The 54,258-nt window shown below is 70.0% G+C and carries 58 protein-coding genes, 1 pseudogene and 2 riboswitches (2 of these 61 running past the window's edge); of the genes and pseudogenes, 23 read left to right on the top strand and 36 right to left on the bottom strand.

The annotated features are described in order from the left end of the window. From OG194_RS46630 to OG194_RS46610, 5 genes are all read right to left on the bottom strand, one after another. On the bottom strand, positions 1-729 hold the 5' portion of the coding sequence (locus OG194_RS46630; protein WP_327406800.1) for a P1 family peptidase. Its footprint begins 333 nt before the window's first position; only the first 729 of its 1,062 coding nucleotides appear in the window; the start codon lies at positions 727-729; its stop codon lies beyond the left edge, outside the window. Between the two features lie 62 nt (positions 730-791). Further along, on the bottom strand, positions 792-1,790 hold the full coding sequence (gene gap / locus OG194_RS46625; protein WP_327406799.1) for a type I glyceraldehyde-3-phosphate dehydrogenase: 999 nt from the start codon (positions 1,788-1,790) through the stop codon (positions 792-794). Positions 1,791-1,900: 110 nt separating this feature from the next. Next, positions 1,901-2,857 carry a GlxA family transcriptional regulator gene (locus OG194_RS46620; protein WP_327406798.1) on the bottom strand — a complete coding sequence of 319 codons (957 nt, stop codon included), beginning with the start codon at positions 2,855-2,857 and terminating at the stop codon, positions 1,901-1,903. 61 nt (positions 2,858-2,918) lie between these two features. Continuing rightward, positions 2,919-3,296, bottom strand: coding sequence for a hypothetical protein (locus tag OG194_RS46615; protein WP_033281017.1), 378 nt, complete (start codon positions 3,294-3,296; stop codon positions 2,919-2,921). Beyond that, complete coding sequence (locus OG194_RS46610; protein ID WP_327406797.1) at positions 3,296-3,532, bottom strand: hypothetical protein; 237 nt, start codon at positions 3,530-3,532, stop codon at positions 3,296-3,298. Before OG194_RS46610 ends, OG194_RS46615 begins: the two co-directional genes overlap by 1 nt. 138 nt (positions 3,533-3,670) lie before the next feature. On the opposite strand from OG194_RS46610, the gene OG194_RS46605 reads away from it, so the two are divergent. After that, positions 3,671-4,450 (top strand): SDR family NAD(P)-dependent oxidoreductase, encoded by a 780-nt coding sequence (locus OG194_RS46605; protein ID WP_327406796.1) that lies wholly within the window; start codon positions 3,671-3,673, stop codon positions 4,448-4,450. Positions 4,451-4,592: 142 nt separating this feature from the next. Here OG194_RS46605 and OG194_RS46600 read toward each other — a convergent pair whose 3' ends face one another. From OG194_RS46600 to OG194_RS46590, 3 genes are read right to left on the bottom strand one after another with little or no spacing between them, the layout of a single operon-like run. Beyond that, complete coding sequence (locus OG194_RS46600) at positions 4,593-5,411, bottom strand: ABC transporter ATP-binding protein (protein WP_327406795.1); 819 nt, start codon at positions 5,409-5,411, stop codon at positions 4,593-4,595. Beyond that, positions 5,408-6,421: a FecCD family ABC transporter permease gene (locus tag OG194_RS46595; protein ID WP_327406794.1), complete on the bottom strand. Its 1,014-nt coding sequence runs from the start codon at positions 6,419-6,421 to the stop codon at positions 5,408-5,410. Before OG194_RS46595 ends, OG194_RS46600 begins: the two co-directional genes overlap by 4 nt. After that, complete coding sequence (locus tag OG194_RS46590) at positions 6,418-7,479, bottom strand: ABC transporter substrate-binding protein (protein ID WP_327406793.1); 1,062 nt, start codon at positions 7,477-7,479, stop codon at positions 6,418-6,420. Before OG194_RS46590 ends, OG194_RS46595 begins: the two co-directional genes overlap by 4 nt. Before the next feature lie 54 nt (positions 7,480-7,533). Then, a riboswitch (cobalamin riboswitch) is annotated at positions 7,534-7,750 on the bottom strand. A 168-nt stretch (positions 7,751-7,918) separates the two neighbouring features. Here OG194_RS46590 and OG194_RS46585 point away from each other — a divergent pair. Together OG194_RS46585 and OG194_RS46580 are read left to right on the top strand one after the other, a co-directional pair. Next, positions 7,919-8,767, top strand: a complete 849-nt coding sequence (locus OG194_RS46585) for a universal stress protein (RefSeq protein ID WP_327406792.1) — start codon at positions 7,919-7,921, stop codon at positions 8,765-8,767. A 77-nt stretch (positions 8,768-8,844) separates the two neighbouring features. Continuing rightward, entirely contained in the window at positions 8,845-9,648 is an 804-nt protein-coding gene (locus tag OG194_RS46580) for an SAM-dependent methyltransferase (RefSeq protein WP_327406791.1), read from the top strand. A gap of 72 nt (positions 9,649-9,720) precedes the next feature. Here OG194_RS46580 and OG194_RS46575 read toward each other — a convergent pair whose 3' ends face one another. The 4 genes from OG194_RS46575 to OG194_RS46560 all read right to left on the bottom strand — a co-directional run bounded on the left by OG194_RS46575 (position 9,721) and on the right by OG194_RS46560 (position 11,815). After that, the gene (locus OG194_RS46575) at positions 9,721-10,587 is read right to left on the bottom strand and encodes a CbtA family protein (RefSeq protein ID WP_327406790.1); all 867 of its coding nucleotides are present in this window, start codon (positions 10,585-10,587) and stop codon (positions 9,721-9,723) included. Between the two features lie 36 nt (positions 10,588-10,623). After that, positions 10,624-10,839, bottom strand: a complete 216-nt coding sequence (locus OG194_RS46570) for a CbtB domain-containing protein (protein ID WP_442811769.1) — start codon at positions 10,837-10,839, stop codon at positions 10,624-10,626. 57 nt (positions 10,840-10,896) lie between these two features. After that, positions 10,897-10,970: riboswitch (cobalamin riboswitch) on the bottom strand. A gap of 124 nt (positions 10,971-11,094) precedes the next feature. After that, positions 11,095-11,439, bottom strand: a complete 345-nt coding sequence (locus OG194_RS46565; protein ID WP_327406789.1) for a hypothetical protein — start codon at positions 11,437-11,439, stop codon at positions 11,095-11,097. A gap of 49 nt (positions 11,440-11,488) precedes the next feature. Further along, positions 11,489-11,815, bottom strand: coding sequence for a plasmid stabilization protein (locus OG194_RS46560; RefSeq protein ID WP_327407420.1), 327 nt, complete (start codon positions 11,813-11,815; stop codon positions 11,489-11,491). 337 nt (positions 11,816-12,152) lie between these two features. On the opposite strand from OG194_RS46560, the gene OG194_RS46555 reads away from it, so the two are divergent. After that, positions 12,153-13,313, top strand: a complete 1,161-nt coding sequence (locus tag OG194_RS46555) for a hypothetical protein (RefSeq protein WP_327406788.1) — start codon at positions 12,153-12,155, stop codon at positions 13,311-13,313. Positions 13,314-13,325: 12 nt separating this feature from the next. Here the strand turns inward: OG194_RS46555 and OG194_RS46550 are convergent, their stop codons facing one another. After that, positions 13,326-14,153, bottom strand: coding sequence for a hypothetical protein (locus OG194_RS46550; protein WP_327406787.1), 828 nt, complete (start codon positions 14,151-14,153; stop codon positions 13,326-13,328). Positions 14,154-14,287: 134 nt separating this feature from the next. Next, positions 14,288-15,112, bottom strand: coding sequence for a DUF427 domain-containing protein (locus OG194_RS46545; protein WP_327406786.1), 825 nt, complete (start codon positions 15,110-15,112; stop codon positions 14,288-14,290). A gap of 438 nt (positions 15,113-15,550) precedes the next feature. On the opposite strand from OG194_RS46545, the gene OG194_RS47805 reads away from it, so the two are divergent. The 3 genes from OG194_RS47805 (at position 15,551) to OG194_RS46530 (ending at position 17,611) form a co-directional block, all read left to right on the top strand. Next, the gene (locus OG194_RS47805; RefSeq protein WP_442811768.1) at positions 15,551-15,763 is read left to right on the top strand and encodes a hypothetical protein; all 213 of its coding nucleotides are present in this window, start codon (positions 15,551-15,553) and stop codon (positions 15,761-15,763) included. A 375-nt stretch (positions 15,764-16,138) separates the two neighbouring features. Then, positions 16,139-16,618 carry a sigma factor-like helix-turn-helix DNA-binding protein gene (locus tag OG194_RS46535; RefSeq protein ID WP_327406785.1) on the top strand — a complete coding sequence of 160 codons (480 nt, stop codon included), beginning with the start codon at positions 16,139-16,141 and terminating at the stop codon, positions 16,616-16,618. Positions 16,619-16,771: 153 nt separating this feature from the next. Continuing rightward, complete coding sequence (locus OG194_RS46530) at positions 16,772-17,611, top strand: SAM-dependent methyltransferase (protein WP_442811767.1); 840 nt, start codon at positions 16,772-16,774, stop codon at positions 17,609-17,611. 41 nt (positions 17,612-17,652) lie between these two features. On the opposite strand, the gene OG194_RS46525 is transcribed toward OG194_RS46530, so the two are convergent. Both OG194_RS46525 and OG194_RS46520 read right to left on the bottom strand, forming a co-directional pair. Continuing rightward, complete coding sequence (locus tag OG194_RS46525) at positions 17,653-18,624, bottom strand: Scr1 family TA system antitoxin-like transcriptional regulator (protein WP_327406783.1); 972 nt, start codon at positions 18,622-18,624, stop codon at positions 17,653-17,655. An 84-nt stretch (positions 18,625-18,708) separates the two neighbouring features. Then, entirely contained in the window at positions 18,709-19,056 is a 348-nt protein-coding gene (locus OG194_RS46520; RefSeq protein ID WP_442811766.1) for a DUF397 domain-containing protein, read from the bottom strand. Positions 19,057-19,293: 237 nt separating this feature from the next. Here OG194_RS46520 and OG194_RS46515 point away from each other — a divergent pair, with 237 nt between their 5' ends. Together OG194_RS46515 and OG194_RS46510 are read left to right on the top strand one after the other, a co-directional pair. Continuing rightward, entirely contained in the window at positions 19,294-20,121 is an 828-nt protein-coding gene (locus OG194_RS46515; protein WP_327406782.1) for a DUF1684 domain-containing protein, read from the top strand. A 208-nt stretch (positions 20,122-20,329) separates the two neighbouring features. Beyond that, positions 20,330-21,310 carry an ArsR/SmtB family transcription factor gene (locus OG194_RS46510; RefSeq protein ID WP_327406781.1) on the top strand — a complete coding sequence of 327 codons (981 nt, stop codon included), beginning with the start codon at positions 20,330-20,332 and terminating at the stop codon, positions 21,308-21,310. Between the two features lie 184 nt (positions 21,311-21,494). Here OG194_RS46510 and OG194_RS46505 read toward each other — a convergent pair whose 3' ends face one another. Both OG194_RS46505 and OG194_RS46500 read right to left on the bottom strand, forming a co-directional pair. After that, positions 21,495-22,895 (bottom strand): NtaA/DmoA family FMN-dependent monooxygenase, encoded by a 1,401-nt coding sequence (locus tag OG194_RS46505; RefSeq protein ID WP_327406780.1) that lies wholly within the window; start codon positions 22,893-22,895, stop codon positions 21,495-21,497. Further along, positions 22,892-23,992 (bottom strand): LLM class flavin-dependent oxidoreductase, encoded by a 1,101-nt coding sequence (locus OG194_RS46500; protein ID WP_327406779.1) that lies wholly within the window; start codon positions 23,990-23,992, stop codon positions 22,892-22,894. Before OG194_RS46500 ends, OG194_RS46505 begins: the two co-directional genes overlap by 4 nt. A 456-nt stretch (positions 23,993-24,448) precedes the next feature. On the opposite strand from OG194_RS46500, the gene OG194_RS46495 reads away from it, so the two are divergent. Then, positions 24,449-25,228 (top strand): alpha/beta hydrolase, encoded by a 780-nt coding sequence (locus OG194_RS46495; protein ID WP_327406778.1) that lies wholly within the window; start codon positions 24,449-24,451, stop codon positions 25,226-25,228. Positions 25,229-25,232: 4 nt separating this feature from the next. On the opposite strand, the gene OG194_RS46490 is transcribed toward OG194_RS46495, so the two are convergent. Both OG194_RS46490 and OG194_RS46485 read right to left on the bottom strand, forming a co-directional pair. Then, on the bottom strand, positions 25,233-26,468 hold the full coding sequence (locus OG194_RS46490) for a 4-hydroxybenzoate 3-monooxygenase (protein ID WP_327406777.1): 1,236 nt from the start codon (positions 26,466-26,468) through the stop codon (positions 25,233-25,235). Between the two features lie 57 nt (positions 26,469-26,525). Further along, positions 26,526-26,948 (bottom strand): hypothetical protein, encoded by a 423-nt coding sequence (locus OG194_RS46485; protein ID WP_327406776.1) that lies wholly within the window; start codon positions 26,946-26,948, stop codon positions 26,526-26,528. Between the two features lie 283 nt (positions 26,949-27,231). Between OG194_RS46485 and OG194_RS46480 the strand changes: the two genes are divergently transcribed. Further along, entirely contained in the window at positions 27,232-29,427 is a 2,196-nt protein-coding gene (locus OG194_RS46480; protein WP_327406775.1) for an MMPL family transporter, read from the top strand. An 80-nt stretch (positions 29,428-29,507) separates the two neighbouring features. On the opposite strand, the gene OG194_RS46475 is transcribed toward OG194_RS46480, so the two are convergent. After that, positions 29,508-30,143 (bottom strand): TetR/AcrR family transcriptional regulator, encoded by a 636-nt coding sequence (locus OG194_RS46475; protein ID WP_327406774.1) that lies wholly within the window; start codon positions 30,141-30,143, stop codon positions 29,508-29,510. A 123-nt stretch (positions 30,144-30,266) separates the two neighbouring features. Here OG194_RS46475 and OG194_RS46470 point away from each other — a divergent pair, with 123 nt between their 5' ends. The 3 genes from OG194_RS46470 (at position 30,267) to OG194_RS46460 (ending at position 32,963) form a co-directional block, all read left to right on the top strand. Next, entirely contained in the window at positions 30,267-32,063 is a 1,797-nt protein-coding gene (locus OG194_RS46470; RefSeq protein ID WP_327406773.1) for a CocE/NonD family hydrolase, read from the top strand. 223 nt (positions 32,064-32,286) lie between these two features. Further along, positions 32,287-32,544 (top strand): DUF5133 domain-containing protein, encoded by a 258-nt coding sequence (locus OG194_RS46465; protein ID WP_327406772.1) that lies wholly within the window; start codon positions 32,287-32,289, stop codon positions 32,542-32,544. Next, positions 32,541-32,963 (top strand): SsgA family sporulation/cell division regulator, encoded by a 423-nt coding sequence (locus tag OG194_RS46460; protein ID WP_327406771.1) that lies wholly within the window; start codon positions 32,541-32,543, stop codon positions 32,961-32,963. Before OG194_RS46465 ends, OG194_RS46460 begins: the two co-directional genes overlap by 4 nt. Here OG194_RS46460 and OG194_RS46455 read toward each other — a convergent pair. Beyond that, positions 32,947-33,765, bottom strand: a complete 819-nt coding sequence (locus tag OG194_RS46455; protein ID WP_327406770.1) for a maleylpyruvate isomerase family mycothiol-dependent enzyme — start codon at positions 33,763-33,765, stop codon at positions 32,947-32,949. The two genes, OG194_RS46460 and OG194_RS46455, sit on opposite strands and share 17 nt — an antisense overlap. A 105-nt stretch (positions 33,766-33,870) precedes the next feature. Further along, the gene (locus tag OG194_RS46450) at positions 33,871-34,233 is read right to left on the bottom strand and encodes an STAS domain-containing protein (RefSeq protein WP_327406769.1); all 363 of its coding nucleotides are present in this window, start codon (positions 34,231-34,233) and stop codon (positions 33,871-33,873) included. 183 nt (positions 34,234-34,416) lie between these two features. Here OG194_RS46450 and OG194_RS46445 point away from each other — a divergent pair, with 183 nt between their 5' ends. Beyond that, positions 34,417-34,896 carry an ATP-binding protein gene (locus OG194_RS46445; RefSeq protein WP_327406768.1) on the top strand — a complete coding sequence of 160 codons (480 nt, stop codon included), beginning with the start codon at positions 34,417-34,419 and terminating at the stop codon, positions 34,894-34,896. Positions 34,897-34,926: 30 nt separating this feature from the next. On the opposite strand, the gene OG194_RS46440 is transcribed toward OG194_RS46445, so the two are convergent. Together OG194_RS46440 and OG194_RS46435 are read right to left on the bottom strand one after the other, a co-directional pair. Further along, positions 34,927-35,670 (bottom strand): class I SAM-dependent methyltransferase, encoded by a 744-nt coding sequence (locus OG194_RS46440; protein WP_327406767.1) that lies wholly within the window; start codon positions 35,668-35,670, stop codon positions 34,927-34,929. 214 nt (positions 35,671-35,884) lie between these two features. After that, entirely contained in the window at positions 35,885-36,781 is an 897-nt protein-coding gene (locus tag OG194_RS46435) for an alpha/beta fold hydrolase (protein WP_327406766.1), read from the bottom strand. A 244-nt stretch (positions 36,782-37,025) separates the two neighbouring features. Here OG194_RS46435 and OG194_RS46430 point away from each other — a divergent pair, with 244 nt between their 5' ends. The 4 genes from OG194_RS46430 to OG194_RS46415 all read left to right on the top strand — a co-directional run bounded on the left by OG194_RS46430 (position 37,026) and on the right by OG194_RS46415 (position 40,759). Next, positions 37,026-37,853, top strand: a complete 828-nt coding sequence (locus OG194_RS46430; protein ID WP_327406765.1) for an alpha/beta fold hydrolase — start codon at positions 37,026-37,028, stop codon at positions 37,851-37,853. Positions 37,854-37,970: 117 nt separating this feature from the next. Continuing rightward, positions 37,971-38,150, top strand: coding sequence for a hypothetical protein (locus tag OG194_RS46425; RefSeq protein WP_327406764.1), 180 nt, complete (start codon positions 37,971-37,973; stop codon positions 38,148-38,150). Positions 38,151-38,286: 136 nt separating this feature from the next. After that, a complete protein-coding gene (locus OG194_RS46420; protein ID WP_327406763.1) occupies positions 38,287-40,089 on the top strand; it encodes a thiamine pyrophosphate-requiring protein in 1,803 nt (600 codons plus the stop codon). A 97-nt stretch (positions 40,090-40,186) separates the two neighbouring features. Continuing rightward, positions 40,187-40,759 (top strand): Dps family protein, encoded by a 573-nt coding sequence (locus OG194_RS46415; RefSeq protein WP_327406762.1) that lies wholly within the window; start codon positions 40,187-40,189, stop codon positions 40,757-40,759. 137 nt (positions 40,760-40,896) lie between these two features. Here the strand turns inward: OG194_RS46415 and OG194_RS46410 are convergent, their stop codons facing one another. Beyond that, a complete protein-coding gene (locus OG194_RS46410; RefSeq protein WP_033280983.1) occupies positions 40,897-41,382 on the bottom strand; it encodes a MarR family transcriptional regulator in 486 nt (161 codons plus the stop codon). 160 nt (positions 41,383-41,542) lie between these two features. Between OG194_RS46410 and OG194_RS46405 the strand changes: the two genes are divergently transcribed. Both OG194_RS46405 and OG194_RS46400 read left to right on the top strand, forming a co-directional pair. After that, positions 41,543-42,694, top strand: coding sequence for a PP2C family protein-serine/threonine phosphatase (locus OG194_RS46405; protein WP_327406761.1), 1,152 nt, complete (start codon positions 41,543-41,545; stop codon positions 42,692-42,694). Positions 42,695-42,759: 65 nt separating this feature from the next. Further along, positions 42,760-43,953: a PP2C family protein-serine/threonine phosphatase gene (locus OG194_RS46400; protein WP_327406760.1), complete on the top strand. Its 1,194-nt coding sequence runs from the start codon at positions 42,760-42,762 to the stop codon at positions 43,951-43,953. Here the strand turns inward: OG194_RS46400 and OG194_RS46395 are convergent, their stop codons facing one another. The 6 genes from OG194_RS46395 to OG194_RS46370 all read right to left on the bottom strand — a co-directional run bounded on the left by OG194_RS46395 (position 43,954) and on the right by OG194_RS46370 (position 49,884). Next, the gene (locus tag OG194_RS46395; RefSeq protein WP_327406759.1) at positions 43,954-44,442 is read right to left on the bottom strand and encodes a MarR family winged helix-turn-helix transcriptional regulator; all 489 of its coding nucleotides are present in this window, start codon (positions 44,440-44,442) and stop codon (positions 43,954-43,956) included. A gap of 113 nt (positions 44,443-44,555) precedes the next feature. After that, positions 44,556-45,182 (bottom strand): PAS and ANTAR domain-containing protein, encoded by a 627-nt coding sequence (locus OG194_RS46390; RefSeq protein ID WP_327406758.1) that lies wholly within the window; start codon positions 45,180-45,182, stop codon positions 44,556-44,558. A 55-nt stretch (positions 45,183-45,237) separates the two neighbouring features. Continuing rightward, on the bottom strand, positions 45,238-45,687 hold the full coding sequence (locus OG194_RS46385) for a response regulator (protein ID WP_327406757.1): 450 nt from the start codon (positions 45,685-45,687) through the stop codon (positions 45,238-45,240). Beyond that, entirely contained in the window at positions 45,684-47,354 is a 1,671-nt protein-coding gene (locus OG194_RS46380) for a sensor histidine kinase (RefSeq protein ID WP_327406756.1), read from the bottom strand. Before OG194_RS46380 ends, OG194_RS46385 begins: the two co-directional genes overlap by 4 nt. An 89-nt stretch (positions 47,355-47,443) precedes the next feature. Beyond that, complete coding sequence (locus OG194_RS46375) at positions 47,444-48,670, bottom strand: PP2C family protein-serine/threonine phosphatase (protein ID WP_327406755.1); 1,227 nt, start codon at positions 48,668-48,670, stop codon at positions 47,444-47,446. 416 nt (positions 48,671-49,086) lie between these two features. After that, entirely contained in the window at positions 49,087-49,884 is a 798-nt protein-coding gene (locus OG194_RS46370; protein ID WP_327406754.1) for a SigB/SigF/SigG family RNA polymerase sigma factor, read from the bottom strand. Positions 49,885-50,141: 257 nt separating this feature from the next. Here OG194_RS46370 and OG194_RS47800 point away from each other — a divergent pair. Beyond that, positions 50,142-50,288, top strand: a pseudogene (locus tag OG194_RS47800) (DUF2795 domain-containing protein); the annotation flags it as partial. A gap of 258 nt (positions 50,289-50,546) precedes the next feature. Here OG194_RS47800 and OG194_RS46365 read toward each other — a convergent pair. Next, positions 50,547-50,906 (bottom strand): helix-turn-helix transcriptional regulator, encoded by a 360-nt coding sequence (locus OG194_RS46365; RefSeq protein WP_327406753.1) that lies wholly within the window; start codon positions 50,904-50,906, stop codon positions 50,547-50,549. A gap of 192 nt (positions 50,907-51,098) precedes the next feature. Here OG194_RS46365 and OG194_RS46360 point away from each other — a divergent pair, with 192 nt between their 5' ends. Continuing rightward, complete coding sequence (locus tag OG194_RS46360) at positions 51,099-51,830, top strand: ANTAR domain-containing protein (RefSeq protein ID WP_327406752.1); 732 nt, start codon at positions 51,099-51,101, stop codon at positions 51,828-51,830. A 53-nt stretch (positions 51,831-51,883) separates the two neighbouring features. Here OG194_RS46360 and OG194_RS46355 read toward each other — a convergent pair whose 3' ends face one another. The 3 genes from OG194_RS46355 to OG194_RS46345 form a co-directional block, all read right to left on the bottom strand. Beyond that, positions 51,884-52,912, bottom strand: coding sequence for a Ppx/GppA phosphatase family protein (locus tag OG194_RS46355; protein ID WP_327406751.1), 1,029 nt, complete (start codon positions 52,910-52,912; stop codon positions 51,884-51,886). A gap of 70 nt (positions 52,913-52,982) precedes the next feature. Continuing rightward, entirely contained in the window at positions 52,983-53,981 is a 999-nt protein-coding gene (gene ligD / locus OG194_RS46350) for a non-homologous end-joining DNA ligase (RefSeq protein WP_327406750.1), read from the bottom strand. Next, positions 53,981-54,258, bottom strand: the 3' portion of a protein-coding gene (locus OG194_RS46345; protein ID WP_327406749.1) for a DUF6479 family protein. Its footprint extends 178 nt past the window's final position; 278 of the gene's 456 nt are visible here — the last part of the coding sequence; its start codon lies beyond the right edge, outside the window; its stop codon occupies positions 53,981-53,983. Before OG194_RS46345 ends, ligD begins: the two co-directional genes overlap by 1 nt.

The following is a 54,258-nucleotide window of genomic DNA, read 5'->3' as shown; positions in this document are numbered from 1 at the left end:
CGAGCCGGTCTCCGGACCGGGACTGGACTCGTCCGCAGGAAGGCCCACATCAGCGGGAGTGACCGTGCGACCCAACACCCGTAGCGTTCCACCGAAGTTGGCCTGCACCAGCACCCCGAGCGTCGCCTCTTGCCCCACGACCGGCACCCGCCGCGACGAGGTGCCGATGCCCGCCTTGAAGCCGAGCGCGGTCATCCCGGTGCCCGCGCCGACCGACCCCTCGGCGACGGGTCCGGCGGACGCCGACTCAAGTGCGGCGAGGACGTGTTCCTCCCGCACCGGACGCGACCGGATGTCGGACAGGAGCCCGTCGTTGCACTCCCCCACCACCGGGTTCAGGCTCGGGACGTCGGCGCCCTCGGGCCGTTCCAGGATCCAGCCCACCAGGGCGTCCGCGACCCGGAAGGCGGACAGGGTCGAGGTGAGCAGCACGGGGGTTTCCAGCGCGCCGAGTTCGACGATCTGCGTGGTGCCGAGGAGCTTGCCGTAGCCGTTGCCCGCGAACACCCCGGCGGGCAACGGGCTTCCGGGGCCCACCCCCTCGGGCACGATCGCGGTGACGCCGCTGTGCACGCGCGGCGGGTGGATCAGTGTGGTGTGTCCGACGCGGATGCCGGGCACGTCCGTGATCGCGTTGTGCGTTCCGGTGGGCAAGTCACCGACGCCGAGCCCGAGTTGACGGGCTCGGCGGGGTACTGCGGGCACTTGAGGGCTTGGCGGCACGGGCATGGCGAGACACTACGACACCGCCGGTCCCCGGGCCCTCACGATCAGCTCGGCTGCGCGGACGGTCAGCCCGCGGCGAGGAGTTCGAGCGTGTCGATCACACGGTTCGAGAAGCCCCACTCGTTGTCGTACCAGGCGACGACCTTCACATGGCGGCCGTCGACGCGGGTGAGCGCGGAGTCGAAGATCGACGAGGCCGGGTTGCCGGTGATGTCGGAGGAGACGAGCGCGTCGTCGGAGTACTCAAGGACGCCGGCAAGGGGCCCCTCGGCCGCGGTGCGGTAGGCGGCGAGCACGTCCTCGCGGGTCACGTCACGGGAGACGGTGGTGTTGAGTTCGACGATCGAGCCCACCGGCACGGGCACGCGGATCGAGTCGCCCGACAACTTGCCTTCCAGGTTCGGCAGTACATGCCCGATCGCCTTCGCGGCGCCTGTCGTGGTCGGCACGATGTTGACGGCGGCGGCGCGGGCGCGGCGGGCATCGCGGTGCGGGCCGTCCTGGAGGTTCTGCTCCTGTGTGTAGGCGTGCACCGTGGTCATGAAGCCGTGCTCGATACCGGCGAGTTGGTCGAGCACCGCGGCGAGGGGTGCCAGCGCGTTGGTCGTGCAGGAGGCGTTCGAGACGATCGTGTGCGTGGCCGGGTCGTAGGCGTCGTTGTTGACCCCGAACGCGAGCGTGACGTCGGCGCCGTCCGAGGGCGCGCTGACGAGCACCTTGCGCGCGCCCGCGTCGAGGTGGGCGCGGGCGGCCTTGGCGGAGGTGAAACGGCCCGTGGCCTCCAGCACGAGGTCCACTTCGAGCTCGGCCCAGGGCAGGTCCGCCGGTTCGCGCTCGGCGAGCACCTTGATGCGTCGGCCGTCGACGACAAGGGTGTCCCCGTCGACGGTCACGGGGCGGCCGAGCCGGCCGGACGTCGTGTCGAAGGCGAGCAGCCGCGCCAAAGTGGCGGGCTCCGTAAGGTCGTTGACGGCGACGACCTCCAGCTCGCTGTCGCGTTCGAGCAGGGCGCGCAGCACATTGCGTCCGATGCGGCCGAATCCGTTGATGGCAATGCGAGTCATGAGTTATGTCCCTTCGGTTCTCCACCAGGCTCGCGCGCGACAGCCGACGCGGACAGTGGCGCGATCGCCATGGTTCAAAAGGATCCCGCCACACCCCGGGCAGGGCCGGGCTACTCCCCCTGCGCGAAGGTCCGCCGGTACTCGCTCGGCGTCGTACCGAGGAGACGGTGGAAGTGCAGCCGGAGGTTCGCGCCGGTGCCGAGACCGACGTCGGCCGCGATCTGCTCGACGCTGCGCTCGGACCGTTCGAGCAGCTCACGGGCCATGTCGATGCGGGCCCGCATGACCCACTGCATCGGCGTGTAACCGGTCTCGTCGACGAAGCGCCGCGAGAACGTGCGCGGTGACACAGCGGCCTGCCGGGCCAGCGTCTCCAGGGTGAGGGGCTCGCCGAGCCGGTGCAGCACCCACTCGCGGGTCGCGGCGAACCGTTCACCGAGCGGCTCGGGCACACTGCGCGGCACGTACTGCGCCTGACCGCCGCTGCGGTAGGGAGCCGCGACCAGGCGCCGGGCCGCGTGGTTGGACGCGGCCACCCCGAGATCGCCGCGCAGGATGTGCAGGCACAGGTCGATCCCCGAGGCGGCGCCCGCCGAGGTGAGCACGCTGCCCTCGTCGACGAACAGGACGTTCTCGTCGACCCGGACGAGCGGGTACTTCGTCGCGAGCGCCCGCGTGTAGTGCCAGTGCGTCGTGGCGCGCTTGCCGTCGAGCAGCCCCGTGGCGGCGAGCGCGAAGGCCCCGGTCGAGATCGCGGCGAGCCGCGCGCCCCGGTCGTGCGCGGAGATCAACGCGTCCAGGACACCCCGCGGCGGATCCTCCCGGTCCGGGAACCGGTACCCGGGGAGGAACACGATGTCGGCCCAGGTCAACGCGTCGAGACCATCGGCCACGTGGTACGACAGTCCGTCGCCGCCCGTCACCAGCCCGGGCGCCGCACCGCACAACCGCACCTCGTACGGCATGCTCGCCCGCGTAGTGAACACCTGCGCGGGGATTCCGACGTCGAGCGGCTTGGCGCCTTCGAGGACGAGGACGGCGACGCGACGCAGACGGGCAGAGGACACGCACACAGCCTACGCAGGGCTACGGCTCCACGTTCACGGAGCCGCACCGGGTCGCCGCAGGTCAGACCTTCCAGGAGCGCAGCTGGTCGGCCACGGCGAGAACCCCGACCCGAGTGTCGCGGATCTTGCGGACGAGGTCGGAGAGGGCTCCGTAGGGCGGGTCGATCCCCTCCCCGGACTGGCCCATGTACTGGGCGGCGACGAACGCGGCGTACAGGCTGTTGCGGTGCGGCAGCGGCTCCAGGCGCACGATGGTGTGCATGAGCGCGGCGGCCCGCCAGGCGGCGTCCGGGTCGGCCGCGGCGAGGGTCGGCAGTTTCGTCTTGTGCCGGGATACGGCGGCCACGAGCGCGGAGTAGTCGGAGACCGACATGTCCTCGCGGCCGAGGGCGGCCTCCTGGACGTCGAGCAGCCAGGAGACGTCGATGTACAGGTGCATCAGGCGGCCGCGGCCCCGTCACGCTCGGAAGGCGGCACCTCGTCGGGGAAGGCGTCGTCGAACTCTCCGCGCAACCGCTCGGCCCACAGAGAAGCACCGGCGACGAACCGGCCGCGCTGCATCTCGCGGACTCCGAGGTCGTGCAGATACTGCTTGAGGCTCTTCCCCTCGGCCGCGGCGGCCGCGCGCACTCCTTCAAGTTCCTCTTCGGTGAAGGACACATTCAGTGATGGCATGCTGCGATGGTACCTAGTTGGTGCCGCCGGTGCGAGGGGCATGCCATCAGAGCCGATACGGCAGGGATTCGGGGCAGCCCGCCCACGTCCGACAGGGCCCCGTCCTGCCCGCCCGGACACGGCGCCTAAGCTGCGGGAATGCTCTCCAACGACTACCTCTCCGAACTGTTCTCACTCGACGGCCGAGTCGCCGTCGTGACCGGCGGCAGCTCCGGCATCGGCCGGGCCGCCGCCGGGGCACTCGCCCGGGCGGGGGCGAGCGTGGTCGTAGTGGCACGCAAGGAGCGGGAACTGACCGTCACGGTCGACGAGTTGACGGCGGCGGGCTGCCGGGCGGCGTGGGTGAGCGCCGATCTGAGTACCCGGGGCGGCATCCGGGCGGCGGCAGAAGCGGCGGCAGCGGTGTTCGGCGAGCCGGACATCCTCGTGAACAGCGCCGGCATCAACTTGCGCCCGCCGATGGGCGAGTTGAGCGAGGAGGTTTGGGACACCACGATGGCCCTGAACCTGGAGGCCCCCCACCTCCTGGGCCAACGCTTCGGCCCCGGCATGGCCGAGCGGGGCTTCGGCCGCATCATCCACATCACCTCCCAGCAGGCCCACCGCGCGTTCGCCCAGAGCGGCGCCTACGGCGTCTCCAAGGGCGCCCTGGAGTCCCTCGCCCGCTCCCAGGCCGAGGCCTGGTCCCCGCACGGCGTCACCTGCAACACGCTGGTCCCCGGTTTCGTGATGACCCCGCTCAACGAACGCCTCTCGTCCAACCCGGAGATGGTGACGGCCCTGGCCGCCCGCACCCTGATCGGCCGCAACGGCCTGGCCGAGGACTTCGCGGGCGCGACGGTGTTCCTGGCGAGCCGCGCCTCGGCTTACGTCACCGGGCAGTCGGTCTTCGTGGACGGTGGATTCTCCGTGCACTGAGGTCGGTTGAGAGGGTGGGACCCATGACTGAAGCCCCTGACATCGCAACCGCCTGGAGTTGGCTCCTGGAACGCGGACCCGGCACGCGAGGGGCCATGCAGGACTCCACCTCCGAGCTGATCCACTTCGTCCGCGCGCGACCTCACGCAGGTGGCTCCGTCCCCCCGCCACGACATCCGCTCCCGCGCCGCAGGAAACGGATCACCGGATGCCCAGGGTCGTGGCCGACCTCGGCGCTGACGCCGTAGACGTCCTTGATGAGGGCCGGGGTCAGGACCTCGGTCGGGGTGCCCTCGGCCACCGTGCGGCCGGTGTTGAGGACGAGCAGGCGGTCGCAGTACATCGCGGCGAGGTTGAGGTCGTGGAGGGCGATCACGGTGGTGACCGGGAGGTCTGCGATCCGGTCGAGGAGGTCCAACTGGTGCTGGATGTCCAGGTGGTTGGTCGGTTCGTCCAACAGGAGTTCGCGGGGTTCCTGGGCCAAAGCGCGGGCGATCTGGGCGCGTTGGCGTTCGCCGCCGGAGAGGGTGTGCCAGGACTGGGCGGCGCGGTCGGTGAGGCCGGTGCGTTCGAGGGCCTCGGTGACGGCGTGGGCGTCGGCGGCCGACGCCGGTGACCAGGCGCGGCGGTGCGGGATACGCCCGAGGCCGACGACCTCGCGGACGGTCAACTCGGTCTGGGTGTGGGTGTGTTGCTCGACGGTGGCGATACGGCGGGCGGTTGCGCGGCGCCCGACTTCGGCGAGCGGGCGACCGTCCAGCGTGACGACTCCGGTGGAGGTCGGGAGGACACCGGCCAGCAGACGCAACAGGGTTGATTTCCCTGACCCGTTGGGGCCCAGGAGGCCGACGGTCTCGCCGGGGTGCAGGGCGAGCGTGACGCCGTCGACGATCAGTTGGCCGTCGGTGCGGCGGGTTACCCGGTCCGCGTGCAGGCCGGTGTCCGGAGCGGGGGTGCTCATGTCTTCCTCCGGCCTCGGTGCAGCACGACTACGAACGCCGGTACTCCGATCAGTGACGTCACCACCCCCACCGGCACCTCCTGGGGGTCGACGACGGTACGGGCGAGGGTGTCCACCCACACCAGAAAGACGGCTCCGGTCAGCGCGGTGATCGGCAGCAGTCGTACATGCCCGGCACCCGTCAACGCGCGGGTGACGTGCGGCAGGACGAGGCCGACGAAGCCGATCGCCCCCGCGCAGCTGACCAGGACGGCGGTGAGCAGCGCCGTGGCGCACAGCAGGATGAGCCGGGCGCGGGCGACGTTCACGCCGAGGCCCGCGGCCGCCTCCTCGCCGAAGGCGAACGCGTCCAACGTGGTGGCATGGCCCAGGCAGACGACCAGGACCAGCGCCAACGCGCCCGCGCAGAGCAGTACTTGGCCCCAGTCCGCGCCGGAGAGCGAGCCGAGCAGCCAGAACAGGACACCCTTGGTGGTCTCGGCGTCCGCCGACGTCAGCACAGTGAACGACGTGAGCGCGGAGAAGAGTTGCATGGCGGCCACGCCGGACAGCACCACCCGGTCCATGCCCGCGCCGAGGCTGTGGCTGAGCAGCATCACCAGGCCGAAGGAGAGCAGCGCACCGACGAACGCACCCGCCGACAGCGACACCGCCCCGCCGCCCACCCCGAGCACGACCACAGCGACCGCCCCCGTGGACGCCCCGGAGGAGACGCCGAGCACGAACGGGTCCGCCAGCGGATTGCGCAGCAGGGACTGCATGACCGCGCCGCACAGCGAAAGCCCGGCGCCGCAGACGGCGGCGAGCAGCGTGCGGGGCATGCGCAGGTCCCAGACGATGCCGTCCCGCAGCGGGGCGAGCGTGCTCTCGCCGCCTCCGAGGTGGGCCGCGACCGACGCCCACACGTCGGCCGTGGAGATGTCGGCGGGTCCGATGGTCACCGCGAAGGCCACGGAGACCAGCAGCGCGATCAGCCCGCCGCCCGTCAACAGCAGGGTGCGGACGGTCACTTGGCGAGTCCGAAGTCGCGCAGGCCGGCGGCGACCTGCTCGATCCCTTCGACGGTGCGGATGGAGGGGTTCATCGCCTGGCCGCTGAGCAGGATGTACCGCTTCTTCTTGACGGCGGTGAGGTTGCGGGTGGCGGCGTTGGTCTCCAGGAAGTGGATCTTCGCCTTGGCGGTCTCGGCGGTCTGCGACTTGCGGGTCAGATCGCCGAGGACGATGACGTCGGGATCACGGTCGGCGACGGTCTCCCAGTTGATCTGAGGCCACTCGTCATGGGTGTCGGAGAAGGCGTTCTTCGCACCGACGGTGCGGGTGATGGCGCCGGGGGCGCCGCAGCAGCCGGCGAGGTAGGGCGACTGGGAGTTGGCGAACCAGTACATGAGGGAGGTGTCGGAGGCGTCGAGGCCGGTGGTGGCCTTGGTCACCCGCGCCTTGAGCTGGGCGACGAGCTGGTCTCCGCGCGCCTTCACGCCCATCGCGCGGGACAGGTCGCGTATCTCGCCGTAGACGCTGTCGAGCGTGAGCGGTGTGCTGCGCGAACCGTCGCCGCCGCTCTCGTTGTCCTTGCCCGCGCAGTCGGACGGCGAGACGTACGTCGGCACGCCCAGCTTCTCGAACTGTTCGCGGGTCGCGACTCCGCCCTTGCCGAGCGTCGAGACGAAGGAGGCGGTGACGAAGTCGGGTTCGGCGTCGAGGACCTTCTCGAAGGAGGGCGCGTTGTCGGCGAGGCGCGGCACGGTCGCGTTGGCCTTCGTCAGGCCCTTGAGCACCGGGTCGGTCCAGGTGGCGGTGCCGGCGATGCGGTCGGCGAGCCCGAGCGAGAGCAGGATCTCGGTGGTGCCCTGGTTGAGGGAGACGACCCGCTTCGGGGCTGACTTCAACGTGACCGTCTTCCCGCAGTCGGTGAGGGTGAGCGGGAAGCCCGCGGCGGACTTCTCCGTCTCGCCGTCGGCGCTGTCGCCGTCGGAACCGCCGCACGCGGTCAGCAGCAGGGCGGGCGCGATGAGGAGTGCCGCGGTACGGCGACGCAGCGGGACGGGGGCGGTACGGATCACGGGCATGCCTTGCCTGTCGGGGCTCGAACGCGGAGCCTGGCCTACGAACTCCCCCTCGCCGAGGGCGAGAAGGCGCCAGCAGGTCTTCGGACTCGGGTTCGTCCGGACGGGGCGCCTTCCCGGCGCGTCGCACACCGGCTCCTTCGGCCGGTCCGCGTCGCCCCAGTGGCGTCGATTGCCCCGCCCGTCCCCCTCACCGCTGCGCGTCAGTTCCGGATTCCCACCGGATTCCCTGGCCTCGGTTGTGGCACGACTGGCCCGCACAACCTATCAAGATCGGCGGTCGGTTCCCGCTGCGGGGTACGGCGCGGAGGTGCCCCTGAACCACTGCCGCTCTGCACCGGTACCGCTGGACTTTCGCCCGGTTCCGTCCGCCCCCTGTGCGGCACGCCCCGCACGGCGGATCGTGGAGGCCCCAACCCGCTCGCACGGAGGTCCAACGGCCATGGCCCAACTGATCGTTGTCGGCGTCGACGGTTCCGCGGACAGTCGCACAGCCGCCGACTGGGCAGCCACGGAAGCCGAGTTACGCGGACTCCCCCTGCGGGTCGTCCACGTCTCGACACTCCCCGACGAGCAACTCCTCACCACCTGGCCCTACGTCCGCGAGCCCTCTCCCGACGCCCTCGTCACGTCACTCACGAAGGACCACCCCGGACTCCGGGCCGAGGCGGTCGCCCTCACCGGAGAGGTCGTATCGGCGTTGCTCCCCCTGACCGCCGAGGCCGACTGCACGGTCCTCGGGCTGCGCGGTACGGGCGGTTTCGCGGGCCTGGCCCTCGGTTCCGTGGCTCACGAGGTCGCCGAGCGCTCCGAGCGGCCGGTGGTCCTGGTGCCGAGCGGGTCCGTCCACAGCCGCCGCGGGCGGTCACCGTACGGCGTGACGCTGGGCGTCGACGGCGGCGAACTGCCGGGCACCGTCGTCGACTTCGCCTTCGACGCCGCCTGCCGGCGCGACACCGGCCTGCACGTCGTACACGCCTGGCGGCTGCCCTCACCCGCCGAACACTGGATGCCGTACGCACCACCGGAGAAGGACCGAGGCCGCTGGGAGGACCAGGAGGCCCAACGCCTCTCGGACGCGTTGCGGCCCTGGCGGGAGAAGTATCCGCACGTGGGTGTCTACGAGGATCTCCGCCTCCAGAGCCCTGCGGCCGCCCTGGTCCAGGCGTCGGTCCCGGCCTCGGCGGAACTGCTGGTGATCGGCCGCGCGGGCACGACACTCGGGCCCACCCTGCACGCTGTACTGGAACACACCGCGTGCCCGGTGACCGTAGTCCCGCACCACGCATGAGAAACAGCTCCGCCCGTTACACTCGCGGGCCCGAACTCACCTCGCGACAAAGGCCGTTGGGCAACAGGAGAACCGAAGTGACGGATGCAGGATTCAGCGCGGACGACGTGGACACCGGCAAGCCCCAGTCGGCCCGCATGTACGACTACTTCCTGGGCGGCAAGGACAACTACCCCGTCGACTGGGAAGCCGCCGAGAAGGTCATCTCCTTGTTCCCCGCCGTCAGGCAGATGGCGCGGGTGAACCGCGATTTCATGCACCGGGCCTCGCGGCTGCTGGCGGAGCGGGGAGTCAGCCAGTTCCTGGACATCGGCACCGGGATACCCACCCGCCCGAACCTTCACCAGGTGGTCCAGGAGATCAACCCCCGTGCCCGCGTGGTCTACGCGGACAACGACCCGATCGTCCTCAGGCATGCCGAGGCGCTTCTGCACAGCACGCCGGAGGGCAGCACCACCTACGTCCAGGCCGACGTGCGCGAGCCGGGGAAGATCCTCGCGGCGGCGAAGGAGCAACTGGACTTCGAGCAGCCGATCGCCCTGTCCTTGATGGCCCTCCTGCACCTGGTGGCGGACGAGGACGATCCCCATCGCATCGTGGGTGAACTGCTCAACTCCCTTACGTCCGGGAGCTACCTGGCCCTGTCCCACGCGACGGGAGACTTCGACCCGGAGACCTGGGAGCGCGTCGTCGAGGTCTACCGCAAGGGCGGCACACCCGCCCAGGTACGATCACGCGCCGAATTCACCAGTTTCTTCAAGGGACTTGAGCTTGTCGCCCCCGGCATAGAACTCGCCGCGAACTGGCACCCCGAACCCGGAGAACAGCACAGCGAGACCGACGAGATCCCCCTGTACGTCGGAGTCGCCCGCAAACCGTGAGGAACGGACCGAGCGCGGTGATCGCACCGATCACCGCGCTCGCCGTAGAAGGAGAAGTGGTGGAAGAAGCCGTTACGCCGGGACGGGGTCCGGCTCCTGGGAGGGCGTGTTGGCGTCCGGGCGCGCCGGGTTGAGGAGGCGTTCGGCGAGGGGGGCGAAGATCAGGCCGAGGGCCGTCCAGAGGATGAGCTGCGCGGCGACCGAGTAGAAGCGGAAGTTGAAGAGCACGTCGGCGGGGAAGCCCGGGTAGACGATGGTGCCCTTGTCGTCCTTCAGCGGCAGTGGTGTCTCGGTGGCCTGGTTGCCGAAGTTGGCCTTGTTGTACGAGAGATGGCCCAGCTGCGGCAGGAGCAGCATGACGATCCCGATCGCGACGACGAACGCGGCGCCGGCGAGGAGGGTCGCGTTCCAGTTGCCGAAGCGTGCCTGGAGGTGCTTGCCGAGGTAGACGGCTCCCGCGAGGAAGGCGACGGAGCACACGACCATGATCAGGTACAGGGCGCTGCGCTGCTGGATGGTCTCTTCGTGACCGATCGCGGGCGGGTTGGCCGGGTACTTCAGGAACGGCACCAGGTACATGCCGAGGAATCCGCCGCCGGCGACGAGGAGCGCCAGGTTGCGTGCCCGCAGCCCGCCGGTGCGGCCGAGGCAGACGGTGTAGGCGACGGCGAACAGGGCGCCCATCGCCATGCCGAAGAAGATCATGCCGACGCCGATACCGACGTTGGCCTGGATGGTGCGGCTGAACAGGTCGGGGTCGGCGGCCTCGACGGGCAGGCCGGCCGCCTTGTCCAGGGCGTTCTGGGCGGCGTCACGGCCGCTCTCGTAGTCGATGGCCTTGGCGATCTGTGGCTCGGCGAAGATGCGCGCGAACACGAAGGCGAGCAGGCCCGCGACTGCGCCGGCGAGTATGCCGCGCAGTATGAGCTTCTTTTCCATGTCGAGTTGTCCGTACGTCCAGGTGCCGGCGGAGGGTCAGTGGCAGGGGAAGCCGAGGAAGTGGCGGGCGTCGTGGACGAACTCGTGGACGTGCATGTCGTTGCCGAACACCGACACGGCGCCCTGGTCGACACCGACGAAGTAGTAGACGGCCAGGGCGATCAGCGCGGTGCCGACCAGCCAGACGATCGACTTCGAGACCGGCAGGACAACCGGGGTGGACACCGGACGGGTGGTGGAAACGCTGCTCAAGGTGAGCCCTCCTTCGGGATCGTGCGTCCCTTGCGTGTACGGGCGAGTGAAGGTTCAGTGTCTGACTCGCCCTCCACCTTCCGGCGGCGGGCTCACAGTGGCGCGACCGTGCTGGAATTCCACCAGCTTCCTTATGCCATCACTACAGGGGGAGAGTACGGCGCGTCTCTCCAGGGCGTCAATCAGGCCCGTTCCGCGTACTGCTCCTGACAGCACCGTGTGTGTGCGAGGAGTTGGCTGCCGGCACCCCTCCCGTCACCGCTTCGACGTGAGCCTGAGGTCGACCTCCTGTTCCTGGTCTCCGGACGCCGTGCCCTGCTCGTCCACGGCGAACGCGACGTTCAGCGCCTCACGCAGCTGGCCGACGGCGACGTAGCCGCCCTGGAGCGTGGCGGAGACCGAGCCCTCCAGGGGAAGGGGGTCGGTCGGGATCCATTCCTGGGTCGGCTCGAACTCGGCGGTCCATACGGCGGCGCGGTCGCCCGGCGCTTCCTTGGGCACGTCGTCGGAGGGCCGGTCGGTGGGGAACGCCGTCCGCAGGACGCCGAAGACGGTGGCGGCGTCCTCCTTGGACGCTCCGGTGAGGGTCACGGTGGCCATCGGGATCACTCTCCTTGGGGTCATTGAGTAGGGCGACGGTCAGCCGGATTCAGTAGCCGAGGGCCTTCGCCAGTTGCTGCTTGTTCATCGACGAACGGCCGTCGACACCGCGCTTCCTGGCCTCCGCGTAGAGCTGATCCTTCGTCGGTCCCTGCGCCCCGCTGTGAGAACGCTCGCCGCCGCGCTGCGGGGCGGACTTCGGGTCCCGGGTGGATGTCCTGCTCGCGGTCGCGGACTCGCCGGCGCGGGCGCGCTCCTTGTTCACGGTGCGGGCGGCGATCTCCTTGGCCCTGCCCTCGGAGACGCCTCGTTTCTCGGCGCCTTCCTTGATGTGCTCGTACTGACGCTCGCGCTTCGCGCTGGAACCTCGCGGCACGGCGCTCACCTTCCTTTCCTCGCGGGTGCGGTCCGGCTCGGCCGTACCCGACCCGTTTTCCGGCGATTTCCCAGGTACCCGGCGTCCGCCGCTTCTCACGCGGCCCCCGGAACGCGTTGATTCCATCTGACGCACGGCCCGCGCGCGGTGCGAGCAGACGGCCACCGAACGGATGAGCGCGCGGGCCCCGTGGAGGCGGCGGACTGCGGGCCGGGGTCACACGGGTGGCGTACTCGCGTGGCGTGGTGGCGGGCGGCCGCCTAGTAATGGACTGGATCAGCTTGTTCATCGCGCATCGGGGGGCGATAGCAACATCACCCTCTTCATGGAGCCGAGCATGACCATCCGCTCTTTCTCGCCCAGCCCGGACCAACCAGACATACCTCACGGCACCGCGGCCCACGCGTTCGCGCCCTCCGACGGAGGGCCGGCCGACGGAACGCCGCCGACGTCACGTCCGACGCAGGAGGGTCCCGCCCAGACCGGCACCGAGGGCGAGAACGTCGATCCGATGCACCGCCTGGTGCATGCCGCCGTCGCCGACCGGCCGCTCGACGAGGTCCTCCAGCTCATCACCTTGCTGGAGCAGTCACCGAAGTACGCGCAGGCCACCGTCGACGCCCTTCGGGCGGTCGGTGAGGACCGGTCCGTCGAGGACATCACGCGTCTGGTGACCCTGCTGACGCAGCCGCCGCGCAACCCCGACTCCGCCGACGAGGCGATCCGCGCGGCCGCCGAACGCCGGCCCGTGGAGGAGGTCACCCGGCTGATGGCCCTGCTCCAGCGGGCTCCGGTGGAACCGCACTGCGGCGAGGAGGCGGTGCGGGCCGCGGCCGGCCGGCCCGTCGAGGAACTCGTCCAGTTGATCGGCCGCTTGGCCGAGGAACAGGACGCGTCCGCCCAGGCCCCGGGACCGATGACGGACAGGTCTACGGCTCCGTTGTACGAGGCGCCCGGACGGACCCCGGCGGACACGCACGAGCCGGAACCCGCGGATGACCGTCCGGCTGCTCGTCAGCGCCGCCCACGACGTCCGCGTACGGCCACCCGCCGTACCGCTCCCCCGGTCTGGCCGAGGCTGATCGCGGCGGCGACGCTCATCCTGTGCGGGCTGTCGTACTTCCCGGTGCACCGTGACGGAGCCTCCGGCACCGCCTACGGGTTCGCGCTCGGTGTCTCGATCCTGTGCGTCCTGCTGGCACCGGCGCTGATCCTGTACGGCGGCCTGTTCGTGCTGGCCGTGTCCGTGGTGGTGCCGGCCGCGCTGGCCGCCCTCCAGTTGTTCGACGGGCGGTTCCACTCCTCACGCCTCTCCCAGGCGTTGCGGATCACCGCCGCGCCGCCCTGGTTCGCGGGGCTGATGGCCGTACTCGCCGCACTGGCGGCGCTCACCGCGCTGCTGGCGCTGCTCGCCTCGCGGCGGTTCGGCCGACAGCTGGACCTGCCCGGCCATCCCGATCACCGGGCGCTGGCCGACGCGAACCAGGCGCCTCAGTAGGGTCGGTCCCGCTCAACGGGCGGTGGCGCCGGAGCTGTTCAGGGTGTCACCGCTCGCCGACGGCACGCTCGACGCCGAGGCCGCGGGGCTGGAGGCGGCGCTGTGGCTCGGTTCGGCACCGGAGCTGGAGCTGGTCTCCGGCTTCGCGCTCGCGGACGGCGAGGCGGTGCCGCCCGAGTACGACCCCGCGCTGCTGGACGTCAGCGGCGTGGGTGTCGGGCTCTGTGCGGGAGCGCTCTTTCCGGCCGAACCGCCGCCCAGAGACGTGCCGTTGCCGGATTCGTTCCTGACCGCGGCCGCGATCGGCTTGCCCATGACGAGCTCCGCCGCGGTCACCGTGACCATCGCCAGGGCGAACACCAGGCCGGTCGCCAGGGCGAACTTCTTCCAGCCGATGGACCTCCAGAAGGAGCCGGACGTGGCCCGGTAGGTGGTCACCGATTCGTCGTCGGCGGTGGCGTCCTCGGGTTCGCCGGAGGGGTCGTCGGCCGGTGTCGCGGCACCGGCCGAGGTGTCGCCCCGTAACGCGAACGCCGCCCGGGCGTCCGCGCGTTGCACGGCCCGCTCCTCACTAGGTGTCAGCGCGAGCGCCACCGACGGCACCCTTCTGCGGATCCCCTCGCCCGTCCGTCGGAAGGCGTGCTGGAAGACCGCCGCGCCGGTGGTGGCGCTGGTACTGACCACGGCGGCGCCGATGATCGTCCCCGTCACCCCCAGCATGGACGCCAGCACCGCGCCCACCACGGTGGCAAGCGCACTCGCCACCACCTGCACAACGGTCAGGTCGAGCACCTTGCGCTTCGGTGCATGCTTTTTCTCATCCTTTTTGTGACTCTCCATCAATGTCCTTCAACATCCCTTTGACGGTTCCGGAGCACGACAGCCATCGAAGAGGCATGTGCAAGGTGTCGACTGCCCGGTTGGCGGTGTTTCACCTCGACTCGAACCAACGGGGCTGGACTTCACCGGTACCGTCACGCCGGCGACTGCTCCGAGAACGCCTCGGTGAAGGGCGTGACCGGGCGCTCCACGATCTCGCCGTCCACGAAGATGTCGACCGCCTCGTTGTAGAAGGCGAGCAGATCCGTCACGGCGCCGACCGCGGGCAACGGCTCCGGATAGCTCCAGACGATGTTCGCCAGGACACCGGAAACGCCGGCCTCGCCCCGCCACGACCAGTACGTGGCGGTGCCCTTGTAGGGGCACCCGGTGCTGTGGCCGGTCGGCTCGAACAGATCCAGCCGGACGTCTTCGCGCGGGATGTAGTACCGGGTCGGGAGACCGGTCTCGAAGAGCAGGACCGGGCGGCGGGTGTCGGCGACGACCGTGCCGTCGATCTCGACCCGGACGTGACGGCCGCTGGGGATGGCGTCGACTCGCTTGTGCGGGTCACGGGGGTGGATGAAGATCTCTTCCTCCTCCTCGTACCAGTGGTCCAGGCCCCGCCCGACCCGCCGGAACCACTCGAAGGCGATGTACCCGGCCAGGTCGTCGGCGGGATAGGTCCAGGCCGCGTTCTCCACCAGCTCGCCGCCGATTTCGAGGTCGTAGAAGACGCGTGATCCGGTGTGCTTGCCGATCCGCGGGTTCTTCGCCGGGTGGAGCAGGTCCTCGCGGACCTCGTCGTGCGGGAAGGCGTACGTCGGGACGGGTACGGCCGGTTCCCATACGAGGACGGGGTGCCTGCTGTCCACGACGGTGGTGTCGCCCTTGCGGCCGCGCACCCAGCGTGGGCTCGGCTCCCAAAGGATGCCTTCGGGGGTGGTCCTGACGTCTCGCGCGGTGGGGAAGGTGCTCATGAGCGTTCCTCCGTGATCCGTAGGTTGTACGGCGGGCCGGGAGACCGATGCGGCCGGCCGTTGCTTGCCAGTCTGCGGTGGCGGAGGGTTCACTGGTCGGGTGCAGACCTTCGCCACCACGCTGACGGGCTTCTGGCCCTCGCGTCGTGTCCACGTCTTCGACCTGTTCTGTTGCCGTGCGCCGTCCCCGACTCCCGCACAGCACCGCTGAGAACACACGAGACGAGAACCGAGGTCCACCATGTCCGTGACCGATGAACTGCTGGCCAACAACACCCGTTACGCCGAGACCTTCGAGGGCCCGCGAACAAGGGCGAGGCCCACGTCATCCGCAACGCGGGCGGTGTCATCACGCAGGACGAGATCCGCTCGCTCGCGATCAGCCAACGGCTCCTGGGCGCCGAGGAGATCATCCTCATCCACCACACGGACTGCGGCATGCTGACCTTCACGGACGACGGCTTCAAGGCTGCGGTCGAGGAGGACACCGGTATCCGCCCGTCCTGGGCGGCGGAGGCCTACACCGATCTGGACGCCGACGTACGACAGTCGATCGCCCGTATCAGGGCCGATCCCTCCATCGTGCACAAGGACCGCATCAGGGGCTTCGTTTTCGACGTGGCCACCGGGAAGCTCAACAAAGTCGGTTGAGAACCGTCCGGCCGGGCTGATCGAAAATGATCGAAGGGGAGACAAGGCGCCCCTTTCGTCGCCGAATAGGATCGAGAGGCGAAGGAATTCGACTTTTCCCGACCGCGATGTTTAGTGCGCAAAAATGACTTTGCATGGAGGGCAGGGGCAGCTCAACTGCCTAGCCCTGGGGGGTAGTTTCCTTCCAGGTCCACAAAGGACCCGCCCGGGAAAGTGCTCAATCACATCCCCGGGGACGAAGCAGATCGACAAGGAAACAACCAAATGGACGAGCCGATTCGTCGAGGGCGCCTGCGGCTGCCCTCCGGGCACATTCACGGTAGCAGCCCCGATGCAGGGTAACCGGGTCGAGAATTCCGGGTCGAACTCGCGGCATTGCGCACCGGGATCGACTCCCCGTCATCGGCGGTCGATCCGGTGATCGCGGACCTCGGCTTCGCGGCCTTCGCCGAACGGAACCGCCCCCGCTACACGCTCTATGCCAGGGCTCGGCTGTCCGCGGTCGCACGTTCCACGGCGGTCGTGGAAGCCACGCTGGTGTCCGCCCACGATCGCTGGCAGTGGTTGATGTGTCAGCCCTGCCCCGCGGCCGAGGTCTGGGAAGAACTCCGCCGTCAGGTCGAGCGGCGGGGCGAGCGTGCCGCGGGCCAGGACCCGGTCCTGACCATGCTGTACCAGCGGCTCCCCAACGCGTGTGCGGACAGTGTGGTGTTGTGCCGCCGGCTGGGGTTCTCCCTAGCCGAGGCGGCCGAGTTGATGGGCGTCGAGCCGTCCGCGGTCGAAGCGGCCCTCGCCGCCGCGCGGCGGACCTTCCCCCAACTCGTCGGTGCGGAGGCGCCCTTGAGGCATCCCTGACCGCTCCGGTGCCCCCTCTGCCCCTCCCGGCGTACGCGGTCTCCTTGCGGACGCTCCGATCCGCCACCTTTCGCCAACCTGCGCCACGGTTCACCCGAACCAGCGGTGGTGCGGTCGCCTGCTGCCCTCCTAGGATGGGCAACTCCACTTCGGATGGGGCGGATTCGGCGAGGGGACGGGCCGTTGGTGGAGCACAATCATGTCGATCTGTCGTTGCCCAGCGCGGCGCGGATGTACGACTGGCTGCTGGGTGGCAGCAACAACTTCGAAGCGGACCGGAATGCCTGCGAGTTGTTGCTGGAGGTGGCACCCACCTCGCGTGAGATCGCGCTGAACAACCGGTGGTTCCTCCAACGCGTGGTCCGGGTGCTGGCCGAGGAGCACGGGATAAGGCAGTTCATCGATTTCGGCTCGGGCCTTCCGACGCAGCGCAACGTGCACCAGATCGCGCAGGAGATCGCCCCCGAATCCCACGTCGTCTATATCGACAACGATCCCGTCGTCCTGTCGCTGGGCCAGTCCCTGCTCAACGAGAACGACAACACGGCGATCCTGTCGGTCGACATGACGGACACCGACACCATCTTCGGTCACCCGGACTTCACCCGGCTCATCGACTTCACCGAGCCGGCGGCCGCCCTGTTCAACTCCGTACTGCACTGCCTGCCGGACAGCGCCGGCCCAAAGGCCTTTGTGGAGCGGGTCGTTGACCGGCTCGTCCCGGGCAGCTTCGTCGTCGTGTGCCAGCTCGTGAGCGACGATGCCAAGGTCCGCGACGACGTCACCGAACTCATGCGGGTCCAGACCGGGGGCAATTGGGGCAGGGTCCGGGAGAAGGCGGACGTGGACGAGATCTTCGACCGGCTCGTCGTGGAGGACCCGGGACTCGTCGACGTGACCGACTGGCGGCCCGACTCCGAGCTCCAGCAGCGCCAACGCAGCATCGAGTGGACGGAGTACGGCGGCCTGGGGAAGGTGCCACCCCGGCAATAGCCTGACCCGGCTCAGCGGCAGCGATTAGGAGTAACGCTCGACTAGGAGTACCGCTCGACGGCCTCGTTCAGCATGCGCCGGCTCTCCATGGGTGAGGCACACGCCTCGCCCTGGATGCGCAGCAGGAGCTGGAGGTGCCGCTCGAAGTCGTTCTCCTTCGTCGGCCAGGGTTTCGCCCGCTCCTCGGCGCTCAGCGCGGGCTTGTTGTAGTAGTCGGCCTTGCGGTAGCCCTCGACGTAGACGAGGTCGGGCAGGCCGCCGCGGCCGAACTGGAGGTGGGCCATGCCGCCCGCCATCGATGCCTCGTTGCCCGCGATCATCCGGTCGAGGAGCACGAACCGGATGGTGATGTGCGGGAGCCGGGCCATCTCCGCGAGGTGGAGCATCTGGTCGCGCATCACCTGGTCCGAGCCTGCTCTCCGCAGCAGGACGGACTCGTCCATGAGGAACACACAGCGCGGCGGCTCGGTCTGGTCGAAGACCCGCTCCTGGCGCTCCCGGCGCATGGCCACCCGTAGCTCCATCTCCGGACTGTCCCACTCCGTGAGGTGCAGGCCTGTGCGGAGGATGCAGCTCGCGTACTCGGGAGTCTGTAGCAGGCCCGACACCAGGCGCACGTCATACGTGGTGAGCCCGATCGCGACGGATTCGAGGCCGAGGAGCCGCCGCAGGTAGTCGGGGGCGCAGTCGTCGAACCTGTTCTGGAACCATTCCGGTTCCTGGGCACGGGAGAACAACATCGACAACTTGTTCCGTGCCGGCCCGTCGAGTTTCAGATAGGCCATCACCGCTTCGACCGTGCGCCCCTCGGGCGTGGAATCGGCATTCTCAAGTCGACTGATGGTCGAGTTCGAAACGTGGGTGGCCTTCGCCAGCTCTTTCTGCGTCAGACCGACCTCGTCACGCAAATCCTTGACGGCGAGGCCGAGCATGATGGTGGCCGCTGTCTTTGTCGTGTCCGGCCCGGCGGTATGCCGGGCCAGACGATTGATCGGAATCGGATCCGGGGACACGCCTTCTCCTCACAACGGGCAGTCACCTTCACATGATGACACGCCCGGTCCGGAGGCGTTGCCCGAACTTATGTACTCCGAGGCCTAGTTGGGAGTACCGAGAGCATCGAACTCCCCCTTCTTCGCACCGTCGAGGAAAGCGCCCATCTCCTCGGCGGTAAAGATCAGTGCGGGTCCGCCGGGGTCGGTCGAGTTCCGTACGGCCACGCCGCCCCGGGGCAGTGCGGCCAGCTCGACGCACATGCCGTTCGCTTCGGACATGCGGCTCTTCACCCACGTTCCCGGGATGAGGCCGGCGGCCATTCCGTTTGTGAAGTTCTGCATCAGAGACGAACCCTCTCCGTTCGGCAAACCAACTTTTCCGACCTTTTTCGTCGCGGCGTCGAAACCGCACAGGTGGAAGCCCCATGAAATCCCGTCATGCAATTTCATGGCTCGACGTGGAGGAAATGCTAGCGGCTCGAAATCGAACAATGCCGTCCCACGTACGGGTGGACGGTGTCCCGCCGGGTGGTACGGGTGGCGAAGGAGCGCGCGCTGGTCCGCTCCTGGTCCGACGTGACATGAAGCTGTCACACACGGACCGGAATCCCCCGCCGGGCCGCCGAGGTTGGCACTGGTACGACCCCGCTTCGAGGCCGGGCCTCGCACGACGAAGGAGCGACCACCATGACCGTTGACCTGACCACGACCGACCTCCAGGCCTTCACTCAGGACTGGCTGGAGTGGTATCGCGGGCAGGAGGAACGCCTCACCGCTCCGCACGGGTTCCTGGCGATCACCGGGCTGCACTGGCTCGACGACCGGCCGCAGCGCTTCCCGGACGCGCCGGGTGCCTGGTGGACCGACGCCGACGGGGTCGCCGTAGCCCTCGACGAAGGTGAGGAACTCGTCGTGGAGGGAACGCCGGTGCGGGGCGAGCACCGCTTCGGCGTGCTGCCCGAGCGGGGCGGGGTCGACGCGGTCTGGGGCGATGCGGTGATCGAGGTGGCGAAGCGCGGCGGGAACGACATCGTGCGGCCCCGGCACCCGGACGCGCCGCTGCGCACCGACTTCGCCGGTACGCCCGCCTACGCGCCGGATCCCCGCTGGGTGGTTCAGGGGCGCTATACGGCCTTCGAGACGCCGCGTCCTACGACCGTGGGCGCGGCGGTCGAGGGGCTGGAGCATGTCTACGACGCCCCGGGCCGGGTCGAGTTCGAGCTGGACGGGCAGTCGCTCGCCCTGACCGCGTTCCCCGGACGGGGGCCGGGCGGACTGCTCGTGCTCTTCACCGACGCCACCTCCGGGGTGACCACGTACGCCGCGAACCGGGCCCTCGCGCTCGCCCCGCCGGACGCCGACGGCACGGTCGTCCTGGACTTCAACCGCGCGACGAACCTGCCGTGCGCCTACACCGACCTGGCCACCTGCCCGCTGCCGCCGGCGGAGAACCGGCTGCCGGTGTCCGTCGAGGCCGGGCAGAAGACACCCCGTGAGCGGGGAGGAGTCGCCTGATCGTGGTCCTGGCCGCGTCCACGGCACCACCGGGTCGCAGCCGGGTTCGTCGAACCCGGCTGCTCGCCCAGACGCGGTACCGCCATCCGTTTCCCCCTTCGACAACCATGCGCACCCCTCAGTCGTCCCCCTTAATGGCGCGAAGGTTTTCGCGCGGCCGCAGCCCCCACCGACACTGCGCGCGGACGACGCGCAGGAAAGAGGCCGCATGCTCCGTATCCACTTCACCTCGCAGGACCTACAGAACATCAGGGTGGCCCGCCGGCCCCACGCGCTCTGGGAACTCGTGTGTGGTGTCTGCCGGTTGGACGCACGGCAAGGGCCGCTGGAGTTCGGGCACTGGCGCCGGTCGGTGCGCGAGGGGATGACGAAGGACCCGCGGGCCCGGCGGGCCCTGTTGCCCTTGCAGACGCTGATTCCTCCGGTGGGCTACATCCCCGACTTCCTCACCCCGTCGGTCACCGGCGGCGGTCTGGCCGTCGGCCTCGACCAGGTGCGGAGCACCTCCCGCACCCGGCTGACCCGTGAGTTGTCCCGGCTCGCCGAGTCGCGTCCGCTGCCGTCCTGGGTGTCGACCCTCAACAGACCGGGCGCCAAGGCCTTGGGGACGTTGACGCGCGCCCTGGAACTGTCCTGCAAGACACTGCTCGAACCGTACTGGCCCCGCATCCAGACGGCCGTCGGCAACGACGTCGAACTACGGTCCCGCGCACTCCTCGACGGCGGCACCTCCGCGCTCCTCAACGCGCTGCGCCCGCACGCCCGTTGGCACGCTCCGGTCCTTGAGGTGGACTATCCCGTCGACCGTGAGCTGCACCTGGAGGGGCGCGGCCTTCTCCTCATCCCATCGTACTTCTGCTGGCGCAGGCCCACCGCGCTCGCGGACCCCACGCTCGGGCCGGTGCTCGTCTACCCGGTCGCCAAACAGCCCCTGGAGATCGTCCGGGCGAGCAGGGACGGGCTGGAGCGGCTGCTGGGCCGTACCCGGACGGTGGTTCTGGCGGGTCTGGCCAGCCATGGAGCGCGTACGACGTCCGAGGTGGCCACGGCGGCCAACATCGCGCTGCCCAGCGCCAGTTACCAGCTCGGCGTGCTGCGCGACGGAGGCCTGATCGCCAGTCACCGGGAGGGCCAGTTCGTACGGCACTCGGCAACTCCCCTGGGCCTGCGCTTACTTGACGAGCGGTGACCGGGGCAAACCTCGCCGGTGCGACTTTGAAGGGTTTCGAATTCATTGCTGCCCCGTGCCCCTCACCGCCATCGTTTGTGACGGTCGCCGTGGGAGTCGCGGCGGCGCCGGGCCGGAGCGACGCGGGCGTGGTGGCCACCGGACACAGGGGGACGGTGGGCACCGCGTCCGCGGCGTCGGTTCGTCAGCCCGCCCGGCGGCGGTCCGTCGTGGTGCGGTGGGTGAGGGGTTCGCGCAGGTCCAGGTGTTCGCGGAGGGTCGTACCGGTGTAGTCGGTGCGGTAGACGCCGCGTTCCTGGAGCGCGGGGACGAGGTGGTCGACGATGTCGTCGAGGCCGTCGGGGATCAGGTACGGCGTGACGTTGAAGCCGTCGACCGCGCCGTGCCGGACGAAATGGGCGAACTTGTCCGCCAGGCCCTCCGGGGTGCCGACGTGGCCGCGCTGGGGGCCGAGCGCGATGACGGTCTCGCGCAGCGACCAGCGGTTCGCGTCGGCCTTCTCCCGCCATTCGGCGACGACTTGACGGGGGTCGGCGATGCGCCGCGCGCCGAAGGAGCCGTCGTTCTCGGCGGCGACCGGGTCCTCCTTGGGCAACGGCCCGTCGGCGTCCCGTCCGGAGAGGTCGATGCCCCACAGCAGCCCGGCGATGCCCAACGCGGTTGCCGGAGTGACCTGTTGGAGGCGGATCCAGCGTTTCTTCTCCAGGGCCTCCTCCTCCGTGGCGCCGATGATGATCTCGGTACCGGGGAGGATGCGCAGGTCGTCCTCGGGGCGGCCGACGGCCCGCAGCCGGCGCCGCAGATCGTCGGCGAAGGCGAGGGCGTCGTCGAAGTCGTTGCCGTGCGCGGAGAAGATGACGTCGGCGTTGCGGGCCGCGAAGTCCCGGCCCTCGCCGGAGTCCCCGGCCTGGAAGATCACCGGGTGTCCCTGGGCGCTGCGCGGCAGGGTGGGTGCGAGGTCGACGTCGAACTGCGGTCCCTGGTGGCGGACTTGGCGTACGGCGCCGGGTGCCGCCCAGGACGGGGCATCCGCCGAGTCGGACACGGCCGCGTCCTCCCAGCTGTCCCAGATCGCGCGGGCGACGGTGAGGAACTCCTCGGCGCGCCGGTAGCGGTCGGCGTGGTCGAGGTAGCCGCCGCGGCGGAAGTTGGCGCCGGTCCAGGCGTTGTCGGTGGTCACCACGTTCCAGCCGGCACGGCCCTCCGAGAGCAGGTCGAGGCCGGACAGGCGGCGGGCGAGATCCGGGGCTTCGTTGAAGGTGGTGTTGGACGTGCTGACCAGACCGATCCGATCCGTCACGGCTGCCAGCGCGGCGAGTTGGGTGATGGCGTCGGGCCGTCCGGCGACGTCGAGATCGTGGATCTGGCCGTCGACCTCGCGCAGTCGCAGCCCCTCCCCCAGGAAGAACGCGTCGAACAGGCCCCGTTCGGCGGTCTGCGCCACGCGCCGGAAGTTGGCGGGGTCGATCTGGGAACCGCTGGCGGGGTCCGACCAGACGGTCCAGTGGTTGACGCCCTGGAAGAAGACGCCGAAGTGGAGTCGGGCGTCGGGGCGGGGGACGTCGAGGGGGTCGGTGCGGGTCATCGTGCGTCCTCCTGGGCGGCCGCGGCGGCGTAGCGGTTGGCGGGCCGGTCGAGGCCCAGGTGGGTGCGCAGGGACGCGCCGGGCAACGGGCGTACGGCGTGCCGTCGTTCGAAGAGATGGGGCAGGACGAGCCGGGACAGCTCGGGGAGGTCCTCGTCCAACACCAGTGGATGCAGGCGCACTCCGTCCACCACGCCCCTCAACTCCCCCAGCAGCGCGGCGAGTCCGGCGGCCGAGCCGATGTGGCGCAGCCGACCCCGGTCGCTCCAGGACCCATGCTCCTCAAGGTCGGCGACGCGTTCCTCGGCCGTGGCGTCCGCGGTGTCGAGGGCGATTTCGACCTCGGCGAAGGTGCGCGGCGTTCCGGCGGCGGACGCGCTCGCGGTGACGGCGGCGAGGTCGCGGCCCTCGACGAGGGCAACGTCGAGTTGATCGCCGGGGACGCGGTCGGGGCTGCCGAATACGACGAGTTGGCCCTGCGGTGGACGCGGCACGATCGCCGGGCCCTTCACCGTGTAGGTGTCGCCGGTGAAGTCGACGTAGTGCAGCCGGTCGCGGTCGAGGTAGCGGCTGGTGGCGACGGAGCGGATGACCGCGTCGTCCTCCCAGGAGTCCCACAGATCGCGGACGACCTCGACGCCGTCACGCGACTCGCGGGCGCGGGCCGCGTCCCCGTCGACGAGCGGGCGCCCCCAGACGGAGGCCGCCTCGGGCCGCGTCTCCTCGCTCACCACCCACCCGGCGCGCCCGGCCGAGATGTGGTCCAGGGACGCCAACTGGCTTGATACGTGGAAGGGTTCGGCGTAGGTGGGCGGCACGACCGGCGCGATGCCGACGACGCTCGTCGACGCGGCGATGAACGCGGCCCGCTCCACCGCGCCGATCCGGCCGACCACGTCGGGCCCGGCGCCGGGCGGGAGTGCGCCGTCGTCCAGGGTGAGCAGGGTGAACCCGGCGTTCTCCGCCGCGGCGGCGACGCGGGCCAACCGGCGTGGGCTCAGCAGCTGGTCGGGCGAGTGGGCGGCGCGGCGCCAGGCCGCGGGATGGGCGCCGTCACCGTCGATTTCGAGGGCGAGCCGCAGGGCGGGGCCGGACATGGGGTTCCTTCCGAGAACACGTCGAGACGGCCGGCCCGAGGGGCCGGCATGGGTCAGGGGCGTGCGGAAGGACAGACGGCGGAGGCGGTACGGCAGTAGTCGACATGCCGCCGGATGATCAGCCACGCGCCCGGGACGGCACCGTGGGGTGCGGCGTCGGGTACGCGCATCGGGGCCTCCATCCGTCCGGGACCGATCGCCTCAACTTACGTCGTCGGCCCGGGAAGGTGTCAAGAACATTAGATGTACGCGCATGCAGCGGTGCCGAGACGGAAAAGCGTTGGCCGCGACGGCGACCGGGCTGCTAACTTGCCGTTGGCCGTGACACCGCATGAGGAGGTGAGACCCATGAACGCAGTATCCAGGTGGGTGCTCCCCCTCTTTTCCACGGTTGGGCCAGCGGCATAGGTGTCGCCGGGAGCGCCTCACACCAAGGCGATCCCGAAAGGCAACACCATGGAACTCTCCCAACATTCAGTGCACTTCACCGCCGAGACATCGTCGAACGGTGTCCTCGTCCGCGACTTCACCGTCGGCGACCTCACCGGCGCGCTCTGGTCCCCCGCGGCCTCCGCCTCCGAACGCGCTCCCCTGGTCCTGATGGGCCACGGCGGCGGCAACCACAGCAAGGCACCGGCCATGGCCGGTCGTGCGGAGCGCCTCGTGAACGGCGCCGGATTCCACGTCGCCACCATCGACGCACCCGGCCACGGCGACCGCCCGCGCACACCGCACGACGAGCGCGAAATCGCCCTGATGCAAAGGAAGATGGCGGCGGGCGAACCGGTCGGCGAGATCGTCGTCCGCTACAACGCCCACCTCGCCGAGCGTGCCGTACCGGAGTGGCTGGCGACCCTGGACGCCCTCCAGGAACTCCCGGAGATCGGCACCGGAGGACCCGTCGGCTACTACGGCCTGAACATGGGCACCGCGATCGGGGTACCGCTGACTGCGGCCGAACCCCGCATCACCGCCGCGGTGTTGGGCCTCTTCTGGTACGACGACTCGCTCGCCGAGACGGCGCGGCGGATCACCGTCCCGATCGAGTTCGCGTTGCAGTGGGACGACGAACACATCCCCCGCTCGTCCGGTCTCGCACTGTTCGACGCCTTCGCCTCGAAGGAGAAGTCGTTGCACGTCAACTCGGGCTCGCACAAGGAACTGCCGAGGTTCGAGGCGGACAGCGCGGTCCGGTTCTTCGCCCGCCACCTGACCGTCGGCGGCTCAACGGCCTGACACGTCAACGCGGTTGCGGCCCGGCACCCTCTCCGAAATCCATCCCCGTCATGAGTTCGGAGAAAGCGCCGGCCGCGGCAGCGGACGTGAAGAGCCGGTCGAGTTGAGCGCGGGCCAAACTCCGGTGAAAGGGACCGGAGTTGGTGGCGTCACCGGCGTCATGGAGCATCCGGGTCATCCAGTGCGAGAACTCCTGGTCGCTCCAGACACGGCGCAGACACCGCTCTGAGTACGTGCGCAGGGCGGTGTCGTCGTGGTCGTGGACGGCGTCCCGCACGGCGCGGGCGAAGAGATCGGCGTCGTAGAGAGCGAGGTTCATCCCCTTGCCGCCCATCGGCGAGACGATGTGGGCCGCGTCGCCGACGAGGAAGAGGCGGCCGTACTGCATCGGGTCGTGGACCAGACTGCGGAGCCGGAAGATCTCGCGGTCGGTGATCGGGCCGGAGACGAGGGCCGGGTCCCCGAGCCGGGTGCGCAGCGCGTCCCAGACGCGGGCGTCGGACCAGGCGTCGGGGTGGTCGTCCGGCGGGCACTGGAGGTAGTAGCGGCTGGTGTACGGGCCGCGCGGGAAGTGCGCGGCGAAGCCCTGCGGGCTGACGGCCAGGAGCGGGTGGGCCGGCGGCGGCGCGTCGGCCAGGACCGTCAGCCATCCGATGCCGTGATCGAAGGCGTACGGCGTGAGGGCCCCGGCGGGGACGGCGCCCCGGCTGATGCCGTGGTCGCCGTCGCAGCCCGCGACGTAGGAGCAGGTGATCGTACGGAGGCCGCCGTCCGCGGTGCGGTAGCGGAAGGTGGGGTGGTCGCCGGTCAGGTCGTGCAGGGAGACGTCGGCGGCCTCGAAGCGCAGGTCGCCGCCGTCCTCCAGGTACGCGGCGGTGAGCTTCTGGACCAGCATCTGCTGGGGGCAGAGGCGGGCCGTAGGGCCTTCGGAGCCGTCGAAGTCGGACACCAAATGCGTTACGCCGTCGACCCGGAGCTCCAGGACGCCCTCGTGCGGGACGCCGCCCAGGACGCGGTCGGCCAGCCCCCAGGAGTCGAACATGCGGACGGCGCGGGTCTCGACGATGCCGGCGCGCTGGCGCTGTGCCACGTACTCGCGGGTCTGCCGTTCCAGGACGACACAGTCGATCCCGCTGCGCCGCAACAGGTTCGCGACGGTCAGCCCGGCCGGGCCCGCTCCGATCACCACCACGGTCGTGGATTCCGGCGGCTCGCTCAACTCCCGTGTGCTGTCAGCCACTTGGCCACCTCCGGAATCACCCTACCGACGCCCGGGGCCCGGCCGACCGGTGGATGGTCACTTCACCTCGATCGTCACCTTCCAGGTCTCGACGAGCAGGGGGCAGAGGCTGCCGGGGTCGGGGACGCAGCGGCGTTGCGCGGTGACGTTGGCGACGCCGCGGGAGACCGCGTGGAAGACCGCCGTGGCGTCGCCGGACGGGTACGTGGCGTCGGCGGCATGTGCGAGTGCTGCCGAGTTACCGGACTCCGGAGCGGTCCAGGTGTAGGTGAGTCCGCGCTCGCGGGAGTGGGTGAGCCGGATCTCCACATCGCCACCCGAACTCGCGGGCACCGTCCGGCCGTTGTCCTTGTTGGTGAGGACGACGCGTCCGGCCAGGCGTGCGTGCGGCGTCTGCCCCTGAGCGGTCGCCGATGCCGCGACGGCCACGAGGACCAGCCCCGCGGCTCCAAAAGCCGTGGACCACTTCGTTGCTCCCATGATTTCCTCTCCTCGCACCCGCCGGACCGGCGGTCTCCGAAGGCGGCGAGCGTGCCGCCCAGCGGCACAACGTGGTGGAGGAGGACGGGTCACAGACAACCACCCGTTCGTGCGGACCTGTGCCGCAGCAATGCGTGTGTTATGAATCTTCACGCGTGACCGATATGACAAGACCACAGACAACCGTTCGACCGGCCCCACGGGTGAGGACCGGTCGGGGTCGCCGATGCCGGGGTCCGCTCCCCGGGCTGCGGTGATCTTCCTTCCCAGGAGGACCTCCCGCATGTTTCGACGTATAGGCACCGGGGTCGTCAGACATCCCGTCTGGACCATCGTGGCCTGGCTGATCGCCGCGGTGGCGATTGTCGCCACCGCGCCCGGCCTGCCCTCCAACAGTGACGAGAGCAGTTTCCTGCCCAAGAGTTACGAGTCCATCAAAGCGGCGGATCTGCAGGTGAAGGCGTTCCCCAGCGCCTTCACGCCGTCCGCGATCGCGCTGTACCAGCGCACCGACGGCGGCAGACTGACCGCCGACGACAAGAAGGACGTCGCCCGGATCACGACCGAGCTGGGCAAGAAGCACATCGACCAGGTGCAGAAGGTGGTCCCCGGCCCGCCGTCCAAGGACGGCCGGTACACCATGACCCTGGTCCAGATGGACAGCAAGAAGGCCGGTCAGCCGGTGCAGGCGGACGCCGCGAAGGTGTTGCGCGACGACGTCAAGCAGCTGGCCAAGGGCACGGACCTCGACGTGAAGCTCGGCGGTTCCGCCGCGCAGGCCCTCGACCAGCAGGACTCCTCGAAGCGCGGCGAGGCGCTGATCGGCATCGGGACGTTCCTCATCATCCTGGTGACCCTGCTGATCATCTTCCGGGCGCCGATCCTCGCCTTCCTCCCCCTGGTCCTGATCGGCGTGGTGGCGTCGATCGCCAACGGGCTGATCGCGTACGCCACCAAACTGTTCGGTCTCCAGGCCAACAGTTCCGTCTCGTCGATCCTGATCGTCGTGCTGTTCGGCGTGGGCACGGACTACTTCCTGTTCCTGATGTTCCGCTACAGAGAACGTCTGCGGGCGGGTGACGAACCTAAACAGGCCATGGTCAACGCGGTCGCCCGGGTCGGCGAGGCCATCGCCTCGGCCGCCGGCGCGGTCATCATCGCGTTCCTCGCGCTGGTGCTGTCCACGCTGGGCTTCCTCAAGCAGATGGGTCCTGCGCTGGCCATCTCGGTCACCGTCACCCTGATCGCGGGCCTGACGCTGATCCCGGCCGTGGTGTCGCTGATCGGGCCGAAGGTCTTCTGGCCCTCCAAGTCGTGGCAACAGGAGCCGCGGAACGCCCGGTTCGCGGCCCTCGGCCGCGGTGTGCAGCGCCGGCCCGCGCTCACGGCCGCGCTCTCCGGGCTCGTCCTGGTCGCGCTGTCGCTGGGCACCCTGGGCTACAAGGCCACCTTCGACCTGGCCTCGGGTTCCATGCCCAAGACCAAGGAGTCGATGGTCGTCCAGGACGAGATGCAGAAGGCGTACTCGGCGGGCGCCGCCGCCCCCACCGACGTCTACCTCTCCAGCACCGACGGCAAGCCGCTCGACAGATCCGCCTTCACTGCCTACGCGGAGAAGCTCGGGGCCGTCGACGGTGTGGCGAACGCCCGGATGAGCCAGGTCAACAAGGACGGCACCACGGCGGACTTCACCGTCACGCTGAAGTACGAGGCGTCCACGGAGAAGGCGATCGACGCCGTGGGCCGGGTGCGCGACGTCGCGCATTCCTCCGCGCCCGACGGCACCGAGGCACTGGTCGGCGGCATGTCCTCGATCTACAAGGACATCAACAGCGCGGTCAATCACGACTACCGGACCGTGTTCCCCGTCGCCGCCCTGCTGATCATGCTGATCCTGGGACTGCTCCTGCGCAGTGTGGTGGCACCGTGGTACCTCATCGCCTCGGTGGGTCTCGGCTTCGGCGCCACCCTCGGTGCGACCGTCTGGATCTTCCAGGACGCTCAGGGACACCCGGGGCTGATGTTCATGCTCCCGGTGATCATGTATCTCTTCGTGGTCGCCATCGGCACGGACTACAACATCCTCATGATCGCCCGGCTCCGCGAGGAGGCCCGCGAGGGCCGCGATCCGCGCGAGGCGGCGAGCATGGCGCTTCGGCACGCGGGACCGACCGTGGCCGCGGCGGGTTTCATTCTCGCGGCGACCTTCGCCACGATGATGCTGGCCGGCAACGCCCTGCTCACGGAGATGGGGTTCGCCGTCTCCTTCGGCATCGCCGTCGCCGCCTTCGTGATGGCGATGTTCTTCACGCCGAGCCTCACCGCCCTGATCGGCCACGCCGCCTGGTGGCCCGGCAACGCCGACCGCACCCAGGAAACCCCGGGCGGCACGGGCGCCGGTTCCGACCCCTCAGGGCCGGCCACCGGCACCGGGGACCAGGACTCGGTGAGCCACGGTCCGGCGGGCCGTCGCAACTAGCAACTAGCAACTAGCAACTAGCAATAGTGCGGGGCCTGTTCACCGATCCTTACGACCGGTGGGCAGGCCCCGCACCCACATCAGCGGTCGACGTGCCCGCGCAGGCAGTCGATCAGCGTGTCGAGGGACACTTCGAGCGCGACGGTGTCGCGGCGGGCCTGGGAGAGCAGCAGGCCTCCCTGGACGGCGGCGAGCAGTGCCAGCGCGAAGCGGTCGGGGTCGATCCGGTCGGGCAGTTCGCCGCGTGACCGCATCGCGCGCAACCCGTCCCGCAACGCCCCCTCCCAACGGCTGAACCCGGCCAGCAGATCGGCCCGCGTCTCCGGGGTGGACCGGGACAGTTCGCTGCTCAACCTGCCCATCGGGCAGCCCTGTTGGTTGCGCCCGTCCCGGTGGATACTCAGGATGACGTCGCGCCACGCCTCCAGCGCCCCGATGCTGTCGAGGTTCGCGAGCAGCGGCGCGTGCACCCCGAGCACGCTCTCGCACTGGTGGTTGATCACCGCGCGGACGAGGCCGTGCTTGTCGCCGAAGTAGTAGTAGATCTGCGAGGCGCTCACCCCGGCGGCGGCCTGGACGTCCTCGATCCTCGTGCTCACGACGCCCTGGTCGTACATCAGGGCGGCGGCCTCCGAGACGATGCGCCGGTACGTCTCCTGCCCCTTGCGGGTGAGGCGCTGACCGCTTGCCGGTGCCCCGACGGGTGCAGTTGCCATGAAAGGAAGCTAGCACCGCTTTTGTAGTTGTGACTCCATTTTTCGCGAGGCACCATCTGGAGGCGTCACTCCAGACGGCCGGCCCGCCGAGCGGGTCACGGACACGGAACCCAGGTGGTCGCCATGACCCAGCACACCCAGCACAAGAGCGAGGTCCGGGACGGTATGCGCGTCGACTGGGACGTGCCGATCACCATGGACGACGGCGTGGTGCTGCGCGCGGACGTCTTCCGTCCCGTGGCCGACGGGTCGTACCCGGTGATCATGAACCACGGCCCCTACGCCAAGGGAATGGCGTTCCAGGAGGGCTTCCCGATGATGTGGGAGCCGCTCGTCGAGGAGTATCCGGAGATCCTGGACGGCTCCAGCAACGCGTACCAGAACTGGGAGACCGTCGACCCCGAGCGCTGGGTACCCGACGGGTACGCGGTGGTCCGGGTCGACTCGCGCGGGGCGGGACGCTCACCCGGGCTCCTGGACATCTTCTCGCCACGAGAGACCCTCGACTACGCGGCCTGCGTCGAGTGGGCGGGCACGCGGTCCTGGAGCAACGGCAAGGTCGGCCTGCTCGGCGTCTCCTACTACGCGGTCAGCCAGTGGCTCGTCGCGGCCAGGCAACCGCCGCACCTCGCCGCGATCATCCCCTGGGAGGGCGCGACGGACTACTACCGCGAGTTCACCCACCACGCCGGTCTGCTCAACACCTTTGTGTCCAAGTGGTATCCGGGACAGGTACGTGTCGCCCAGCACGGAGTCGGCGACCGCGGCCTGCGCAACCCGAACACCGGTGAGACGATCGCCGGCCCCGAGACCCTGACCGACGAGGAACTGGCCGCCAACCGCCGTGATTCCACGGCCGACTTGCGGGCCCACCCGCTCAACGACGTGTTCTACAGGGAGCGTTCGGCGGACCTGCCGAAGATCACCGTTCCGCTGCTTTCCGCCGCCAACTGGGCGCACGGGCTGCACAGTCGGGGCGGCTTCGAGGGCTGGGCACAGGCGTCGTCGGAGCAGAAGTGGCTGGAGGTGCACGGCCTCGGCCATGTCACCGAGTTCTACACCGCACGCGGACTGGACCTGCAACGCCGGTTCTTCGGGCACTTCCTGAAGGGCCAGGACACCGGCTGGGACCGGCAGCCGCCCGTCCAGCTCAACGTCCGTCATGTGGACGGCAGTTTCGAGCAACGCGCCGAACTCGAATGGCCGTTGGCCCGCACCGAGTGGACGAAGTTCTACCTGCGCACCGGTGACGGCTCGCTGTCCACCGAGGCTCCCGTCGACCGGCACACGGCCCCATTCGATGCCCTGGGTGAGGGGTTGACCTTCGCCACCGAACCCTTCGCCGAGCCGACGGAGATCACCGGCCCGGCGGCGGCGCGGCTCGTGGTCTCGTCCAGCACCACCGACGCCGACCTCTTCCTCACCGTGCGCGTCCTGGACCCGGAGGGCCGTGACATCCGCTTCGTCAGCGCGCTCGACCCGGCAGGTGTCGTCGCGCACGGCTGGCTGCGTGCCTCGCACCGGGCCCTCGACGCCGAACGGAGCCTGCCGTACCGCCCCTGGCACCCGCACGACCATCTTGACCCGCTGACCCCGGGGATGGCCGTCCCGCTGGACATCGAGATCTGGCCGACCTCGGTGGTCGTCCCGGCGGGCTACCGTCTCGCGGTGACCGTCCAGGGCCGTGACTTCGAGTTCCCCGGGGACGGCCCCTGGCCCCGGTCGTTCGGCGTGGAGATGAAAGGGCACGCGGTCTTCCTGCACAACGATCCCGACGACCGTCCGACCGACCTCTTCGGTGGGGTGACGACCCTGGTCTCCGGCGGCGACGAGCCCTCGTATCTGCTCCTGCCGGTCGTCCCGGAGAGCCCGGAACGCGTCGAGGGCGTGCGCCGCGGCCCGGTCCCCGAACGCGTCTGAACTCCTGGACGGGACAAGGCGCATCGTGCACGGCCGGATCCGTTCCGGACCGGACGCCGGGTCTGTTTCGGACCCCACGGACGGGGCACAAGCGAGCGCAGTCCAGTGCTTCGGCCAGCAGGCACCCTTTCTTCCCGTGCGAGGAGTGTCATCGTGCCCCTTCCCTCCAGTCGCGACCGCGTGTCGACGAATCCGGGTTCCGCCGAGAACGTGGAGGCCTGACGTGATCGTGCCGAACCCGGCAGTGCTGCAACAGGCGGTCGACCGTTATCTGGCGCTCGCGACAGACGGGCACATGGCCGTCGCCGTCCCCGTGCAGAACGCCGCCTACACCCTGTGCGTGCTGACCGGCACCCGCACGGTGGAGGAGGCCATGGCGGCCGTGCGCCTGCTGCGCTCCCCCAGTCCCTCCCACCGGCGGCAGACGTTCACCGTCTCCTCGGGCGAAACCGCGCCCGGGGAAAGGGAGTTGGTGTCGTGACGGAGCGCTCGGGCGGCGTTCCGCTCAAGGTCGGCACGACGGGGCTCGTGGTGCTGGCGGACGACGAAGGGGCCATCGTCGCCGCGGAGTTGGTGTACCGGCCGGACGACTGCCTGGCGGTGCGGCTGGTGTTGCTCGGGCCCGACGGTATGGAGGTCACCTGGACCTTCGCCTGGGAACTGCTCGCGCTGGGCCTGCTGTTCCCGGCGGGCGACGGGGACATCACCGTACGGCCCGCGCCGGGGCCGCTCGCGGGCGTGGAGGTTGCCCTCGGGTCACCGTCGGTCGCCCGCGTGTGGCTGCCCGCGGAGAAGGCCGCGGACTTTGTGCGCAAGGTGCGGAAAAGAGTCGGCCGCGACGTCAGCGGTATCGCTCCGGCGCTCGACCTGGAACTGGCCGCGATCACGAGCGGGGCATAGAGGAGGCGGCCCGCGTCGGCAGGTCCTGAGCAGTCGGGTCCCAGGCCAGGAGCAGGTCGAAGAGACGCGGATCGCCTTCCACCTTCAGGGAGTTCACCGGGATGCGGTCGTACAGGGCGAGGACCAGCTCACCGGCGGTGCCCTGGAGGATGGCGCCGGCCGCGTCTTCTCCGGTGCCGGCGGCGGGAGCGAGGAGTTCGGTGACCCGTGCGCCGTCCCCGGAGAGCGAGAGGCGCCAGGAACGGCCCTCGGTGGCGTGGTACTCGACGACAGCGGGCTCGTGCGGCCAGGGGTCCGTCCCGGCGCAGCAGGTGGACAGGAACTCGTCGACACCGTCGAGTGCCGCCTCGGACGGCAGCGGCTGCGGGGCGCCTACGGTGATCTCGGCGTCGTAGGTGTGCACCATGGCCTCCTGGACCTGGTGCCGGGCCACGGCGCCGGAGGTCTGCGGAGACCGCGATCCGCCCCACCACGTCCAGCAGCCGCGATCAGGGCCGAACTCCCGCAGTGCGCCCAGCAGTTGCTCCGTGGACTCGGCCGACCAGGCCAGCAGGTCCGCACGCTCCCGCGGAGCCTCCGAGACGGTCACGTCGGGGCGGACGTCGGCGGGACCCGCGGTGACGATTCCCGCCCAGCTTCGCTGCACCCCGCCGAGGTGCCGCACGAGGTCGCGCAAGGTCCACTCCGGGCAGGTCGGCACCTGTGCGTCGAGGCTCGGCGCGGAGGCGACCGCCGCCCGGAACGCGACCGACCGTTCGTCGATCAGCCGCAGCAGGACGGGGAACTCCAGGGTCTTTGCCACGCGGACTGTCTATCACCGCGCCTCGACAACCCGACAGCGGGTTCCACGGCCGCTCGACGGTCAGCTCTCCGAGGGCCGACTCTTCAACGGCCGGTTCTCCAACGGTCAGCTGTCGAGGGCCTGTTGGACCGTCGGACGGCACTCGATGAATCCGTCGATACCGACGAGTTGGATGATGCGCAGCACGGGCGGGGCGGCCCCGGCCAGTCGCAGCCAGCCGCCCGCTTCGGCGAGGGCGGTGTGCACGGCGATGAGGATGTTGATGCCGCTGGAGTCCATGAAGGTGACGTGGCGCAGGTCGATGACAACGCGCGGTGCGGCGCCCTCCGGCAGGGTCAGCGCCTCCCTCAGTGTGCCGCCTGTCTGCTGGTCGATCTCTCCGGCAACAGCCACGACCAAGGTGCCGTCGACGACGTCGGTCCTGACCGACAACGGCCCCGGCTGCCCCGCGTGTTCGGTGTCCACCATCTGTCCTCATACACAAGTCGGCGAGCGCTACGGATCAGGATTTTCATCCGAAGTGCTGCCCCGCATCGTACGGTTGATGCTTGTGTCCGGTGGAGCTGTCCGATGGACCGACGGAGATTGACGGAGTGCGCGTTGCTTCACGGGGTATGCGCCGGGCACGCGGAAGGCGGTGAAACGATCCGGATGGAACAGGATTCATCGGAGGACGACGACGCAGCGCCGCAGGCCCGGGCCCTGCGGTCCACCGTGGCGTTGGACGGGGACGGCTCGTGCATCGCCGAGGCCCGCCGGCTGGCCGCGACGTTCCTCGCCCGGGCCCAGACCGAATACGGACTGCCGGTGTCGGACCGCGCCATGGATCTCACCCAGCTGGTCGTCAGCGAGTTGGTCACCAACGCCCGTAAGTACGCGCCCGGCCCGGTGTTGATGGATCTGCGGATCGTCGATGCCCTGGTCGAGGTGGAGGTGTGGGACTCCGACCCGGTGCTCCCGGTCGCCCGTGCCGCCGACGCCCAACGGGTGGGGCAGCACGGCCTGGAGATCGTACGGGCGGTGGCGCGAGGCTTCGAGGCACAGCGCGAACCCGTCGGCAAACGCATCACCGCCCGCATCCCTCTGACGGATGCCCCGGACGGCACGGCGGGTGGGACACAGGTGCCGTAAGTGCGGTATCGCGCAACCGAGTTGATGCGGCTACGGCGTCGGCAGCACCCGGTAGACGGAGACGTGATCGCGCGACTCGGCGGTGAAGTCGGCGCCGGACCAGTCCCCGTGCCTGCTCTCCAGCTCGAACCCGGCCAGCTGGGCCATGAGATCGAGTTCGGCCGGCCAGATGTACCGGTGCGGGCTGCGCTCCAGCCGCGCCTGCTCGGTCTCGTCGAACCGGATGTGGTGCGACACGACGTGCTGGCGCAGGGTGTCGTAGGTGTCCAGGCCGATGTAGTCGGAGTCGGTCCGCCAGACGGTCGCCGCCTGCCCCGGCGGAAGTTTGCGCAACTCGGGCACCCAGAGCTCGATCACGAACCGTCCGCCAGGCGTGAGATGACGGGCGGCGTTGCGGAAACACTCGATCTGCTCGGCCTGGGTGAGCAGGTTCGAGATCGTGTTGTAGACGAGGTAGACCAGGCTGTACGTCCCGGGCGCGACGGTGGTCGCCATGTCCCCGATGACCACGGGGATCGTCGCTTCGTCGGCCTTGGTGCGCAGTTGCTCCACCATCGGCTCCGACAACTCGATCCCGGTGACAGGAACTCCGCGCTCGGCGAGCGGGACGGCGACCCGCCCGGTCCCGATGGCGAACTCCAACGCCGCCCCGTCCCCCGCGAGTTGCACGAGGCGGTCCACGGTCGGCCCCAACGTGTCGGGGGCGAACATGTCGGTGCCGGGCGTGTCATACCGCTGGGCAACGTCAGCGCCCCAAAGCGTCTCTTGTCGCATTCCGTCAACGCTCGCTGACTGCCGGTGTGTTGTCCAACGAGTTTCCCCGCTGCGCGGGCCAACACCAGTGCCTGGTCGCAACTGCGCGTCGGCGGGCGGGTATTGCTCGGTCAGTCCGTTTCGCGGGGCATCGACGACGGTCGGGGCACGCTCGAATCGATCGAGTACAAGCCACGCGGCGAAGCGGGCCGGGGTTGGGGGCCTGTGCCAGTGGTCAGGCTGTCACCGTCTCGACGTGGTGGATGAACTCACTGATGCTGTCGGCGAGTTCGGGCCACAGTTCGCGCGGGAGGCCGTGGCCCATTCCCTCCACGATCAGCAGTTCGGCGTCCGGGACGGCCGCGGCCGTGGCGCGACCGCCGCTGACGTCGCACACGATGTCGTCGGCGCCGTGCACCACCAGTGTGGGCACGCGCAGCGACCGCAGCCGTTCGGTACGGTCGCCCGTGGCCACCACCGCGAGGCCCTGGCGCTGGATGCCGAGGGCGTCGTAGCCCCGGTCGAAGACTCGGCCGGCGCGCTCGGCCGCGGCGGTCGCGTCGAACGGGAAGCCGGGTGACGCGGCGAGCCGCAGGGCGCGCACCTGCCACTCGACGAAGGCCTCCCGGTCCTGCGGCGGTGCCCCCAGTTCGGCGAACAAGGAGAAGTCGGCCTCGCCGACGCCGGGCTCGCCGGTCGTGGACATCATCGAGGTGAGCGACCGGGTCCGCTCCGGGTACTCGATCGCGATCATCTGGGCGATCATCCCGCCCATCGAGGAGCCGACGAGGTGTGCCCCGGTGATGCCGAGTGCGTCGAGCAGGCCCACGGTGTCGGCCGCCAGGTCGGAGAGTGTGTAGGACGCTGTGGAAAGGTCGCCGGACAGGGCCGCCGGGAAGTCCGGTACGGGTGCGTCGGGGAAATGGGTCGAGCGGCCGGCGTCGCGGGTGTCGAACCGGATCACGTGCAGACCCCGGTCGACCAGCGCCTGGCAGAATTCCTCCGGCCAATTGATCATCTGGGCGCCCGCTCCCATGATCAGCAGGGCCGGCGACGCCTCGGGGTCACCGAAACGTTCGTAGGCGATCTCGATTCCGGACGGGCCGACGTTCCGTGCTGTCAGTTCTGGCATGACCGAAACGGTAGCCATCGCACGGGTGCGAAAGATCGAACTGCGGTCTGACGTTTTTCGTTCCACCCCCGGGTTACGGTGGAAGCGGCCAGGAATTCGCTCGACACGCGGAAGTTCCTCGCCTCACCTAGAGTGTTGTGGTCGACGTGCTCATTCCGGTCGCCTCTCGCCGCTGACCCTTCGCCGTCGTCGAATCTCCGTATGACGTACTCAAACAGTCCGATCATTTCGGGAGGAACACACCATGCCCTTCGCCACCAGCTCGGACGGCACGCAGATCTTCTACAAGGACTGGGGAGCGGGGCAGCCCGTCGTCTTCTCCCACGGCTGGCCGCTGACCGCCGACGCGTGGGATCCCCAGCTGAAGGTGATGGCCGACAACGGCTTCCGGGCCGTGGCACACGACCGGCGCGGGGGCGGGCGCTCCGGTCAGCCCTGGGACGGCAACGACCTCGACACGTACGCCGACGATCTCGCGTCGGTCATCGAAGCCCTGGATCTCCGTGACGTGATCCTGGTCGGGCACTCGACCGGCGGCGGTGAGGTCACCCGCTACATCGGCCGGCACGGTTCCGGCCGGGTCGCCAAGGCGGTCCTGGTCGGGGCGATCCCGCCGCTCATGCTCAAGACGGACGCGAATCCGGAAGGCCTGCCGATCGAGGTCTTCGACGAGATCCGCAACGGTGTGGAGTCGGACCGTTCGCAGTTCTACAAGGATCTCAGTGCCCCGTTCTACGGCGCCAACCGGGACGACTCGACCGTCACCCAGGGAACCCGTGACGAGTTCTGGTTGTGGAGCATGACCGTGGGAATCAAGGGCGCTTATGACTGCGTCAAGGCATTCTCCGAGACCGACCTCACCGAGGACCTCAAGAAGATCGACGTCCCGACATTGATCGTGCACGGCGACGACGACCAGATCGTTCCCATCGTGGCCTCCGGCGACAAATCGTCGAAGCTCGTCAAGGACGCGATCTACAAGGTCTACCCGGGCGCCCCGCACGGCCTGGCGATGGTGCCGAAATTCGCCGAGCGATTCAATGCGGATCTCCTTGAGTTCGCCAGGAGTTGATCGCCACGGTCCGGGAGCCGAATCCGCCGGCGGCGTTTGAGTCCGTGCCCGGCGGGGACCCGAACGGTTAGCTCCAGGACCGAACATTTCTGACGCAGAGAGAGAAGTTGAAGCGCTGTGACCGCGCGCACCGTCAAGAAGGAAGACCTGCATCTGCCGCCCGAGACCGGTTGGGCGAAGGCCCGTCGCCGTAGCGGAAAGGCCGTACGCACCTGTATCCCGCCCGTCGACGACAACAGCGTGGCCCCGCCTCCGCAGACCCTCACCGAGGGCAACATCGTCAGAGGCGACGACTGACGAGTCGGAGGAGCAGGGGCCGCACAACGGGCCGGAGGCCGAAAGCTTCCGGCCCGCGGCATGTCGTCGGGCGACTTCCGGGGTACCCGGCGCAGGTCCGTACCGGACGGACACCCCCACCGGAAGGACCCCGCCCATGTCCACCAAGGTCTCGGACCATCTCCTCCAGCGACTGCGCGAGTGGGACGTCACCCACGTATTCGCCTACCCGGGCGACGGCATCAACGGACTCCTCGCCGCCTGGGGCCGCGCGGACGACAACCCCCGCTTCGTCCAGGCACGGCACGAGGAGACGGCCGCGTTCGAGGCCGTCGGCTACGCCAAGTTCTCCGGCAAGGTCGGTGTCTGCGTGGCCACTTCGGGGCCCGGCGCGATCCATCTCCTCAACGGCCTCTACGACGCGAAGCTCGACCACGTGCCCGTCGTCGCGATCGTCGGGCAGACCAACCGCAGTGCCATGGGCGGCAGTTATCAGCAGGAGGTCGATCTGCTGAGTCTTTACAAGGATGTCGCCTCCGACTTCTGTGAAATGGTCACCGTCCCGGAGCAGTTGCCGAACGTCCTCGACCGGGCACTGCGCACCGCCATGGCACGCCGCACGGTGACCGCCGTGATCATCCCGGCCGACGTCCAGGACCTCCCCTACGCCCCGCCCGAGCACGCCTTCAAGATGGTGCCGTCCAGTCTGGGCATGCCGCACTCCACGGTGGTGCCGGACGACGACGACCTTCGTCGGGCCGCCGATGTGCTCAACTCCGGTGGAAAGACGGCCATCTTGATCGGGCAGGGCGCGCGGGGTGCCCGCGCGGAGGTGATGGCGGTCGCCGACCGGCTCGGTGCCGGGGTCGCCAAAGCCCTGCTCGGCAAGGACGCGTTGGACGACGACCTGCCCTATGTCACGGGCGCGATCGGGCTGTTGGGCACCCGGCCGTCGTACGAGATGATGCGCGAGTGCGACTCGCTGCTGGTGATCGGGTCGTCGTTCCCCTACTCGCAGTTCCTGCCGAAGTTCGGCAAGGCGCGGAGCGTTCAGATCGACATCGATCCGCACATGGTGGGGATGCGCTATCCGTTCGAGGTGAATCTCGTCGGTGACGCCGCCGCGACGCTGCGCCGGCTGCTGCCGTTGCTGGAGCAGATGGAGGATCCGGCGTGGCGGGTCAAGATCGAGGCCAATGTGGCCCGTTGGTGGGAGGTCATGGAGCGGCGGGCCGCCGTCGAGGCCGATCCGGTCAACCCCGAGTACGTCGTGCACGCGCTCAGCGGTCTGCTCCCGGACGACGTGATCCTGTCCGCCGACTCCGGTTCGGCCGCCAACTGGTATGCCCGGCACCTGAAGTTGAGCGGTGCGATGCGCGGCTCGCTGTCGGGGACGCTCGCCTCGATGGGTGCGGGGGTGCCGTATGCCATCGGTGCGAAATTCGCACACGGTGACCGGCCGGCCGTCGCGCTCGTCGGGGACGGGGCGATGCAGATGAACGGCATGGCCGAGCTGATCACCGTCGCCAAGTACTGGCAGGAATGGGCGGATCCGCGGTTGATCGTCGCCGTGCTCAACAACCGGGATCTGAATCAGGTGACGTGGGAGATGCGCGGCCTGGAAGGCGCACCTCAGTTCCTGCCCTCGCAGTCGATCCCCGACGTCGCCTACGCCGACTTCGCCCGCTCCCTGGGCCTGACCGGCATCCGGGTCGAGAAGCCGGAGGAGGTGACCGGCGCCTGGGAGAGCGCGCTGGCCGCCGACCGGCCGTGCGTGCTGGACTTCGTGACCGATCCCGCCGTACCGCCGATCCCGCCGCACTCCACCCTGGAGCAGATCGAGGCCGCCGCGTCCTCCGTCCTCAAGGGCGACAGCGATCGCGCCGCCGTGCTCAGGCAGGGGTTCAGGGCCAAGATCCAGGATCTCCTGCCCGGCGGAGGACACTCGGGCCAATCGTGACGTATCGCTCAGGGACGGGATGTCTGACCTCGCCGGACCGGGGCACCCGTGACCAGGTAAGGAACCGCACGCCCTACCGAATGACCAGAGGTGAACCATGACCGAGGAGACCAAGGACCTGACCCCGAAGTACACCGTTCCCGGTATCGAGCGCGAGGCCGCGGGCCGGCTGATCGGCGTGCTGCGGCTGCGGCTCCACTCGCTGAACGATCTCCACCTGACGCTGAAGCACGTGCACTGGAACGTCGTCGGGCCGCACTTCATCGCCGTGCACGAGATGATCGACCCGCAGGTCGACCGGGTACGCGAGATGGCCGACGACGTGGCCGAGCGCATCGCCGCGCTCGGCGGGGTCGCACCGGGCACCCCGGGCGCGCTGGTCGCCGAGCGCACCTGGGACGACTACTCCATCGGCCGGGCCGACGCCATCGCCCACCTCGGCGCGCTCAACCTCGTCTACACCGGGTTGATCGAGGACGTCCGGGCCGGGATCAAGGAGGCGGGCGACATCGACCCCGCCACCGAGGACCTGCTGATCGGGCAGCTGCGCGACCTGGAGCAGTTCCAGTGGTTCGTGCGGGCGCACCTGGAGAGCGCGGGCGGCACGCTCGCCACCGGTGACGCGCACTCCGAGGAAGAGGCGGCGGCCAAGGGCGCCGAACTCGGCTGAGGACGAGGACACCCGAGACACTTGCCGTTTGACAACTATGGCCATGAGGCAAGAAAGTAGCGGGTGTCGTCGCAGCAGGGGGAAGGATCTGGGATGTCGCGGTCGGCGGAGGCCACTCCGTGCACCGGGCGGCCCGGTCAGGCGGTGCGGCTGCCGGAGGAGTCGTCGTGGTCGTGTATCTGCGCCGCCGCCACCGCACAGAACGCCTCAAGGCCGGTGAGGAGCGCGCTGCGCCCGGCGGCCGGCATCTGTTCCAGCACCGCGCCGAGCGCCTCCTCGCGCCGGGCCCGCAGGTCCGACAGGAAGGACCGCCCCAGGCTGCTGAGGTACAGGCGCACCTCGCGCCGGTCCGTGGGACTCACCTCGCGGTCGACGAAGCCGGCGGCCTGCAGACGGTCGCACAGCCGGCTGGTCGACGGCGGGGTCGAGGCGAGATGGTCGGCGAGGGTGCGCAGGTTGATGCCCTCGTGGTGTTCCAGGATGAACAGGACCCGCAGCTGCGAGGCTGACGCGGGCGCCGTCGAGGCTCGCCCCCACAGGACTTCCAGCAGTTCCGCGGCCGTAGAGGTGACGCGCGCGACCTCGTCGGGTTCGGGGCGGGGGTGGAAGGACGTCACGGTCACACTCTCGCAGGCACAGGGACGGACCCCAGCCTACTAGGCACGCGCAACGAACACGGATGGACGAGACGACACGCGACGCCGGGGCCGTACGGCCCACCGCAGGGCGGGCGACGTGTGCCTCGGGTGAGAGATTGGCATACCTACGATCGTGAACAGATTCATGGCTGTCGAGCGGGCGCTGCGCACGGCCGCTCCCCACGAACTCCCCGACGTCGTCGGGCAGTTGCTGGGTCGGCACTACGCGGCGGACTCCGTGGACCTGCTCATGGCCGACTACGGCCTGACCGTGCTGCAACCCGTGACCGACCTGCCGCACACTCTGCCGCCGGTCTCCGTGCACAACACCCCGGCGGGCCGCGCCTTCGGTGCGCAGGAACCGTTCGTGGAGGGCAACCTCGGCGACGGCAGTGTGCGCGTGCATCTTCCGATCAGTGTGCGCGGGGACCGTCTCGGCGTGCTCTCGGTGACGCTGCCCGGCGGCGACCACGCGCGCGAGTGTCTTCCCGAACTGGCCGAGCTGGCCGAGGTGTTGGGGCACGAGGTGCTGGTCGCCGAACGCGACACGGACCTGTATCTGCGGGCCCGGCGCAAGGACCGGCTCACGCTGGCGGCGGAGATGCAGTGGCAGCTGCTGCCCGGCCGCTCGTGCTCCCGTTCCGAGTTCGACCTGGGCGCGCAGCTGGAACCCGCGTACGCGATCCACGGGGACAACTTCGACTGGTCCGCCACGGCCGACCACCTCACGCTCTACGTCTCGAACGGCATGGGCGAGGGCATAGAGGCATCGCTCCTGACGAACCTGGCGGTCAACGCCCTGCGCAACGCGCGCCGGGCGGGCATCCCCCTCGCCGACCAGGCGGCTCTCGCGGACCAGGCCGTGTACGCCCACTATCAGGGCCGTAGCCACATGTCCGTGTTGATGTTCGACTTCGACCTCACCACCGGGCGGGCCCGGGTGGTGGACGCCGGATCGCCGCAGACGCTGCGGCTGCGCGACGGGGTGGTGGAGCGGATCGCCTTCGACGCGCAGTTGCCGCTGGGTATGTTCGAGGAGACCGACTACGTCGAGCAGGACTTCCGGATCGAGCCCGGGGACCGGCTCCTGTTCGTCAGCGACGGGGTGTACGCCGTCGCCTCGCCCAAGGGTGAGGCGTACGGGGACGCGGCGCTGGCGCGGGCGATCCAGCACACGAGGCTGCTGCCCGCCGCCGAGGTGCCGCGGGCCGTACTGCGCGAGCTGACCGGCCACCGCGGTACGCCGACTCCGGACGACGACGCCTTGGTGGTGTGCCTGGACTGGCGGGGGCGGTGAGGTGCGCCCCGTCGTACCCCGCACCCACCGGCGTGACGCTAGTGTGAAGACACTGAGCCGGAAGGGTGAACGCCGTGAGCACCTCTGAGTCGCTCCCCTCTGTGGAGAGCGAGTTGCGGTCGGCCCCGCCCAACGCTCTGGTGGAGACGACCCGCCGCCTGCTCGGTGACCGGGCCGGAGCCCGGGACGTCACCCTCCTCCTCGCCGACTACGGCCTGCGCGTGCTGCGTCCGGTCGCCCCGCTGCCGGGGACCGGCGAACCGCTGTCCGCCTACGACGGGCCGGCGGGACGGGCGTTCACCGTGCAGACGCCCGTCGTCGAACCGCCCGAGGACGGGACGGCCGCCGTGCACGTGCCCGTCACCGTGCGCGGCGACCGGCTCGGTGTCCTCTCCGCCCGGCTGCCCGCCGCCGGTGCCGACACCGCCGGAGTGCGCGGCCTCGCCGAGTTCGCGACCGCGCTGGGCCACGAGATCGCGACGGCGGAGCGCGACACCGACCTGTACCTCCTGGCCCGCCGTACGAGGCGGCTCACGCTGGCCGCCGAGATGCAGTGGCAGCTTCTTCCGGGGCGCGGCTGCGGTCGCCCGGAGTTCGTGATCGGCGCCCATCTGGAGCCCGCGTACACCGTCGGCGGCGACAACTTCGACTGGAGCACCGACGGCAGCCGGCTGACCGTGACGGTCACCGACGGCATGGGCCGCGGCATCGACGCCTCTCTGCTGACCAGCGTCACGGTGGGCGCCCTGCGCAACGCACGCCGGGCCGGCGTGAGCCTCTCCGACCAGGCCCGCCTTGCCGACCAGGCCGTCTACGCCCAGTTCGGCGGCAAGGTGTACGCCTCGACCCTGCTGCTCCGCTTCGATCTCGCGACGGGCACCGTCCAGGCCGTCGACGCGGGCTCGCCCCGGCTCTACCGCCGCCGCGGCGACACGGTGCAGCAGATCGAACTGGATGCACAGCTCCCGCTCGGCATGTTCGAGGAGACGGCCTACGAGGAGCAGATCTTCTCCGTACGGCCCGGTGACCGGCTCGTGGCGGTGAGCACCGGCGTCCACGGGGCCCGTTCCCCGGCGGGCGCCGTGTTCGGCGAGGACGCTCTGCGCCGGGCGCTCGACGCGGCGCCGACGCAGGCTCCGCAGGAGGTCGCACGCTCGGTGGTGGCGAGCCTGGTCGAGCACTTCGGCAGCACCGACCTGACCGCCGACGCCGCCGTGGTCTGCCTGGACTGGAACGGACGCGACCCCGCGACGCCGTGATCATCCACCCTCACCGGGCGCCCGACCTCGTTGCGCCTCGACGAACGCCCGCAGTCCGTGCTCCAGGGCCACGCGGTCGTCCGGTTCCATGCCGCGTACGACCTCGGTCAGCGCCCGGGACCTGAGGTCGGCCACCTCGGCCAGCACCTCGCGGCCGTGGGTGGTGAGGCGCAGTTGTATTTCCCTGCGATTGTGCGGGGCGGCCTCCCTGAGCAGCAGCCCGGCCGCCTCCAGCCGGTCGCACAGTCTGCTCACCGTGGGCAGGCCGGCGTCGAGCCGTTCCGCCAGCATGGTCAGATTCGCGCCCGGTGTGGCCTCCAGGGCGTGCAGGGCGCGCAGTTGATGCGAGGAGAGCCGTACGGACGCCTCGGCCGCCGCCGTGGTCCACAGCTCGGCCAGGCCGTCCACGGCATCGGCGATCCGGCCCGCGACGGCGTCCGTGCCGTCCGCCTGCGCCGGTTTCCGGTCCGCCTCCCCGTGCGGTGCCACGCGTTCGAGACCTCAGGGAAGTCGGCAGTGTGGTGATTCGCCGCTCATGAGGTTGGCCTACCCGAGATTGCGACACCCAAGCGGCCGACATCTCCGGAAGCTGGGACGCCCGCTCAGTCGCGGTCGGGGTACAGCACCGCCGAGATCCGCTGGTGCAGGTCGTGCTGGGGCCGGCCGGGTGCCGTGGGCGCGGCCTCGCGCACGGACTGGGCCAGCGTGCGGAGTTTGACGTTGGCGTACTGGGAGTGGCGGCGCAGGACGCGCATCGCCACGTCCGCGTCGATGCCGTAGAGGCCCATGAGCACACCGCGCGCGAGGTCGATGTCCTCCTGCGAGACGCGGGCCCGCTCGATGTCGGAGTCGGCGGTGCGCCGTGCCTCCTGCCGTACGGACTTCGTCACGTCGACGGCGAACCCGCGCAGCACGACCACCTCGCCGTCGTCTCCGGTACGGCCGTCGCCGACCAGGACGACGCTGCGTTCCTCGTCCGGCGTGCCGACCACGCGGAGGTAGCAGCTGAAGGGGAGTCCGGTGGTCCTGCCGTGTTCCAGGGCGCTGTCGAGCCCGGCCTGGTCCTCGGTGTGGACGTGGCCGCGCAGCAGCTTGGCGGTGGGCGTGACGGCGTCGGGGTCGTAGCCGAGCAGCCGGAACATCTCGTCCGACCACCACCAGATGTCCTCCGGCAGCCTGTGCAGGAACACCCCGGTGATCTCGTCGGCTCGGTCGTCCTCCGCCACCATGGCCCTCACCAACTCGACGCCCGTTCCATCACCTCGTACCAGTGACCCTAGTCCCTCAGCCGAAGCGGTGGGGCAGCCGGACGACCTGCACGAAGAAGTCGTCGATCTGCCGGACCGCGGCGATGAACTGGTCGAGGTCGACCGGCTTGGTGACATAGGCGTTGGCGTGCAGTTTGTAGCTGCGCAGGATGTCCTCCTCGGCCGAGGAGGTGGTCAGGACGACCACGGGGATGTGCGCCAGCTCCGGGTCGGACTTGATCTTCTCCAGGACCTGACGGCCGTCGTACTTGGGGAGGTTGAGGTCGAGGAGGATGAGGTCGGGCTGCGGGGCGCCGGTGTGCTCGCCGCGCTTGTAGAGGAAGTCGAGGGCCTCCTCGCCGTCCCGGACGACGTGCAGGGTGTTGCCGATCTTGTTGTCCTCGAAGGCTTCCCGGGTCATCAGTTCGTCGCCCGGATCGTCCTCTACCAGGAGGACATCGATCGGGGTCGCGTCAGGGAGGGTCATGTCAGCGCCTTCTCGTCTGTGGAGGTGGAGGTGGAGGTCCCGTCACCGGGCTCGGCGGTCTCGATGGCGTCGGTCGCGTCGGTCGCGTCGGTCGCGTCGGTCGCGTCGGCGGACGGGAGCGTGAAGCAGAAGCGGGTGCCTTCGCCGACCCGGGATTCGATCCAGATCCGGCCGCCGTGGTGTTCGACGATCTTCTTGCAGAGGGCGAGTCCGATGCCGGTGCCGCCGTAGGCGTCGCGGCTGTGCAGCCGCTGGAAGATGACGAAGACCTTGTCGGTGAACTCCTCTGGGATGCCGATGCCGTTGTCGGCGACGCACACGCGCCACATGCCGGGGTTCTCGGGGTCGGTGTCGCAGGTGACGGTCACGTGCGGGGCGAGGTCCGGGCGGCGGAACTTCAGGGCGTTGCCCACGAGGTTCTGCCAGAGCATCGTCAGCAGCGTCGGGTCGCCGACGATCTCGGGCAGGGTCTCGGGCCGGTCGATCCGGGCCTCCGACTCCTCCACGGCCGCCGCGAGGTTCCGCAGCGCCTTGTCCAGCGTCTGGCCGAGGCCGATCTTCTCCCGGGTGTCGTCGAGGCGTCCGACGCGGGAGAAAGTGAGCAGGTCGTTGATGAGGACCTGCATGCGCTTGGCGCCGTCGACGGCGAAGTCGATGTACTGCAGGCCGCGGGCGTCCAGTTGATCGCCGTAGCGTTTCTCCAGGAGCTGGCAGAAGGAGGCGACCTTGCGCAGCGGCTCCTGGAGATCGTGCGAGGCGACGTAGGCGAACTGCTCCAACTCGGCGTTGGATCGCCGCAGTTCGACGGCCTGAGCGTCCAGCTCCACGGCCTGTCGGCTCAGTATCACCTCTTGGTCGCGGGAGGCGTCGAGTTCGGCGACGATCCGTCTGCGCATGCCCTCGACAGCTCCGGCCACCGCGGTGAGGTCGGCCGGGCCGTCGCCGGTGATGCGGTGCGCGAAGTCGCCGCCCGCGACCTGTTCCGACGCCTTGCTCAGCGCCCCAAGGGGCCGGGTCACCAGCAGTCGTACGAGCACGGCGAGGGCGACGCCGGTCAGCAGGAAGGCGGCGACCATGGCGCTGAGGACGGTGTTGCGTACCGTCCGTTGGTGGGCGAGGTGGGCCCGGCCTTCCTTCACGGCTTTCGCGATGTCGGCGTTCTGTTTCGCCCAGAGGGTGCGCAGGTGGTCGAACTCGTGCTTGCCGCTGTCCACGGTGGCCTGGTCGACGGCGTGCGGCCGGCCGGGGGTGACGGCGGCGGTGAGGGGCGCGCCGTAGTCCTTCCGCCAGGCCGCAGCGCCGTGCTCCACCGCGCGGAGATCGGCGAGGAGTTCGGGCCGGTCGCGGAGCAGTCCGCGCAGTCGCGCGGCCGAGCGGGCCTCGTCCTGCCGGCCGCTGGTGTAGGGGGCGAGGAACTGCTTGTCGGCGGCGATCGCGTAGCCGCGGATGCCGGTCTCCTGGTTGACCAGGGCGGCTTGCAGCCGGTACGCCTCGGTCTGGGAGGGCTGGACCCGCAGCAGCAGATCGTCGGTGACCCGGGCCGTCTGGCTCAGCAGATTGGCGCCGATCGCGGTACCGATCACCACCAGCAGCACCATGAGCGACAGCGCCAGGAAGAACCATCCCTGCACCGTGAACCGGCGCCCGATCCCTGTTCCGCCCGCCATGTCCCTCACCGTTCGTCTCGTTCCGACCGACATCCTCTCGTCCCACCTGCTCGTTTCCGGCGCGGTGAATCACGTCCGGGGCAGGTGCCTCATGTCCAGTGCAGGTGCATCACGGCCACGTCGTCCGCCAGGCCGCCCTGTGCCTCGGCCAGGCTCTCGGCGCACGCGATGAGCTCGTCGACGAACGGCTCCGGTGCGAGTGCCGCGCGTTCCCGTGCGAGCCGTAGCAGCCCGTCCTCTCCCAGCCGCTCCGAGCCTCGTCCGACGTGCCCCTCGAAGAGGCCGTCGGTGAAGAGCACCACGGCGGCATCGGTCGGTACGGACAGTTCCTCGACGGGCCATTCCGCGTGGCCGGGGACCACGCCCAGCGCCGGGCCGCCGGGCACCTCGACCCACTCCACGCGGCCGCCGTCCCGCATCAGCAGCCCGTGGTGGCCGGCCCGCACGACTTGGGCCGTACGTTCACCGGGTGCGGCGGCGAGGCTGACGAGGGTGGCGAAGACCTCGCTCCGGGCGCGCTCGGCGACCAGGAGTTCCTCCAGCCGGGCCACCTGCTCGGCGCCCGTGACACCGCTGAGGACCAGCGTGCGCCAGGCGATGCGCAGGGCCACACCGAGGGCGGCCTCGTCGGGCCCGTGCCCGGAGACGTCACCGACCACCGCGTGGACCGTGCCGTCGACGCTCTGCACGATGTCGTAGAAGTCGCCGCCGAGCAGCGCCTGCGCGCGGCCGGGACGGTAGCGGGCCACCGCTTCGACGCCCTCGCCGCGCAGCAGGGGGCGGGGCAGCAGTCCTCGTTCCAGCCGGGCGTTCTCCTGGGCCTGCATGCGGCTGGCCTGGAGCGCGACGGCCGCCCGCTCGGCCTGCTTGCGCTGGATCGCGTAGCGGACGGCCCGGCCGAAAAGGCCCGGCTCGACCCGGCCCTTGACCAGGTAGTCCTGCGCGCCGGCGGCGACGGCGGCCAGTCCGGTCTCCTCCTCGGCGAGGCCGGTGAGGACCACGACAGCCGCCCGCTCGGCGCCGGCCCGGACCCGGGAGAGCGCCTCAAGTCCTTGGGCGTCCGGCAGGTGCAGGTCCAGCAGGACGCAGTCCGGCACGTCGGCCGCGAGCACCTCGGCGGCCTCGGCCATCGACCGCACCCACTGCAGACGTATCTTCAGCGCGCTGTCGGCGACCAGTTCCTCCACCAACAGCGCGTCACCGGCGTCGTCCTCGACCAGCAGGACGGCGGGCTGCCAGGCCACCCAGGTGTCCGGGCCGACCCCTTCGCCACCCACCGACAGCAGGTCGTCGGCCCGCGGCTGTGGCACCACCATGGCCCTGTCCTCCCCACCGAACCGACTCGCGCGACCATAGTTGCCGTCAGACAACAGTCGAGAGCATACCGGTACGCCGGGACGTCCCGTACGCACTCGCCCCGACCGCAAGCGGAATGGCTCAACAGGCCCTGCGTTCCGCGTTGTTGAGGGTACGACGGCCACCTGGAAGTCGGCGAGGAACCCTCTCCTTCACCGGCCTGTCACCGCGTGTGTACACCGGGCGACGCGGGGTCGTCCAGTGGTGCACCGCGGCCGCCCAATGGGCCGGTTGTTGTTTGAACCGGCCCCAGCCCGGTAGTCCGAAGAGGGCGGCAGGCTGCCCAACCGCTCCCGGGAGGGTTCGGCAGTGAGCCCGCCACCGGCCGCCCCGGGATCACTCCCGCGGGGCGGCCGGCCTCCCCTTCCCGGCGCGGCTAGGCGGCGTCGGCCAGTACGCGTTCGCGCACCGTGGCGCAGGAGTTGGTGATCAGCCGGGAGACGTGCATCTGGGAGACGCCGAGCTGCTCCGCTATGCAGCTCTGGGTCATGCCGCGGAAGAAGCGGAGGTAGAGAATGGTGCGCTCGCGTTCGGGGAGTGTCCGCAGGGCGGGCTTGACCGCCTCGCGGTCCACGACCAGGTCGAATCCGGCGTCGCACTCCCCCAGCAGGCCGACGAGCGTCATCCCCGCGTCCTCACCCGGCGTCTCGGCGTCCAGCGAGAGCGCGGTGAAGCTGTCCAGCGCCTCCAGACCGGCCTGTACGTCCTCCTCGCTCAGCTGCGCGCACTCGGCGATCTCGGCGACGCTCGGGCGCCGGTCCGGCCCCGTCGCGGCCAGGTCCCGCAGGGCGACGCGCACCTTGTTGCGGAGTTCCTGGACCCGCCGGGGCACGTGCAGGGCCCACATGTGGTCACGGAAATGGCGCTTGATCTCGCCGGTGACCGTCGGGACGGCGTAGCTCTCGAAGGCGTGGCCGCGGTCGGGGTCGTAGCCGTCGACGGCCTTGACGAGGCCGAGGGCCGCGACCTGGCGCAGGTCCTCGTAGGGCTCGCCCTTTCCCCGATACCGGCCGGCGATGCGTTCGGACATGGGGAGCCACACGCGGACGAGTTCATCGCGCAGGGCGTCCCGTTCGGGTCCGGCGGGCAGGTGCGAGAGACGGGTGAAGGCGGCGGCGGTGCGGGGGGCGTCGTCGTGCGGATGGCGCTTCCGGGTGACGGTGATTGTGTCCATGGCGGTGCTCACAACTCCCTCAAGGGGTTGTCGAAGGACGGTCCCCATGGGAGCGGGCACGCACTGAGCAGGCGGAACACACCCGCGATCCGGCATACACCGGCTCCCACGGACGTGCCTCCTGTCCGAAGCACTCACCTTGCGCTTTCCCGCGCGAGGAGCCCTGAAACAATTGCCCGAAGGCAATGACTCCCGGCCGCCAAAACGTGACGAAAGGTGATCAATCAGGTGGGCGGGAGAGGGGACGTGTCGGCCCCATGGCCCCGGGTAGGCGCCGGTCTCCCCCGACAGACATGGAGCGAATCACGGAACGCGGAAGTGACCGACCGAGCGTCCATCGGGACGAGGAGATGAAGCACGAACTGCAAGGGCTGCCGCGTTCCGGGCGGTCGCCCCGGACCGAGGCGACCGGTCGGGGTGACTTATAGGCGTGAGCGACGACGTACAGACACCCGGGTGGCGTACGGCCCGACGGGCCACCGCCCTGTCGCGCCACGGCAGTTGAGGTGCCGGGACGGGCGAGGACGGCAATCGGGCGCGACCCGGCCGCCTTGAGCCCCTCGGATCCCGACACCCGACGACCATCTGAGCCACGGTGATTGACGGATCGTCACCGGTTCGTCGATCGCCGGCGACCAAGCAACCCCGCCCAACTCGGCGAGTCACTCGGCGAGTTCGGAGTCCCGCTCGTCGGGCGGTGTCGTGGACGAGCGCTCGCGCCGATCGTCATGCTGGGCGAGGGTGGACAGCAACGCCTCGACGGTCATCCCGGCCTCGGCGGGATGCCGCAGGATGGTTCCCGGCTGGATGCGGTACGCGTTGGTCCGCCCCTCCCGCGTGTGGGTGAGATAACCGTCCTGCTCCAGATCGGCAATGATCTTCTGTACGGCTCTCTCGGTGAGCCTGCATCGCACGGCGATGTCACGGATCCGGGTGCGGTGGTCCTCGGCGATCGCGGCCAGCACTCGCGCATGGCTCGTGAGGAACGTCCATCCTGCGTGTGTCTCGGGTACTCCGTCCATGACCCCCAGCATAGGCCCCGCCTTTCACGTATCCCGAGACACGAAACAGATTTCGTGTATATCTTGACGCGCTAAATGCCGGGGGCGAGACTTGACCGGGCAGAAAACAGGGCGGATGCCTCGGGAGCGGCTGCCATGCACGAACACGAACGTAGCGCTCCTCTCAGGAGCGGGGTCCGGACGATATGCGCGGTGTCCCCCGTTTCCACGGTGGATCCCCCGCTCTTCGCCGCGGATCCCCCGTCGGTTTCGGCCTCCCTGAAGATCGTGACGCGGCCGGCCGGTACCCGGACGGTCGTCGTGGTCTCCGGGGAGATCGACGTCGACACGGAACAAGCGGTGCGGCGCGCCCTGCGGCTGGCGCTCGCCCGGTCGTCCGGAGGGCTGGACCTCGACCTGGCCGGGGTCGGTTTCTGCGACTGTGCCGGGCTCAACGTCCTGCTGTCCGTCCGCACCACCGCCCTGGCGGACGGCAAGACGCTCGGCGTACGGGCCGCCAGCGCCGCTGTCGCGAGGCTGTTCGCGCTCACCGACACGTCGGCGCTGTTCAGCCACACGACAGGACCCAAGGACGCCGACGGGGTGGTCGATCCCCGGCGCGGACATTCCCCCACGACGCATGACCTGATGGAGGAGAACGGCGTGTCCGACGAGGTCGATGAGCTGCGCGTCGAGGTCGGGCAGCTCAAGCGCGCGATGCAGACCCGGCCGGTCATCGACCTGGCCCGCGGAGTCCTGATGGCCTCCTTCGCCCTCAGCCCCGAGGACGCCTGGAGCGTCCTGGTCGACGTCTCCCAGCGCACGAACACCAAGCTCCATCAACTGGCCGAAGAACTCGTCGACTCGGTCAACGGAGCGCCGCTGCCCGAGGACGTGCAACAGCGGATCTCGACGGCGGTCACCGAGATCTCACGCCCGGCGTAGGCCGGCGCGGCGCGGACGTTCGGCACCCGCCGTCGCGTGTCGGCCGACGTCCGCTACCTGCCGACGGGGGTCCGCTCCGGCACCGGCGCGATGCGCAGGGCGATCGCCCCCGCGGCTTCGGTGTCGTCGCTGCGCCGCGCCATCTCCGTCCACCAGGCCCCGCCGTCCTCGATGTACCGCAACATCACTCCCTCGCGGATGCCCCAGGGGCAGACGGTGACGGTCTTGATGCCGGTGAGCTTCATGACCGTGTGCCCGACCACGGCTCCGGCCAGGCTCTGTGCGGCCCGCGGTGCCGAGATGCCGGGGAGCAGGGCCCGGTCGGGGGCGGCGAGGGCGGCCAGCCGGTCGAGGCCCACGCGCAGGTCCGCCCGTGCCAACCGCCGTTCCACAAAGGGACCTTGCCGTCCGGGAGCGGCACCGCAGAGCCGGGCCAGCTGTTGAAAGGTACGGGAGGTCACGACGGTGGTGCGGGGCCCTTCCCAGCGGATCCGTGCGGCCACGTCCCGCAGTTGGTGCCGCACCTCGCGACGCAGCGCCTTCACCGCGCGCTCGGGCGGCGGGTCCTGTCCGTGGAGGAAGTCCCGGGTCAGCCGGCCCGCGCCGAGCGGCAGGGACGCGACGAAGTCGGGCAACCGGCCGCGCCCGAAGGCGGCTTCGAAGGAACCGCCGCCGATGTCGAAGAGGGCGAGCGGTCCAGCGCGCCAGCCCATCCAGCGGCGGGCGCCGAGGAAGGTCAGCTCGCCCTCGACCTCTCCCGGGAGCGTGCACAGCCGTACGCCGGTCTCGCTGCGGACCGCGCGCAGCACGTCGAGCCGGTTCGGCGCGCCCCGAACCACCGCTGTGGCAAAGGCGAGCGGGCCTGCCGCGCCCCAGCTCCGGGCGGTGTCCGCGGCGGCCGACACCGCCCTCACGAGGTGGCGTACGGAGTCCTCGGGGATCTCCCCGTACGGCTGCCCCACGCGCTCGGAGAGCCGTAGCTTCCACTTGGCCGTGTGAACGGGCAGGGGTACGCCGTCCTCCAGGTCCGCCACCACGAGCCGAACCGTGTTCGAGCCCACGTCCACCACACTCATTCGCATGAACCGGTGAGTACCCAGAGGCCGAACCATCAGTCGTCCTGATTGATCTTCGTTTCGAGGCGTTGGTCACTCAGCCGCGCAGGTGGTCCAGTCGCCGTACGGCCGGAGTAAGAGAACGTCCCCGACTCGCCAGTCCCGCCCAGGGGTTGGTGCGGGCCTGGTCCACGGCGTCGGTGATGGTCCAGCGGCGGGCGTCGAGGTCCGGGTCGTGGAGTTGGTCCCAGCTGATGGGGACGGCGACCGGGGCCCCGGGTTTCGCGCGGACGGCGTAGGGGGCGACGGCGGTCTGCGCGTAGCCGTTGCGTTGGATGTCGAGGTAGAGGCGGTCGCCGCGGTCCTTCTTGCGCGCGGCGGTGGTGAGTTGGCCGGGGTGTGCCGCGGCGAGGTGGTCGGCGACGTCCTTGGCGAAGGCGCGTACCGTGTCGAAGTCCTGCTGTCCGTCGAGGGGCACGACGAGGTGGAGACCGCGCGAGCCGGTGGTCATCGGCGCGGACGGCAGCCGAAGTTCGTCGAGCAACTCCCGCAGGAGCAGGGCGGTTTGGCGTACGACGGCGAATTCGCCCCCGTCATCCCCGTTGCCTCCGTCGTCTTCGTTTCCTCCGTCCGACGGGTCGAGGTCGAAGACCAGGCGGTCGGGCCGGTGGAGCATGCCGGCCCGGGACAGCCAGCGGTGCGGGGTGAGGCAGGCCTGGTCGGCGAGGTACACGAGCGTGGCGGTGTCGTCGCAGACGAGGTGCGTGACCGTGCCGCCCTCCTTGGTCACCTCGACGCGTTTGATCCAGTCCGGGTAGTGCGCCGGGACGTTCTTCTGCATGAACCGCGGGCCGTCGATGCCGTCCGGGTGCCGTTCCAGCATCAGCGGGCGTCCACGCAGGTGCGGCAGCATGAAGGGGGCGATGGCCCGGTAGTACGCGACGAGGTCGCCCTTCGTGTACTCCTTGCCGTTCCCGTCGGCGGGGAACAGCACCTTGTCGGGCCGGTGGACGGCGAGGCTACGGCGGCCCGCCCGCACGGTGCGGGTGCCGGCCGTGGAACGAGCACCGGTCGTGGTGGTCCGGGTGCCGACCATCAGGACCCGCCAGGCCTTTCGTTCCAGCGCGGACGCTCCTGATTCTCGCTGCGCCGGCTTCCGGAGTGGTGGAGGTCGTGCGGCAGGAGCCGCTCGCCGTCGGGGGTGCGCGGAACCTCGTCGGGCTCCCGCTGTTCCCGGATCTCCCCTACGGCACCGGATTCCGGCAGCCGGGGCTGCTCGTCCGGCCGCGGCGGTGCCGATTCCCGCTGCCGCACGTTGATGCCCAGCCGGACGGCCCACACCAGCAACGCGACGATGACGAGTCCACCGGCGA

Origin of the sequence: Streptomyces sp. NBC_01288 (assembly GCF_035982055.1) — a bacterium.
GTDB lineage: Bacteria > Actinomycetota > Actinomycetes > Streptomycetales > Streptomycetaceae > Streptomyces.
The sequence above is the reverse complement of the archived record's forward strand: the minus strand, read 5'-3'. Positions and strand labels throughout refer to the sequence as shown.

Excerpts from the sequence above, each read along its gene's own strand:
- gap (WP_327406799.1), bottom strand. The coding sequence starts at position 1,790 with ATGACTCGCATTGCCATCAACGGATTCGGCCGCATCGGACGCAATGTG.
- OG194_RS46615 (WP_033281017.1), bottom strand. The coding sequence starts at position 3,296 with ATGCACCTGTACATCGACGTCTCCTGGCTGCTCGACGTCCAGGAGGCC.
- OG194_RS46610 (WP_327406797.1), bottom strand. The coding sequence starts at position 3,532 with ATGCCATCACTGAATGTGTCCTTCACCGAAGAGGAACTTGAAGGAGTG.
- OG194_RS46605 (WP_327406796.1), top strand. The coding sequence starts at position 3,671 with ATGCTCTCCAACGACTACCTCTCCGAACTGTTCTCACTCGACGGCCGA.
- OG194_RS46600 (WP_327406795.1), bottom strand. The coding sequence starts at position 5,411 with ATGAGCACCCCCGCTCCGGACACCGGCCTGCACGCGGACCGGGTAACC.
- OG194_RS46590 (WP_327406793.1), bottom strand. The coding sequence starts at position 7,479 with ATGCCCGTGATCCGTACCGCCCCCGTCCCGCTGCGTCGCCGTACCGCG.
- OG194_RS46585 (WP_327406792.1), top strand. The coding sequence starts at position 7,919 with ATGGCCCAACTGATCGTTGTCGGCGTCGACGGTTCCGCGGACAGTCGC.
- OG194_RS46575 (WP_327406790.1), bottom strand. The coding sequence starts at position 10,587 with ATGGAAAAGAAGCTCATACTGCGCGGCATACTCGCCGGCGCAGTCGCG.
- OG194_RS46565 (WP_327406789.1), bottom strand. The coding sequence starts at position 11,439 with ATGGCCACCGTGACCCTCACCGGAGCGTCCAAGGAGGACGCCGCCACC.
- OG194_RS46555 (WP_327406788.1), top strand. The coding sequence starts at position 12,153 with ATGACCATCCGCTCTTTCTCGCCCAGCCCGGACCAACCAGACATACCT.
- OG194_RS46550 (WP_327406787.1), bottom strand. The coding sequence starts at position 14,153 with ATGGAGAGTCACAAAAAGGATGAGAAAAAGCATGCACCGAAGCGCAAG.
- OG194_RS46545 (WP_327406786.1), bottom strand. The coding sequence starts at position 15,112 with ATGAGCACCTTCCCCACCGCGCGAGACGTCAGGACCACCCCCGAAGGC.
- OG194_RS47805 (WP_442811768.1), top strand. The coding sequence starts at position 15,551 with ATGCTGACCTTCACGGACGACGGCTTCAAGGCTGCGGTCGAGGAGGAC.
- OG194_RS46530 (WP_442811767.1), top strand. The coding sequence starts at position 16,772 with ATGGGGCGGATTCGGCGAGGGGACGGGCCGTTGGTGGAGCACAATCAT.
- OG194_RS46520 (WP_442811766.1), bottom strand. The coding sequence starts at position 19,056 with ATGAAATTGCATGACGGGATTTCATGGGGCTTCCACCTGTGCGGTTTC.
- OG194_RS46515 (WP_327406782.1), top strand. The coding sequence starts at position 19,294 with ATGACCGTTGACCTGACCACGACCGACCTCCAGGCCTTCACTCAGGAC.
- OG194_RS46510 (WP_327406781.1), top strand. The coding sequence starts at position 20,330 with ATGCTCCGTATCCACTTCACCTCGCAGGACCTACAGAACATCAGGGTG.
- OG194_RS46505 (WP_327406780.1), bottom strand. The coding sequence starts at position 22,895 with ATGACCCGCACCGACCCCCTCGACGTCCCCCGCCCCGACGCCCGACTC.
- OG194_RS46500 (WP_327406779.1), bottom strand. The coding sequence starts at position 23,992 with ATGTCCGGCCCCGCCCTGCGGCTCGCCCTCGAAATCGACGGTGACGGC.
- OG194_RS46495 (WP_327406778.1), top strand. The coding sequence starts at position 24,449 with ATGGAACTCTCCCAACATTCAGTGCACTTCACCGCCGAGACATCGTCG.
- OG194_RS46485 (WP_327406776.1), bottom strand. The coding sequence starts at position 26,948 with ATGGGAGCAACGAAGTGGTCCACGGCTTTTGGAGCCGCGGGGCTGGTC.
- OG194_RS46480 (WP_327406775.1), top strand. The coding sequence starts at position 27,232 with ATGTTTCGACGTATAGGCACCGGGGTCGTCAGACATCCCGTCTGGACC.
- OG194_RS46475 (WP_327406774.1), bottom strand. The coding sequence starts at position 30,143 with ATGGCAACTGCACCCGTCGGGGCACCGGCAAGCGGTCAGCGCCTCACC.
- OG194_RS46470 (WP_327406773.1), top strand. The coding sequence starts at position 30,267 with ATGACCCAGCACACCCAGCACAAGAGCGAGGTCCGGGACGGTATGCGC.
- OG194_RS46450 (WP_327406769.1), bottom strand. The coding sequence starts at position 34,233 with ATGGTGGACACCGAACACGCGGGGCAGCCGGGGCCGTTGTCGGTCAGG.
- OG194_RS46445 (WP_327406768.1), top strand. The coding sequence starts at position 34,417 with ATGGAACAGGATTCATCGGAGGACGACGACGCAGCGCCGCAGGCCCGG.
- OG194_RS46440 (WP_327406767.1), bottom strand. The coding sequence starts at position 35,670 with ATGCGACAAGAGACGCTTTGGGGCGCTGACGTTGCCCAGCGGTATGAC.
- OG194_RS46435 (WP_327406766.1), bottom strand. The coding sequence starts at position 36,781 with ATGCCAGAACTGACAGCACGGAACGTCGGCCCGTCCGGAATCGAGATC.
- OG194_RS46430 (WP_327406765.1), top strand. The coding sequence starts at position 37,026 with ATGCCCTTCGCCACCAGCTCGGACGGCACGCAGATCTTCTACAAGGAC.
- OG194_RS46420 (WP_327406763.1), top strand. The coding sequence starts at position 38,287 with ATGTCCACCAAGGTCTCGGACCATCTCCTCCAGCGACTGCGCGAGTGG.
- OG194_RS46415 (WP_327406762.1), top strand. The coding sequence starts at position 40,187 with ATGACCGAGGAGACCAAGGACCTGACCCCGAAGTACACCGTTCCCGGT.
- OG194_RS46405 (WP_327406761.1), top strand. The coding sequence starts at position 41,543 with ATGGCTGTCGAGCGGGCGCTGCGCACGGCCGCTCCCCACGAACTCCCC.
- OG194_RS46390 (WP_327406758.1), bottom strand. The coding sequence starts at position 45,182 with ATGGTGGCGGAGGACGACCGAGCCGACGAGATCACCGGGGTGTTCCTG.
- OG194_RS46385 (WP_327406757.1), bottom strand. The coding sequence starts at position 45,687 with ATGACCCTCCCTGACGCGACCCCGATCGATGTCCTCCTGGTAGAGGAC.
- OG194_RS46380 (WP_327406756.1), bottom strand. The coding sequence starts at position 47,354 with ATGGCGGGCGGAACAGGGATCGGGCGCCGGTTCACGGTGCAGGGATGG.
- OG194_RS46375 (WP_327406755.1), bottom strand. The coding sequence starts at position 48,670 with ATGGTGGTGCCACAGCCGCGGGCCGACGACCTGCTGTCGGTGGGTGGC.
- OG194_RS46370 (WP_327406754.1), bottom strand. The coding sequence starts at position 49,884 with ATGGACACAATCACCGTCACCCGGAAGCGCCATCCGCACGACGACGCC.
- OG194_RS46365 (WP_327406753.1), bottom strand. The coding sequence starts at position 50,906 with ATGGACGGAGTACCCGAGACACACGCAGGATGGACGTTCCTCACGAGC.
- OG194_RS46355 (WP_327406751.1), bottom strand. The coding sequence starts at position 52,912 with ATGCGAATGAGTGTGGTGGACGTGGGCTCGAACACGGTTCGGCTCGTG.
- ligD (WP_327406750.1), bottom strand. The coding sequence starts at position 53,981 with ATGGTCGGCACCCGGACCACCACGACCGGTGCTCGTTCCACGGCCGGC.